This window comes from Paenibacillus endoradicis (assembly GCF_024721975.1).
The window spans coordinates 57,672-115,342 of sequence record NZ_JANQBB010000009.1; the positions used below are offsets into that span (position 1 = coordinate 57,672).

General features: G+C 37.5%; 66 protein-coding genes and 1 riboswitch (2 of these 67 cut by a window edge). Of the genes, 2 read left to right on the forward strand and 64 right to left on the reverse strand.

The window, feature by feature from the left end:
• The 37 genes from trpD to NV377_RS23595 all read right to left on the reverse strand — a co-directional run.
• A protein-coding gene (gene trpD, locus NV377_RS23415) for an anthranilate phosphoribosyltransferase (RefSeq protein WP_258203243.1) crosses the window boundary here: on the reverse strand, positions 1-309 show its 5' end (the start). The gene continues 735 nt to the left of window position 1, outside the view; only the first 309 of its 1,044 coding nucleotides appear in the window; its start codon is at positions 307-309; the stop codon falls past the left edge of the window.
• A gap of 16 nt (positions 310-325) precedes the next feature.
• Positions 326-1,873, reverse strand: a complete 1,548-nt coding sequence (trpE, locus tag NV377_RS23420; protein ID WP_258203244.1) for an anthranilate synthase component I — start codon at positions 1,871-1,873, stop codon at positions 326-328.
• A 316-nt stretch (positions 1,874-2,189) separates the two neighbouring features.
• On the reverse strand, positions 2,190-2,558 hold the full coding sequence (gene aroH / locus NV377_RS23425) for a chorismate mutase (RefSeq protein WP_258203371.1): 369 nt from the start codon (positions 2,556-2,558) through the stop codon (positions 2,190-2,192).
• 11 nt (positions 2,559-2,569) lie between these two features.
• Positions 2,570-3,655, reverse strand: coding sequence for a 3-dehydroquinate synthase (aroB, locus tag NV377_RS23430; RefSeq protein ID WP_258203245.1), 1,086 nt, complete (start codon positions 3,653-3,655; stop codon positions 2,570-2,572).
• A 1-nt stretch (position 3,656) separates the two neighbouring features.
• On the reverse strand, positions 3,657-4,826 hold the full coding sequence (aroC, locus tag NV377_RS23435) for a chorismate synthase (RefSeq protein WP_308860221.1): 1,170 nt from the start codon (positions 4,824-4,826) through the stop codon (positions 3,657-3,659).
• A gap of 347 nt (positions 4,827-5,173) precedes the next feature.
• Complete coding sequence (locus NV377_RS23440; RefSeq protein ID WP_258203247.1) at positions 5,174-5,953, reverse strand: CheR family methyltransferase; 780 nt, start codon at positions 5,951-5,953, stop codon at positions 5,174-5,176.
• Between the two features lie 22 nt (positions 5,954-5,975).
• Positions 5,976-6,419, reverse strand: a complete 444-nt coding sequence (gene ndk / locus NV377_RS23445) for a nucleoside-diphosphate kinase (RefSeq protein ID WP_258203248.1) — start codon at positions 6,417-6,419, stop codon at positions 5,976-5,978.
• Positions 6,420-6,451: 32 nt separating this feature from the next.
• Positions 6,452-7,426: a polyprenyl synthetase family protein gene (locus NV377_RS23450; RefSeq protein WP_258203249.1), complete on the reverse strand. Its 975-nt coding sequence runs from the start codon at positions 7,424-7,426 to the stop codon at positions 6,452-6,454.
• An 85-nt stretch (positions 7,427-7,511) separates the two neighbouring features.
• Complete coding sequence (locus NV377_RS23455) at positions 7,512-8,231, reverse strand: demethylmenaquinone methyltransferase (RefSeq protein WP_258203250.1); 720 nt, start codon at positions 8,229-8,231, stop codon at positions 7,512-7,514.
• A complete protein-coding gene (locus tag NV377_RS23460; RefSeq protein ID WP_258203251.1) occupies positions 8,228-9,085 on the reverse strand; it encodes a heptaprenyl diphosphate synthase component 1 in 858 nt (285 codons plus the stop codon). Before NV377_RS23460 ends, NV377_RS23455 begins: the two co-directional genes overlap by 4 nt.
• Positions 9,086-9,209: 124 nt before the next feature.
• A complete protein-coding gene (locus tag NV377_RS23465) occupies positions 9,210-9,734 on the reverse strand; it encodes a hypothetical protein (RefSeq protein WP_258203252.1) in 525 nt (174 codons plus the stop codon).
• 180 nt (positions 9,735-9,914) lie between these two features.
• A complete protein-coding gene (gene mtrB / locus NV377_RS23470) occupies positions 9,915-10,136 on the reverse strand; it encodes a trp RNA-binding attenuation protein MtrB (protein WP_258203372.1) in 222 nt (73 codons plus the stop codon).
• A 165-nt stretch (positions 10,137-10,301) separates the two neighbouring features.
• On the reverse strand, positions 10,302-10,577 hold the full coding sequence (gene hbs / locus NV377_RS23475; RefSeq protein ID WP_258203253.1) for a non-specific DNA-binding protein Hbs: 276 nt from the start codon (positions 10,575-10,577) through the stop codon (positions 10,302-10,304).
• A 548-nt stretch (positions 10,578-11,125) separates the two neighbouring features.
• Complete coding sequence (locus NV377_RS23480; protein ID WP_258203254.1) at positions 11,126-11,782, reverse strand: CatB-related O-acetyltransferase; 657 nt, start codon at positions 11,780-11,782, stop codon at positions 11,126-11,128.
• Between the two features lie 460 nt (positions 11,783-12,242).
• Positions 12,243-12,698, reverse strand: coding sequence for a GNAT family N-acetyltransferase (locus NV377_RS23485; protein WP_258203255.1), 456 nt, complete (start codon positions 12,696-12,698; stop codon positions 12,243-12,245).
• Between the two features lie 166 nt (positions 12,699-12,864).
• Positions 12,865-14,343 (reverse strand): stage IV sporulation protein A, encoded by a 1,479-nt coding sequence (gene spoIVA, locus NV377_RS23490; protein ID WP_258203256.1) that lies wholly within the window; start codon positions 14,341-14,343, stop codon positions 12,865-12,867.
• A 358-nt stretch (positions 14,344-14,701) separates the two neighbouring features.
• The gene (locus tag NV377_RS23495) at positions 14,702-15,331 is read right to left on the reverse strand and encodes a maltose acetyltransferase domain-containing protein (RefSeq protein WP_258203257.1); all 630 of its coding nucleotides are present in this window, start codon (positions 15,329-15,331) and stop codon (positions 14,702-14,704) included.
• A 95-nt stretch (positions 15,332-15,426) separates the two neighbouring features.
• Complete coding sequence (locus tag NV377_RS23500; RefSeq protein WP_258203258.1) at positions 15,427-16,170, reverse strand: YphF family lipoprotein; 744 nt, start codon at positions 16,168-16,170, stop codon at positions 15,427-15,429.
• 9 nt (positions 16,171-16,179) lie between these two features.
• Positions 16,180-16,524 (reverse strand): 2Fe-2S iron-sulfur cluster-binding protein, encoded by a 345-nt coding sequence (locus NV377_RS23505; RefSeq protein WP_258203259.1) that lies wholly within the window; start codon positions 16,522-16,524, stop codon positions 16,180-16,182.
• Between the two features lie 16 nt (positions 16,525-16,540).
• Positions 16,541-16,840: a 2Fe-2S iron-sulfur cluster-binding protein gene (locus NV377_RS23510; protein WP_258203260.1), complete on the reverse strand. Its 300-nt coding sequence runs from the start codon at positions 16,838-16,840 to the stop codon at positions 16,541-16,543.
• Between the two features lie 39 nt (positions 16,841-16,879).
• A complete protein-coding gene (locus NV377_RS23515; protein WP_258203261.1) occupies positions 16,880-17,059 on the reverse strand; it encodes a DUF2768 family protein in 180 nt (59 codons plus the stop codon).
• 163 nt (positions 17,060-17,222) lie between these two features.
• Complete coding sequence (locus NV377_RS23520) at positions 17,223-17,495, reverse strand: stage VI sporulation protein F (RefSeq protein ID WP_258203262.1); 273 nt, start codon at positions 17,493-17,495, stop codon at positions 17,223-17,225.
• 68 nt (positions 17,496-17,563) lie between these two features.
• The gene (locus NV377_RS23525; protein ID WP_258203263.1) at positions 17,564-18,592 is read right to left on the reverse strand and encodes an NAD(P)H-dependent glycerol-3-phosphate dehydrogenase; all 1,029 of its coding nucleotides are present in this window, start codon (positions 18,590-18,592) and stop codon (positions 17,564-17,566) included.
• A 4-nt stretch (positions 18,593-18,596) separates the two neighbouring features.
• Positions 18,597-19,193, reverse strand: a complete 597-nt coding sequence (gene plsY / locus NV377_RS23530; RefSeq protein ID WP_258203264.1) for a glycerol-3-phosphate 1-O-acyltransferase PlsY — start codon at positions 19,191-19,193, stop codon at positions 18,597-18,599.
• Positions 19,194-19,204: 11 nt separating this feature from the next.
• Positions 19,205-20,527, reverse strand: coding sequence for a ribosome biogenesis GTPase Der (gene der, locus NV377_RS23535; RefSeq protein WP_258203265.1), 1,323 nt, complete (start codon positions 20,525-20,527; stop codon positions 19,205-19,207).
• A gap of 220 nt (positions 20,528-20,747) precedes the next feature.
• Positions 20,748-21,386, reverse strand: a complete 639-nt coding sequence (locus NV377_RS23540) for a hypothetical protein (protein WP_258203266.1) — start codon at positions 21,384-21,386, stop codon at positions 20,748-20,750.
• 124 nt (positions 21,387-21,510) lie between these two features.
• Positions 21,511-22,725 (reverse strand): 30S ribosomal protein S1, encoded by a 1,215-nt coding sequence (gene rpsA, locus NV377_RS23545; RefSeq protein ID WP_258203267.1) that lies wholly within the window; start codon positions 22,723-22,725, stop codon positions 21,511-21,513.
• 80 nt (positions 22,726-22,805) lie between these two features.
• The gene (locus NV377_RS23550; RefSeq protein ID WP_258203268.1) at positions 22,806-23,387 is read right to left on the reverse strand and encodes a lysophospholipid acyltransferase family protein; all 582 of its coding nucleotides are present in this window, start codon (positions 23,385-23,387) and stop codon (positions 22,806-22,808) included.
• Positions 23,388-24,083 carry a (d)CMP kinase gene (cmk, locus tag NV377_RS23555; protein ID WP_258203269.1) on the reverse strand — a complete coding sequence of 232 codons (696 nt, stop codon included), beginning with the start codon at positions 24,081-24,083 and terminating at the stop codon, positions 23,388-23,390. It abuts the gene before it with no gap.
• A gap of 335 nt (positions 24,084-24,418) precedes the next feature.
• Positions 24,419-25,078 carry a flagellar brake protein gene (locus NV377_RS23560; protein WP_258203270.1) on the reverse strand — a complete coding sequence of 220 codons (660 nt, stop codon included), beginning with the start codon at positions 25,076-25,078 and terminating at the stop codon, positions 24,419-24,421.
• Between the two features lie 63 nt (positions 25,079-25,141).
• Positions 25,142-26,488 carry a germination protein YpeB gene (gene ypeB / locus NV377_RS23565; protein ID WP_258203271.1) on the reverse strand — a complete coding sequence of 449 codons (1,347 nt, stop codon included), beginning with the start codon at positions 26,486-26,488 and terminating at the stop codon, positions 25,142-25,144.
• A gap of 72 nt (positions 26,489-26,560) precedes the next feature.
• Entirely contained in the window at positions 26,561-26,716 is a 156-nt protein-coding gene (locus NV377_RS23570; protein WP_258203272.1) for a hypothetical protein, read from the reverse strand.
• 47 nt (positions 26,717-26,763) lie between these two features.
• The gene (gene prsW / locus NV377_RS23575) at positions 26,764-27,459 is read right to left on the reverse strand and encodes a glutamic-type intramembrane protease PrsW (RefSeq protein ID WP_258203273.1); all 696 of its coding nucleotides are present in this window, start codon (positions 27,457-27,459) and stop codon (positions 26,764-26,766) included.
• 143 nt (positions 27,460-27,602) lie between these two features.
• Entirely contained in the window at positions 27,603-28,217 is a 615-nt protein-coding gene (locus tag NV377_RS23580; protein WP_258203274.1) for a genetic competence negative regulator, read from the reverse strand.
• Between the two features lie 305 nt (positions 28,218-28,522).
• Positions 28,523-28,846, reverse strand: coding sequence for a hypothetical protein (locus tag NV377_RS23585; protein WP_258203275.1), 324 nt, complete (start codon positions 28,844-28,846; stop codon positions 28,523-28,525).
• 105 nt (positions 28,847-28,951) lie between these two features.
• Positions 28,952-29,188, reverse strand: coding sequence for a hypothetical protein (locus tag NV377_RS23590; protein ID WP_258203276.1), 237 nt, complete (start codon positions 29,186-29,188; stop codon positions 28,952-28,954).
• Entirely contained in the window at positions 29,185-29,787 is a 603-nt protein-coding gene (locus NV377_RS23595; RefSeq protein WP_258203277.1) for a CPBP family intramembrane glutamic endopeptidase, read from the reverse strand. The genes NV377_RS23590 and NV377_RS23595 overlap by 4 nt, the downstream gene beginning before the upstream one ends.
• A gap of 53 nt (positions 29,788-29,840) precedes the next feature.
• On the opposite strand from NV377_RS23595, the gene NV377_RS23600 reads away from it, so the two are divergent.
• Both NV377_RS23600 and serA read left to right on the forward strand, forming a co-directional pair.
• Positions 29,841-30,755 carry a hypothetical protein gene (locus tag NV377_RS23600; protein ID WP_258203278.1) on the forward strand — a complete coding sequence of 305 codons (915 nt, stop codon included), beginning with the start codon at positions 29,841-29,843 and terminating at the stop codon, positions 30,753-30,755.
• 219 nt (positions 30,756-30,974) lie between these two features.
• Positions 30,975-32,564, forward strand: coding sequence for a phosphoglycerate dehydrogenase (serA, locus tag NV377_RS23605; RefSeq protein WP_258203279.1), 1,590 nt, complete (start codon positions 30,975-30,977; stop codon positions 32,562-32,564).
• 184 nt (positions 32,565-32,748) lie between these two features.
• Here serA and NV377_RS23610 read toward each other — a convergent pair whose 3' ends face one another.
• The 27 genes from NV377_RS23610 to NV377_RS23740 all read right to left on the reverse strand — a co-directional run.
• Positions 32,749-34,212 (reverse strand): ATP-binding protein, encoded by a 1,464-nt coding sequence (locus NV377_RS23610; protein WP_258203280.1) that lies wholly within the window; start codon positions 34,210-34,212, stop codon positions 32,749-32,751.
• Complete coding sequence (locus NV377_RS23615; RefSeq protein ID WP_258203281.1) at positions 34,213-34,929, reverse strand: response regulator transcription factor; 717 nt, start codon at positions 34,927-34,929, stop codon at positions 34,213-34,215. It abuts the gene before it with no gap.
• Positions 34,930-34,967: 38 nt separating this feature from the next.
• Complete coding sequence (gene ccsA / locus NV377_RS23620) at positions 34,968-36,230, reverse strand: cytochrome c biogenesis protein CcsA (RefSeq protein WP_258203282.1); 1,263 nt, start codon at positions 36,228-36,230, stop codon at positions 34,968-34,970.
• Positions 36,227-37,894 carry a cytochrome c biogenesis protein ResB gene (resB, locus tag NV377_RS23625; RefSeq protein WP_258203283.1) on the reverse strand — a complete coding sequence of 556 codons (1,668 nt, stop codon included), beginning with the start codon at positions 37,892-37,894 and terminating at the stop codon, positions 36,227-36,229. The genes ccsA and resB overlap by 4 nt, the downstream gene beginning before the upstream one ends.
• 58 nt (positions 37,895-37,952) lie before the next feature.
• Complete coding sequence (locus NV377_RS23630) at positions 37,953-38,480, reverse strand: redoxin domain-containing protein (RefSeq protein ID WP_258203284.1); 528 nt, start codon at positions 38,478-38,480, stop codon at positions 37,953-37,955.
• A gap of 105 nt (positions 38,481-38,585) precedes the next feature.
• Positions 38,586-39,326, reverse strand: a complete 741-nt coding sequence (locus NV377_RS23635) for a pseudouridine synthase (protein WP_258203285.1) — start codon at positions 39,324-39,326, stop codon at positions 38,586-38,588.
• A 54-nt stretch (positions 39,327-39,380) separates the two neighbouring features.
• A complete protein-coding gene (locus NV377_RS23640; protein WP_258203286.1) occupies positions 39,381-39,932 on the reverse strand; it encodes a spore maturation protein in 552 nt (183 codons plus the stop codon).
• Positions 39,910-40,581, reverse strand: coding sequence for a nucleoside recognition domain-containing protein (locus NV377_RS23645; protein ID WP_258203287.1), 672 nt, complete (start codon positions 40,579-40,581; stop codon positions 39,910-39,912). The genes NV377_RS23640 and NV377_RS23645 overlap by 23 nt, the downstream gene beginning before the upstream one ends.
• Before the next feature lie 46 nt (positions 40,582-40,627).
• Positions 40,628-41,794, reverse strand: a complete 1,167-nt coding sequence (locus NV377_RS23650; RefSeq protein WP_258203288.1) for a D-alanyl-D-alanine carboxypeptidase family protein — start codon at positions 41,792-41,794, stop codon at positions 40,628-40,630.
• A gap of 392 nt (positions 41,795-42,186) precedes the next feature.
• Complete coding sequence (gene ytfJ, locus NV377_RS23655) at positions 42,187-42,660, reverse strand: GerW family sporulation protein (protein WP_258203289.1); 474 nt, start codon at positions 42,658-42,660, stop codon at positions 42,187-42,189.
• A gap of 98 nt (positions 42,661-42,758) precedes the next feature.
• On the reverse strand, positions 42,759-43,451 hold the full coding sequence (locus NV377_RS23660; RefSeq protein WP_258203290.1) for a DUF2953 domain-containing protein: 693 nt from the start codon (positions 43,449-43,451) through the stop codon (positions 42,759-42,761).
• A gap of 55 nt (positions 43,452-43,506) precedes the next feature.
• On the reverse strand, positions 43,507-44,112 hold the full coding sequence (gene scpB, locus NV377_RS23665) for an SMC-Scp complex subunit ScpB (RefSeq protein WP_258203291.1): 606 nt from the start codon (positions 44,110-44,112) through the stop codon (positions 43,507-43,509).
• Positions 44,081-44,860: a segregation and condensation protein A gene (locus tag NV377_RS23670; RefSeq protein WP_258203292.1), complete on the reverse strand. Its 780-nt coding sequence runs from the start codon at positions 44,858-44,860 to the stop codon at positions 44,081-44,083. The genes scpB and NV377_RS23670 overlap by 32 nt, the downstream gene beginning before the upstream one ends.
• Before the next feature lie 547 nt (positions 44,861-45,407).
• Positions 45,408-45,878 (reverse strand): 6,7-dimethyl-8-ribityllumazine synthase, encoded by a 471-nt coding sequence (gene ribH, locus NV377_RS23675; protein ID WP_258203293.1) that lies wholly within the window; start codon positions 45,876-45,878, stop codon positions 45,408-45,410.
• Positions 45,879-45,942: 64 nt separating this feature from the next.
• The gene (locus NV377_RS23680) at positions 45,943-47,154 is read right to left on the reverse strand and encodes a bifunctional 3,4-dihydroxy-2-butanone-4-phosphate synthase/GTP cyclohydrolase II (protein ID WP_308860219.1); all 1,212 of its coding nucleotides are present in this window, start codon (positions 47,152-47,154) and stop codon (positions 45,943-45,945) included.
• Between the two features lie 27 nt (positions 47,155-47,181).
• The gene (gene ribE / locus NV377_RS23685; protein WP_258203294.1) at positions 47,182-47,844 is read right to left on the reverse strand and encodes a riboflavin synthase; all 663 of its coding nucleotides are present in this window, start codon (positions 47,842-47,844) and stop codon (positions 47,182-47,184) included.
• A gap of 317 nt (positions 47,845-48,161) precedes the next feature.
• Positions 48,162-48,335: riboswitch (FMN riboswitch) on the reverse strand.
• 31 nt (positions 48,336-48,366) lie between these two features.
• Positions 48,367-48,798 carry a peptidylprolyl isomerase gene (locus NV377_RS23690; RefSeq protein ID WP_258203295.1) on the reverse strand — a complete coding sequence of 144 codons (432 nt, stop codon included), beginning with the start codon at positions 48,796-48,798 and terminating at the stop codon, positions 48,367-48,369.
• A 52-nt stretch (positions 48,799-48,850) separates the two neighbouring features.
• The gene (lysA, locus tag NV377_RS23695) at positions 48,851-50,182 is read right to left on the reverse strand and encodes a diaminopimelate decarboxylase (RefSeq protein WP_258203296.1); all 1,332 of its coding nucleotides are present in this window, start codon (positions 50,180-50,182) and stop codon (positions 48,851-48,853) included.
• Between the two features lie 118 nt (positions 50,183-50,300).
• Positions 50,301-51,944 (reverse strand): spore germination protein, encoded by a 1,644-nt coding sequence (locus NV377_RS23700; protein ID WP_258203297.1) that lies wholly within the window; start codon positions 51,942-51,944, stop codon positions 50,301-50,303.
• Between the two features lie 55 nt (positions 51,945-51,999).
• A complete protein-coding gene (locus NV377_RS23705; protein ID WP_258203298.1) occupies positions 52,000-52,428 on the reverse strand; it encodes a stage V sporulation protein AB in 429 nt (142 codons plus the stop codon).
• Positions 52,421-53,074 carry a stage V sporulation protein AA gene (locus NV377_RS23710; RefSeq protein ID WP_258203299.1) on the reverse strand — a complete coding sequence of 218 codons (654 nt, stop codon included), beginning with the start codon at positions 53,072-53,074 and terminating at the stop codon, positions 52,421-52,423. The genes NV377_RS23705 and NV377_RS23710 overlap by 8 nt, the downstream gene beginning before the upstream one ends.
• A gap of 313 nt (positions 53,075-53,387) precedes the next feature.
• Positions 53,388-54,224, reverse strand: a complete 837-nt coding sequence (locus NV377_RS23715; RefSeq protein ID WP_258203300.1) for a hypothetical protein — start codon at positions 54,222-54,224, stop codon at positions 53,388-53,390.
• 120 nt (positions 54,225-54,344) lie between these two features.
• On the reverse strand, positions 54,345-54,926 hold the full coding sequence (locus tag NV377_RS23720) for a hypothetical protein (protein ID WP_258203301.1): 582 nt from the start codon (positions 54,924-54,926) through the stop codon (positions 54,345-54,347).
• A 245-nt stretch (positions 54,927-55,171) separates the two neighbouring features.
• Entirely contained in the window at positions 55,172-55,927 is a 756-nt protein-coding gene (gene sigF / locus NV377_RS23725; protein WP_258203302.1) for an RNA polymerase sporulation sigma factor SigF, read from the reverse strand.
• 19 nt (positions 55,928-55,946) lie between these two features.
• Positions 55,947-56,393: an anti-sigma F factor gene (spoIIAB, locus tag NV377_RS23730; protein ID WP_258203303.1), complete on the reverse strand. Its 447-nt coding sequence runs from the start codon at positions 56,391-56,393 to the stop codon at positions 55,947-55,949.
• Positions 56,390-56,743 (reverse strand): anti-sigma F factor antagonist, encoded by a 354-nt coding sequence (gene spoIIAA, locus NV377_RS23735; RefSeq protein WP_258203304.1) that lies wholly within the window; start codon positions 56,741-56,743, stop codon positions 56,390-56,392. Before spoIIAA ends, spoIIAB begins: the two co-directional genes overlap by 4 nt.
• A 153-nt stretch (positions 56,744-56,896) precedes the next feature.
• Positions 56,897-57,671: the 3' portion of a D-alanyl-D-alanine carboxypeptidase family protein gene (locus NV377_RS23740; RefSeq protein WP_258203305.1), read on the reverse strand. Its footprint extends 428 nt past the window's final position; the window shows 775 of its 1,203 coding nt (coding positions 429-1,203); the start codon falls outside the window, past its right edge; the stop codon is at positions 56,897-56,899.

The following is a 57,671-nucleotide window of genomic DNA, read 5'->3' on the forward strand; positions in this document are numbered from 1 at the left end:
AATAAGTGAAGATGCTGTAGAAATATTGAATTTACTTATTCCCGATCCACCTGTACCACATGTATCAAGTAATCCACTTTGATGACTGTCGACATGATTAGAAAAGCTACGCATCACTTCGGCTAGCCCAGTAATTTCCTCTTTCGTTTCACCTTTCATTCTCAAAGCAATCGCTACAGCTCCGATTTGCGCAGATGTTGCTTCTCCGTTCATAATTTTGGTCATAACGGACTGTGCTTCTGCTCTTGTAAGATCATTGCTAGACACTAACTTAGCTATCGCCTGTTGCATACTTATTGATTCGCTCATATTCATCTATCCCTCCTTAATTTAACACTTCATAATCAGTATTAATGGATGTTTTCAATTGCTCTTTATGCGTACCAAACATTTGCTCAGCAGCGCGAATCGCTTTCAAACTTGCTTTTGCTTTATTCACGGTTTCCATATATTCACTTTCAGGATTAGAATCCCATACAATGCCTGCACCGCTCTGTACGTAAGCTCGATTATTTTGGAAAATAATTGTACGAATCGTAATACAAGTGTCCATAGAACCACCGAAGCCAAGGTAGCCAATCGCTCCAGCATAAGCACCACGTGCTTCATTTTCTAACTCAGCAATAATTTGCATCGCACGTAATTTCGGTGCTCCTGATACAGTTCCAGCCGGTAAACAAGATATAAATGCATCAAAGAAATCTTTATCTTCACGCAACTGTCCAGACACATTTGATACGATGTGCATGACATGAGAATATCGTTCAACCTCCATAAATGTATCACAACGTACTGAGCCGAACTCAGATACCCGCCCAATATCATTACGACCTAGATCGACTAACATCAAATGTTCCGCTTTCTCTTTCTCATCAGCAAGTAGTTCTTGTTCAAGACGTTTATCTTCTTCAACTGTTGCACCACGCGGACGAGTTCCTGCTATTGGACGAGTTTCTACTTTTCCATTATTAACTTTCACTAAAGCTTCTGGAGAAGTTCCAACGATGACTTGTTCACCCATTTTCAAGTAGTACATATATGGGGATGGATTCATGACACGTAACACACGGTATACATGAAGCGGATCAACCGTTGTTTCAATGCTGAAACGTTGCGAAAGCACGACTTGGAATATATCACCAGCGCGAATATATTCTTTCGCTTGATGGATATTATCTATAAACTTTTCTTTAGTAATATTCGATTCTACTTCTCCTAGATCTGGATCTAAATCCATAGAACCTCTAGGAATATCAGTAGCTACGTTCACTTGACTAATTTCTTCAATCATCGCTTCAATTCTGCTAAGTGTTTGCTCATAGGCTTGTTCAATTTGTGTATCTGTTGATCCTTCTTCAATATGAACATTGCTAACTAATAACAATTGTTGCTTTAAATGATCAAATACGATGACTTGATCGCAGAACATAAATTGAATATCGTTCATGTTGAGATCATCAACACGGTGAGCAGGTAATTTCTCATAGTATTGTAATAGATCATATCCAAAAAATCCGATAGCTCCACCTGTAAATGGAGGAAGATCAGTATTGGCAGGAGTACGGAATGAACGTAACTTCGCTTTCAATAGCTCAATAGGTTTATCTGAAAGAATTGTCTTAATTCCATTTTGCTCGAAAACCATCTCTCCATGTTTTCCATATAGCATCAAGAAAGGATCTGTTCCAATAAACGAATATCTAGCCCATTTGGCACCGCCTTCTACACTCTCAAGTAAGAAAGCGTGCTCTTTTTTAGCAAAATGCTTAAACAATCGAATAGGAGTCTCCGTATCAGCCATCACCCGACGTACGATAGGAATTAGATTATATTGACTAGCTAATGAAATAACTTGTTGCAATTCAGTAGACATACTCTTCACTCTCACTTTCTAAGGCATGAGCCCAATCAATTTTGGATATGAAGACAGGGTGTAACTATCAAAAAAGGCCCCTGCTATCAGAGCAGGGACCATCGAAATTAAGTATGAAATAGAAATAAGCAATGAACCACAGACGATCGTTCATACAATTTAACAACAGCTCTCTGTTATTACAATTGTTACAACTCATCTGAGTTAATGTTATCTCTTGAACTCATCTCATCTCTTCTCGATAAAACCTATCTCATCTAAACTCTTCTCATCTACGTACTACTATATCCCAATAAATATTATGATGTCAATGCTCTTATTTTTGAGCTAAATCTGGACGGAGCGCAATCGCTCCACCTTTGTAAACATGATTAATATCTGCTTGAGTTTTGTCCGTATTGACTAGAACCATTAATCGCACGCATTTTTCTAGACTGCCTTTAACAGGAACTTCTAGTGCACACATCTGTGGAACTAACTCCCAACCTGGTAGTTGGCGGATAGCCTGTGCAGGGAATGCTTGATCAAGATCTTGCGTAACTGTAATAAATACGCAAGAAATATCTGCTGGGTTTACATTGTTTTGACTAACGATATCATGAACCATCTCAACCGTAACTTCTTTAATAAGTGCTGCATCATTATATTCTACTGTAGCTGCACCTCGAATTCCACGTACATTCATCATAAGTCCTCCTACTTCAATTCCTCGATAATTTCGCGTACCCATTCTATTGGTACGTTAGGTTTAATTTCTACTGTACCAATTTCATTTGGCACAACGAACACTGTTGTTCCTTCAGAAAACTTCTTATCATGCATCATTGCAGCTAATATATCATCAGTACTATATTTGCTAGCAATAGATGTTGGTAAACCACAGCTTTCAAGCGCTAAAGTCGTAACGCGTAGAAGTTCTTCTGATGCTCCATAACGGACACCTAGTTTTGCTGAACCAATCATGCCAATACTTATCGCTTCACCATGCATTAGCTCGCCGTAACCTGCTACCGCCTCAAGTGCATGTCCAATAGTATGACCCAGATTAAGTATGGCACGTAAGCTATTTTCTTTCTCATCTTGAGAAACAACTTGAGCCTTCACGCTACATCCTTTATAGAGCGCATAACCAAGACTTTCCGGATCTTTCGATACTAATCTATCAGCATGTTCGATACACCAATCTACGAACTCGGCATCCCAGATTAAACCATGCTTAACTACTTCTGCTAATCCTGATTTCACATCACGATCTGGTAAGCTCTGCAATGTGTTCAAATCATATAACACGAATTCTGGTTGATGAAAAGCACCGATAATGTTTTTCGCTAGCGGATGATTAACTGCTACTTTACCACCCACACTACTATCATGAGCTAAAATCGTTGTCGGGATTTGGACGAATTTCACGCCTCGCATATAAGATGCTGCTACATAACCAGCTAGATCTCCAACTACGCCACCACCAAGTGCTACGATTGCAGACTTACGATCAAGTCCACCTTCTAAAGCAACTTTAACTAACAATTCAAGATTAGCTAGAGACTTAGACTGTTCTCCAGCTGCTACTACCGCTGTTACAACGTTGAAACCATCTTCTCTTAGCGATTGTGCTAATTGATCAAGATATTTTGGGGCTACATTCTCATCAGTTACGATCATCACTGGTGATTTTTTACTAATACCATGATTCGAGAAATAAGTAGCAACCATGTCAAGCAAGCCTGATCCGATGTAGATTGGATAAGAGCGGTCACCAAGTTCAACCATTAATTTATGCATATTAGTATCTCTCCAATTGTTCTTTATAGCTATTATAATTGGCATGAATCTCTTCGATAGAGTCTCCGCCGAATTTTTCTAGAAAAGCACGAGCGACTTCCCAAGCAACCACATGCTCCATGACTACACTTGCAGCAGGAACGGCACAGCTATCAGAACGCTCGACTTGCGCAGTAAATTGTTCTTTTGTATCAATATCAATGCTTCGAAGAGGCTTATACAATGTTGGTATCGGCTTCATTACACCTCTAACAACGATTTGCTCACCATTTGTCATACCGCCTTCAAATCCACCAAGTCGATTTGTTGCACGATGGTAACCTCTTTCAGCAGTATATAGTATTTCATCATGTACTTGCGAACCACGAATTTTCGCAGCCTCAAATCCAATGCCGATTTCCACACCTTTAAATGCATTAATAGAAACGACTGCTTGTGCGATTCTTGCATCTAGCTTGCGATCATACTGAACATGACTTCCTAGTCCAATAGGAACACCTTCAATAATACACTCCACGATTCCACCGATAGAATCGCCTTCTTGCTTAATTTGATCGATATAAGCGGTCATTTTTTCTTCTGTTGCTTTATCCACGACGCGGACCGAAGATTCTTCTGTTAAAGCAATCAATTCGTCTACTGGAAGTTGATTAGGTGGAGCTTCAATTTCACCGATTCGAATAACTTGTCCAGCTACTTTAATACCGAATTCAGCAAGAAATTGTCGCGCAACTGCACCCACTGCAACACGAGCGGCTGTTTCACGAGCACTAGAACGTTCAAGAATATTACGAAGATCATGTTGATTGTATTTCAGACCACCGTTCAGATCAGCATGTCCAGGGCGCGGACGATGAACACGACGTTTTGTTTCATCGTTACCTTCAATGGGTTCAATGTTCATCACTTTAGTCCAATGTGTCCAGTCATTATTGGCAACGACAATCGCGATTGGAGCACCTGTAGTTTTACCATGACGCACACCACCAACAATATTAGCTGTATCTTTTTCGATTTGCATACGGCGACCACGTCCATGACCTTTTTGACGACGTTGCAATTGAAAATTCAATTCCTCGAAATCAAGATTCAAATTGCTTGGCAGTCCTTCTATAATCGTAGTCAATTGAGGCCCGTGGGTTTCCCCAGCTGTCAAATATCGTAAACTCAACATTAGTTCCCCCTTTACAAGCAGAACTTCCTGCTCTCCGTTTAATGCCGTAAACATCTTTGCTCATTATAGTACAGCACTGCTAGTTTGACAAGAAAGCGTATAGCTTAATAGATAACTATTACGATATTAATAAGCAACAATACGAAGTTAAAAGCTGTATCTTATTTATATTCCAAGAGTAAAAAATACAAAGCACTACATAAAGCTGAAAGTACCTACGAATAGTGTTAACACCAATCATAAACATAACTATATCTAGATTAACATACAAAAAGTGAGTGAAAGGCTCTATTATAAGAACCTCTCACTCACTTTTTAATCTAATAGTATAAGTGCTAATACAATTATAATTTACGATAGAAGAAAGTATCCACCGTTTCAAAACCATATTGTGAAGGCGTGAATATTTGTTCTGTACTTCCTACGAACAATAAGCCTCCTGATTTCAAAGCTTTTGCGAATTTATGATACAGCTCATTTTTCGCTTCCTCTGTGAAATAAATCATCACATTACGACAAACGATAAGGTCAAAGTCTTTATCGAAAGTATCAAACAATAAATTTTGTTGTTTGAACTGTATCGCTTTTTTCAATGAATCGACGACGGAGAAAACGCCCTCGTCTTCTTGGAAATATTTCTGACGAAACAGTTGTGGAACATCACGAATGGAACGATCGAGATAAAATCCTTGAGTTGCCTTTGCTAGAACACCTACATCAAGATCCGTTGCGAGCAGATGCGTCTTTTGCAGAGCATGTAATTCATTCAAAATCATAGCAAGTGTGTATGGTTCTTCACCTGTAGAACAAGCAGCGCTCCATATCTTCACTCGATTTTGTGTTTGAATCATCTCAGGTAAAAACTTAGTTCGCAGCGTTTCCCAACGTTGTGGATTTCTCCAAAACTCCGACACATTAATTGTCATTCGATCAAGAAATTCATCTAATAAAGCTTTATTATGTGATAGTTCTTGAAAATAGCTGTCAAATGTCTGAAATCCATGTTTCATTCGCAATGTTGTTAGACGTCTTTTCATCTGCGCTTCTTTATATAAGGAAAGATCAATATCTGTTTTCTTCTTAATCTGATCTATGAATCTAGAAAAATCTAAATCTTCTGACATAACCTAGCCTCCAAAGCTCATGTTAAATCCAACGCTGAATTGTATGCTCAAATTGTACAAGCTCGTTCTCGTTGAAAAATAATTGAATCTCTCGTTCAGCATTTTCAGAAGAATCAGATCCATGTATGAGATTAAAATTAGTGTGGATAGCAAAATCAGAACGAATCGTACCAGGAAAAGCTTCGACAGCATCGGTTTTACCAATCATAGCTCTTGATAAGGCAATGATATTATCACCTGACCAGACCATCGCAAATACTGGACCTGAAGTAATAAATTTAAGTAAAGGCTCGTAGAAAGACTTCCCCTTATGCTCACCATAATGCGTTTCTGCTAGTTCAGTAGAGATCACCATAAACTTAGCGGCATTAAGTTGTAGCCCTTTCTTCTCAAAACGCGAAACAATTTCACCAATCAAACCTCTTTGTACTCCATCTGGCTTAATCATTAAAAACGTTCTTTCCACAATATATGCCCCTTCCCCTAGTAAGCGGTATATTAATAATTGCGTTTCCCTACGAAATGTGCGATATCAACAAGGTTCTTCTTAGCTGGAATCGCTGGAAGCTCTTCAAGTACTGCTAGTGCTTTAGCAATATATCGATTTGCCATTTCCTCCGCCAATTGACTCCCTTTACTATTACGAATGTATTGGATTGCTTTTTTCGTATTAGCTGCATCTCCATTTGCATGAATATTACGAATTTCGACTAATAGATCATCACGAATATCTGCATCTTGAAGTGCTAGAATAACAGGCAATGTAATATTTCCTTGTCTCATATCTGATCCTGGTGGCTTACCGAGCTGTTTCTCTGTACCATATAGATCAAGTAGATCATCAATAATCTGAAATGCCATCCCAACATTATATCCATAACGATATAAAGCATTATATTGCTGAGGTGTACAACCCGCTACAATACCACCTAATTGTGTACTTATCGCAAGTAATAATGCTGTTTTTCGACGAATACGTAATAAGTAATTGCGCACTGTTTGATTCGTATTGAAGAAATCACGGATCTGTTCCATTTCCCCAATACACATTTGAACAAGTGCTTTAGAAAGCATCGTATGTACATCTTTATTCTGAATCTGTGAAATCTGTGAAAGAGCTTTACCATGTATATAGTCACCAGTATACATCGCAATGCGATTATCCCATTTGGACTTCACAGTAAGCTGGCCTCGGCGTGTCTCTGCATCATCAATAACATCGTCATGAACAAGCGAAGCCATATGGATTAACTCTAAAGTTACAGCCACAGTCTTCAGGTCATTCAAGTTGTAAGTACCGAATTTCCCACCAAGCAATACAAAAACAGGACGAATCCTCTTTCCACCTGCTTTAAGTAAATGTAGGGCAGCCTCTGACAATAATGGTTGCTCATCCGTTACAACTCGTTCTAGCTCATTCTCTATTTTGTTAATGTCGCCCTTCATCTTGGCGTATATTTCTAATAGTTTCATGATCTCACCTTTTGTATAGCTCTAGGTTACTATATAACATAGCTTCTAACTTGGTTGAATCTTATATGTTATTTCTAGGATAGTATTAATTAGTTTTTCTACCGATATGCAGTGCTGCGATACCCCAGAAAAAGTTTTTGACAACGACATTAACAGCTCCAACTTTCTCAAATAACTGACGCAATTCTTTCGCATCTAAAAACAATTTCAGAGAATCCGGAAGCCACTTGTACGCAGCAAACTGTTTGGCGAACATTTTGCCTAACAGCGGTACCATTTTTTCGAAATAAAAATAGTAAATGGATTTGAAAGGTTGTTTCTGAGGTTTGGACATTTCAAGACAAACAATTTGTCCGCCTGGTTTCACGACGCGTAACATTTCTGATACGACTTGCTCATAATCCGGTACATTACGTAGGCCAAATCCAATCGTTACATAATCAAATGAATTATCTTCGAAAGGTAGTTCCATCGCATTACCTTGAACAAGTTTAATTTGTTTATTCAATCCAGCTTCAGCTACTTTTTGACGTCCTACGTCGAGCATTTGTTCACTGAAATCAAGTCCAGTTATGTGACCAGTTTCACTTGCTTTTGCAAGATCAATCGTCCAGTCACAAGTACCACAACAAAGATCAAGTGCTGTTTGGCCTTTTTGAACATTCATTATCTTCATCGTTTTTTTACGCCATACTTTATGTTGACCAAAACTCATAAGATCGTTCATCATATCGTATTTAGGAGCGATTGTCTCAAACAGTTCATGAACATGGCTTTTTGTATCGTTTAAGTTATTGCTACTCATTGTGCTTCAACTTCTTTCATCGAAAAATTACCTAGTTGATTTTTCATTTCCTCAACCGTATGAGCTAACTCAGCTTTTAGTTCTACTAGCTGCTCTGTTTCAAGTATGCGTAGTACTGCTTCATATGCTGTATGTAAATAATCAAGCATATGGCGACGTACTTGGTACTTATCAACTAACAGTTTGTAACTATTCTGTTGCAGCATTTTTTTCTCTTCGGTTGAAGTTACAATATTATGTAAATTCCAATATGCGAAACTACGAGCGTATCCACCAGCGTCGAAAATATTTTTCAACTCATCGAGCATAACTTCAAAAGCTGTAACCTGTTGTAATAGTTCTTTCCATACCTTCGCTATCGGCTGACTTAAATATTTATGGAAAGGGGCAAACATTTCACTTTTTAGTGAGATTCGATTCATTAAGTATTGTTCTGTCGTTAACGAAGCATTCTCGGCTGTTGTATAGAATGAAATTTTCAGACGGTTAACATCAGCAACTGCTTTACTAAGAATAGCGACTAATTCAATTTCACCTTTAGCTGCAAGAAGTTGATAAAATCTCGCACTAAAGAAATCGCCCGCCAAAATTTTCAATTGTCTAGAACGCATTTGAATTTCCGTTCGTTGTCCAGTCTCCGTATCAACAAGATCATGCGTATCCATACCGAGTTGAACTAGAGCGGTCACAAGACTGAATAACTCACTACGTTCTCTCGTCTCTTTAGATTGCGCTAATACAGCATATAATAGCTGTAGTCTAGGCTCCGAATACGACGGTAGTTCAGTATGAGCATGGATCATATCGTAGCTTACGTATGGATCTGCCGCATCCGCTACAGAGTATTTTTTCATCTATGAAGCCTCCGTACAAAATTAGGTTATATCCGCATAACAATGCTAATCATTATAACACAAATCTCAATTCATTCCTAGAAAGGTTATTAGTCATTCCATGGGTTAGTTATATCACACTTCGCTATTGCCAATAAATCGTCTTTTTTACTCGTAGTCTTTGCACCCAATTAGGATCATTAAGCCATTGAACATCTTTTAACTGCTGGCTTCCATCCTCTAACCATGCATCATTACGATATAAATTACAAGTGAATATAATGACACTATCGTTACGATTTAGTGGATTCTCCATTACTTTCACTTGTAACTGTTCAATGTTCATAGTCTTTTCAAAAGCTAGACTAACAAACTGTGGAATATCTGCATATATAAGTTGTTCTGGTGTCTGTTCATTATTGACAAATAACACCACTTCTAGAACGTGTCTATTCAAATTGATTTTAGATAAATGACTTGTATCTATAAAATCATTGATAACATCAACAATGTTGTCATTACTTAAATTCACTTGTTTCATATGTGTCCCTGCATTTACTTGTACCTGTCCATATGAATTTTCATCTATATGTAACATACTATAGTATAAAATAATACTTATGAGCAGTGTAATAAGCGATGCAAGTAATAAACCTTTCATCTGCTTCATCGTTCCACCTCCTATAGCTATCGCTTATCTATAGTGTACGGTAGTAGTACGAGCAATATTCAATTTACACGAAATTATTCCACATTAATTTGATGATTACTAGCTATCATAAAATTTGAAAGAAAAAATCCCAATAGCGACGTTAATGTCATCTATTGGGATTCAATATTACGAGAACTACTATTCATCTGTATGCACGGTACCATATTTCGTCAAGACCGTAGCTTTACCGCGAATTTTAATAGCGGATGTATGATCAGTAAACTGACAGATTAGCACTTCATTCTTATCAAGTTTTTCAGTATGATGAAATCTTGTATCTTGACCTCTAGTCAAACCCATAACAGTTACGCCCTGATCTTTGGCTTTAATTACTACATAATCGCCTGTCTGTTGCTCCATCTCATTCCCTCGCATTCTTGAAGACAATCTAGCTTACCTCACAGAATTATATTAGAATCATCTCTATTGTGCAATGCCTACTTGGAAAAGTTAATATTCCCTATGAAAAAGAGGCTACTTCTATGTATACAGAATATACAGAAGCAGCCTCTAGATGGCAAAATATTATTGAGCAACTAAATCTTTAAGTTGCTTACCTGGTTTGAATGCAGGGATTTTGCTTGCAGCGATATCGATTTCTTGTCCTGTTTGAGGGTTACGTCCTTTACGAGCTTGACGCTCACGCACTTCAAAGTTACCAAAGCCAACAAGTTGAACTTTGTCGCCACCTTGAAGAGCTTCACCGATTGCTTCAAACACTGCATCTACAGCTTTACCTGCGTCTTTCTTAGTAAGACCAGAAAGTTCAGATACTTGGTTAATCAAATCTGTTTTGTTCATTGTTTCACCTCCTTAAAGTAAACTAGACTAGCGAAATACTATATTATCTCTCATATTGACCTGTTTTTTTGAAATATATACCTTTTTTACAATAAAACTATAGTAATACAAGAAAAAGACAATTACAAGCAAGAAAATAAATAAATCCAGACGTAACAAGGACTTCAATTGCACTATTATCTCAATGACAAACAATTCATATTTACTGAGCATAACGCTAATGAAACTTAGGTACTAGGAACTTTAGAACTAATTCCTTGAAATTATCACGGAAAGTTGTAAAAAGTTTTAATAAGTTACAAGTAAAACTTACAATTCGACATGAATACTATATTTCAAAAGCTATCAATAGTCGAATTAAAGCCCAATTATTATTCGACTATATTTTTTTCCATTCGTATACGTGAGGTGCGACTGAGTAATTGCGTGTAACTGTGCAGTGATGTGTTTCACTTTTTAAAATAGTCACTTCTTAATTAGCTATTAAGAAGTGACTATTTTATTAAACTTATTCAGTTTTATTCTAATGAGATAATCTATAATTAAAGTTATAGTTTAATTTCCCTTTGATAAAAGTCATATAAATGGTCAATAGAAGAACTAGACAAAATAAAACTGGCTCTTTCAATTTTCTCACGTTCCCAATCGAACCAACGCATTTCTTTCAATTTTTCGATTTCTTTGTCTGTAAAACGTTTCTTTATTTCTTTTGCAGGGTTGCCACCCACTATTGTATATGGTGGGACATCTTTTGCAACAACTGATCCTGCCGCAACAATAGCACCTTCACCTATTCTCACACCGGGCATAATCATTGCATTCATGCCAATCCAGGCATCATTTTCAATAATTGTATCCCCTTTTGGTTCGTAAGAAGTTTCAATTAGTTCTACAAACGGGTACACGGTAATCCAATCAGAATGATGATTGTGATTTCCACCCATTAATATAATAACGCCACTTGCAATGCAAACGTATTTTCCTATAATCAATTTATCTAAGTGCCAACCATAGTCTTCGATAGGGTTAAATAGTTTTCTTGATTTTTCATCTCCCCATAGGTACCTAACACACCCGTCTTCAAAATCATGATTATCGTAATAACCAGAATAGTAGGAGTATTCACCCACTTCAATCATTGGGTTGGTGACAATATCTTTTAAATACTTTATCTCAGACCAGTGGTTAAACTGATGTTGTTTCATTATTTTCCCTCGCTTCTAAGTAGGATAGATCATTTTTCACTTAGAAGCTTGATGCAGTAGCAACATTCTTAATTCGTTTCAAACGACGAACCATCTTTCTCATCCTTTTCCTATTTGATGGGGAGATTATAACAAATGTATCGTCTTATTTCAAATCTTAATGCATAGTTTGACAATAACTTATAAGGGTATTTCAATCCACACACCAATGTAAGGAACGACTGAATAAATGCATCGAAGACACATATTGTGCAATAAAAAAAAGAATAATGTTAAACGACATTAAACATAACGAAGTAGTGAAATTTATGTTGGTATTTGAAATTGAAAAGGGTCATTACAGTTGAAGAAGTAATGACCCCGTTAACTTAATAAGTACATCTGTATCATAATTGATATTAGCTTATTAAATTGATTATTAATACATTTCTATCAGCGTCTTTATAATTAAAATAGCAGATTATATCTGCAATGTCATAAACCGACTGTTTGGGTCATCTGTATATTTATCGAAAGGCTCGCAGTATGTAAATCCAAAGCTTTCATATAGTCGACGAGCAGGAAGAAAGGCTTCCATAGCTCCTGTTTCTAGGCTTAATTTTGTATAATTACGCATTTTAGCTTCATTAATAATATGCTGTAACATGGATTTGGAAACACCTTTTCTCAAATATTTTTCTACCGTTCGCATTGATTTTACTTCTCCATGTTTTGTAGTTAGTTCCTTTAAAGCTCCACAACCCATAATTTCTTCGTCTTCCCAGACACTATAAAAAGTAACATCATCTTGCTTAAGTCCTGCAACATTTAACGCATGAATACTTTCAGGAGGGGAGTTTTCAGTCATACCTGCTAAGTGTATGCTAATAAGTTCAATAGTTCTTACATCTGTTAAGTCATCTAGTTTAATTTTCATAATATTGCACCATCCTTTTCTTTATTGTAATATGTTTTTTAGCACTTTTAAACAAATTTACGATAAGCAATCTATCCATAATCTGTTTCTATTTTCAATACTCCCACATAGAAAAAGACAGTCATAGCGACGTAATGTCGTTACAACTGCCTTTATTCAAATGTTACTATAGGATGATCGCAATTAAGCCACCAGATCCTTCGTTAATAATTCTACCAAGCGTTTCTTGAAGTTTGTAACGCGCGTTGTCAGGCATCATTGCAATTTTACCTTGAATACCTTCTCGCACAATATTGTGTAAAGAACGACCAAATATATCGGATTCCCAAATTTTAATTGGGTCATTCTCAAAATCTTGCATTAAGTATCGAACTAGCTCTTCACTTTGTTTTTCAGTGCCAATAATCGGAGCGAACTCAGATTCCACATCGACACGGATCATATGAATGGAAGGCGCTGTTGCTTTCAAGCGAACTCCGAAACGAGAACCTTGACGGATCAATTCTGGCTCATCAAGTGCCATTTCTGCTAGAGATGGAGCTGCAATGCCGTAACCCGTTGTTTTTACCATTTCTAGTGCCTCTGCAAAGCGATCATACTCTTTCTTCGCATGAGCGAATTCTTGCATTAAAGATAGCAAGTGATCTTTACCGCGAATCTCTACTCCAACCACTTCCATTAAGATTTGGTCGTAGAGTTCATCCGGCGCGTATAGATCAATTTCAGCAACACCTTGACCCATATCCATTCCACTTAATCCTGCACGACTAATAAAGTCATATTCGAGGAATTGTTGAACTACACGATCTACATCACGTAATCTTCTAATGTCCTTAACTGTGTCTCGTACAGAATTTTCAAAGTTACTACGTAACCAGTGTTGCTCAGCAAGTACCATAACCCAGCTAGGAAGATTAACGTTCACTTCATGAACAGGGAACTCATATAGTACTTCTCGCAAGATCGCAAGTCCTTCTTCTTCATTCATCGTTGCAACGCTAAGTGCGATTACCGGAATATCGTACTTGTCTTGAAGCTCTTGACGAAGTGCTTGAGTTTCCTCACTACGCGGGCGTGTAGAGTTGATAATTACTACAAAAGGTTTGCCAACTTCTTTCAATTCTTCAACCACTCGTTCTTCAGCATCCACATATGAACTACGTGGAATTTCAGCTATCGTACCATCTGTTGTAACTAGAACACCTAGAGTAGAGTGTTCTTGAATTACTTTGCGAGTACCGATCTCCGCTGCTTCTTGGAACGGAATTGCTTCGTCAAACCAAGGTGTAGTGATCATACGAGGTCCATTCTCGTCCTCATAGCCCTTCGCACCTTCAACTGCATAGCCAACACAATCTACTAGTCTTACATTCACTTCTAAGCCTTCAGCTACTCGTAATTGCACCGCTTGATTGGGTACGAATTTCGGCTCAGTCGTCATAATTGTTTTACCTGCGGCACTTTGTGGCAACTCATCAACAGCACGAATTCGTTCTGACTCTACTGGAATGTTGGGAAGAACCACCGTTTCCATAAATCTTTTGATGAACGTTGATTTCCCCGTACGGACCGCACCGACCACGCCGAGGTAAATATCCCCGCCAGTTCTTTCGGCAATGTCCTTGAAAATATCTACTTTATTCACTGAATATCCCCTCCCAATTGATTTTCCGGTTCGCCGCCATCCACCGGTCAAGAGGGCAGGCCAGCGACGCAACTCGTACATACTTATTGGACTAGTTATAGCTTATGTTCACTTTGTCCAATTATTCCGATAGCTTCGAAAAGTTTTTAGTTTTTCTTGACTACCTGCCTTCCCTTCAAGACTCAAATATATGTATATAGATAATGTTATATTCCTCTAATGACTAGAATATGATCTTTCAATTATAGAAATTAGATAGAAAGAGCCGTATTCATTATAGTGATTACACTACAATGAATACGGCTCTTGTGATTACTATTAAATTACGCTATTCAATCTGACTCAGATCAGGTTTTCACTACCATTCCACATCATCAAACCTCATATCTTTACGATAGTATTCTTTGTCATGATTAGTAATCTCACGGAGTACCCTGCACGGACTGCCTACAGCAACGACATTGGCTGGAATATCCTTCGTGACTACAGAACCAGCTCCAATAACTGAGCCTGATCCTATTGTAACCCCTGGTAAGATGATGACACCCGCTCCAATCCATACATCATCTTCTATCACCACAGGCAATGAGAATTGGTCCCCATCTTTGCGCAAATCTTTATGTACTGGATGTCCTGTTACGGAGATCGTAACATTAGGAGCAAACATAACATTATTACCGATCGTGATTTTATAATCATCTACCAGTGTAAGATTGAAGTTAATATAAACATCATTCCCTAAAGTAGTATTTGATCCATAGGCAACACGTAGAGGGGGTTCGATCCAGATGTTTTTACCCGTCTTTCCAAAAATTTGTTGCACAAGTTCTTGTCTTTTCTCCACTTCTGAAGGTCTAGTTAAATTGAAATCATAAGTTAATTCCTTAGCATGTTCTCTTGCTGCAGCTAGTTCTTTCTTTTGCTCAGGATAACGATCATCATGATCTGTGTATAAATGTCCTATTTCCATACGTTGCTTAATATCCAATTTCAAAACTCCTCTTTCACATTAATATTATGATGTAGAGATATATGCCAGTTTCCGCAATGTGAAGAAGACTAAGTATTTAATACTACACTATCTTATTCAAAAGCTACTGGATCACCATTAACTAATTTATATGCAGTTGATTTTACAGGAACATAATCAGAATTAGCAATTAGTAATTCTCTTAGATCTAGTTGGTCAGATACGACTAACGAACTATCTTTTTGAAGCAATTGCATAATATCAGATGCATAGTCAATATAGACATTTCCTTTATTGCTAATGAGCAACTCACTCACATTACCAGTGTATACACTCTTAAGAGACGGTTTCTTAATTTTCAACTTATCAAAATCGATATAGAAGATCCCATCATATGCTTCCATACCTGCAGGAATATCACCATTAGCAGAAATATAATCGGTCACTTTTGACTGAAGATCAATGACTTGTTGCGTTAGTAGTATACTTTGAGCTTTCACAATAGGCTCTTCTTCCTCATTCAACACTAAATAATAGAAGTTACCTCCTGATTCAAAAGCTGAATTAGGAATATACTCAATATACTTTTCATCTACTAATTTACCAAAATCAACACGGAATTTCTCATATTTAGCTACTGAACTTTCACTATTATGAATAGGTAACACACCAGAAGTTGTAAGATACTGTTCAACAGCACCCTGTATGTTACGCATAGCCTCTTTAGTTACTACTACTCCAGAGCTTGTATCAGGTTTGGGATACATACAACCTGTCATGATCAAAGTTAGAGCAGTTACCAACATAATCAACTTGACCAAAGACCTTGTTTTGCTTTTCTCAATAATCTTAATCATCTTATCCCCCTACCACAATGAGTCATCTTCTTCTTGCTGTTTCAGTTGCTTAGCAATCGCCGCTCGAAGAGGATCAGGTGGTAACTCGACAGTAACTGCCCTCTGTACAATTGCTTGACATGCCAAACGAGTGCCTGTCTGCTCAAGTCCTGCAAGCTTGCGTCGTTCATTATCTTTCATAGGCGCTAAGCCACTAGAATCAGCGATATTGACTTTACACATAAAGCAAGCAGCGTTACCACCACATCTAGTAACAATAGCAATACCAGCCTTTCTAGCTGCTTGTAGCACCGTTGTACCTGGCCTTACTTTGATCGTTCGATTCAATGGTAAGAAAACTACCTCTGCATCCATAGGGAACACCCCACAATTAGAAATATGTCTTGTTAATCGCGATAATTTTGCCTTCAGTACCTGTAATAACTGCTTGACAACCTAAGCGATATCCTTGTTCAAATTCTTCAGGCTCAAGACGATCCCATTCTGCATCGGTTACCTCATCAAGCAAATCAGCGCCTTCGACAATTAGACAGCGACAACGTGCGCATGTCCCTCTTGTACACGAGTAACTCCAATCTACTTTGTGTTTAATGGCATGATCCAAGATGGTTAATCCATCTTCAGCTTCAACTGTACTTGTTATTGTTCTACCTTTAAGTTCTAATTCCATATGCCCAACCTCAATTCCTTTCGCTCACAACATTATGTATTATATTATGGAAAGAAGACCCAATAAAAATCCGATACATAGCATTATAAAAGCAACAGTCGATAAAATCCCTTTAATAACACCTTTAGTTTTTATTCGTGCAAAAGTAATAATAACTGCAGCAATTGCCATAAGGCCTATTCCTATTAAAGACATCCACATCTTAGTCATTGGATCCATGAAATATTTCCCCCATCTACCTATGTATGTATTGTTTATTCTACATCATTATAGCATCTCTCTAATATTGTGACAAAGCTAGTAAAACAGTAATGCAAAAAAATGACATAGAGTAATGGTCACTTGTGATGAACGCATTATTCTATGTCATAGCCAATCTTTACTATTTAATTAGTATTTTCATTAATGTTTCAATATTTGATGTTTTCATACCGCTTGACTTTATCGTCTTCACAATATGCTCGAATTGTGTGTCGTTCATTTTAATTTTAGCCATATCTGCAATGGATCTCACTAATTTACGAAGCTCTACTTCGTTTTCTAATGAGTCAGGTTGAACGGTGTTAGCAATTTTGCTAACTGAATTTGTAGTAATATTTTTACCTGTTTTTTTCTTGATGGCACTTAATACATCTTTGGATAAATCGTTGGACATAACAAAACCTCCTCTACGATACGTATTCTACATATCATATGAGAAGGTTTATTAGGTTGTGATTTAGATTATTGATTAGGTTCCATTTCATTCGTCCGAACTCTACCCATTAATACTCCAATTGACTTATTAATTGGCTGGTCATTGAACAACACTTCATACAATTGATTCGTAATTGGCATCTCAATATTATAAATCTTGGCAAGATCATGAGCTGCTCTAGTTGTTTTAACCCCTTCGACGACCATGCCCATTTTCTCAAGAACAGTAGAAAGTGGCGTTCCATCGGCAAGCATATATCCAGCACGGAAGTTACGACTATGCTGACTTGTCGCAGTAACGACTAGATCACCAACACCCGCAAGACCGATAAAAGTTAATGGATTTGCCCCCATCGCTGTTCCAAGTCTTGAGATTTCAGCCAAACCGCGAGTTAACAACGCTGCTTTTGCATTATCACCTAAGTCTAATCCATTAATTATACCTGCAGCTAATGCAATAATATTTTTCAACGCACCTGCAACTTCAATACCAATGACATCATTATTCGTGTATACACGAAAATCAGAATTCATTAACGCTTCTTGTGCTTTCTCAGCAATATGTATATTTTCCGCAGCTACGACCACAGTCGTAGGGAGCTTTAAAATAACTTCTTCTGCATGACTAGGACCAGATATTACAGCGATTTCCGAAAGTGGACGTCCAAGCGCTTCAGAAAGAACGACAGACATTCGTTTCAACTTCTCAGGTTCAAAACCTTTCGTTGCATGAACGACGATGGTCTCCGCTTCAAGAAATGGTTTCGCTAACTCAGCAACTGATCTCATCGCACTTGAAGGAGCAACAAATAATACAATCGTAGAATGGGCTAAAGCTTCTTCCATATTTGTAGTCGCCCTTATATTGCTTGGCAATGTTATATTCGGTAAATATTTGTTGTTGATATGATTCACATTAATCTCTTCAGCTTGTTGCTCTGTTCTGGTCCATACTACGACATCGTATTGATTGGATGCCAGTACAAAAGCAAGCGCTGTCCCCCAACTACCTGCAACAACTACAGTCGCTTTTCGCTTGGCTTCGATCAAAGACATAACACTATACTCCTTTCTTACTACCTAATTTGTTCTCAGTTCCATTCATCAGTTTCACAATATTGGAGCGATGACGTATGAATGCAAATATACAAATGACTAACGTCCCAATAAAGTTTGGCCAATTAAATTGTAAAATAAGCACAAAAATAGGTGTTAAGAACGTGAAAATCAACGAACCTAGAGAGACATAACGAGTAAATACGATAGCGAGTATAGCTATTATCCCTGCAATTAATGCAGGAATAAACACTAACGAAGTAAGCACTCCGATAGCAGTAGCGATACCTTTTCCACCTTTGAATTTAAACCAGATTGGCCAGTTATGACCTACAATAGCTGCCAAACCACAAATGACAGGCAACCATGCTTGATCAGACAAGTTACTAGCAACTAATACACTACCCATACCTTTTAATAAATCAAGCACAAGCACTAGAATGGCTGGACCTATACCAAGCACTCGTAATGTATTCGTAGCACCGGCATTGCCGCTTCCATGATTTCGAATGTCGATACCTTTGAATAGCTTTGCAATAACAATACTGAATGAGATTGACCCTACTAGATAACTGATAACAATTAATAATAATGGTACCACACTGTTCTCCCCTAATCTTGATCAGATTTTTTTCTAGAAAAGATGCGCAGAGGTGTACCTTCAAAGTTGAATGCAGCACGGATTTTGTTCTCCAAATATCGCGCATAAGAGAAATGCATCAATTCAGGATCATTTACGAAACAGATAATTGTTGGTGGTTTTGTAGCAACTTGTGTAACATAACTAATACGAAGTCGCTTACCTTTATCAGAAGGAGCAGGATTCATCGCTACTGCATCTGTTACGACATCATTTAGTAGATGCGTTGCAATACGAAGAGCATGTTGTTCGGATACATGGTTAATAACAGGTATTAACTTATGTAAGCGAAGCTTTGTTTTAGCTGACAAGAAAGCTACCGGTGCATACGTCATGAAGATAAACTCATCACGAATACTCTCAGTAAAGTGTTGCATCGTTTTACCGTCTTTTTCTACCGCATCCCATTTGTTCACAACAAAAATAGATGCTTTACCGGCTTCATGAGCATAACCAGCAATATGTTTATCTTGATCAATAATGCCTTCTTCACCATTAATGACTACTAGAACAACATCTGCTCTTTCAATTGCTTTCATTGCACGCATAACACTATACTTTTCAGTATTCTCATACACTTTTCCACGTTTACGCATACCGGCAGTATCAATCAGCACATACTTCTGACCATCAACTTCAAATGGCGTATCGATTGCATCACGGGTAGTTCCAGCTATGTTACTTACAATAACGCGGTCCTCACCTAATAATGCATTAACAAGTGATGATTTACCTACATTCGGTCTACCTATTAATGCTACTTTAATAACATCATCATCATACTCATCTTCTTTAGGTTCTGGAAGTAGAATTGTAGCGGCTTCAAGTAGATCACCGATACCAATACCATGTGAACCAGAGATAGCGATCGGTTCACCAAATCCTAAAGAGTAAAACTCATAGACTTCATCTTGTCGGCCGTCATTATCTACTTTATTAACAGCGAGAACGATCGGTTTTTTAGAACGATATAGCATTTGTGCTACTTCTTCGTCAGCATGAGTAATACCAACTTTAGCATCTACCATAAATATGATTACATCTGCCTCAGCAATCGCAAGCTCAGCTTGCATGCGAACAGATTTCATAATTTCATCTTCACCATCAATTTCAATACCACCAGTATCAATGATACTGAATAATTTCCCGCTCCATTCCGCTGTACCATACAGACGGTCTCGAGTAACACCTGGTTTATCTTCAACGATAGCAAGTCGATCACCTATAATACGATTGAATATTGTTGACTTACCAACATTCGGTCGACCTACAATTGCGATAATGGGTCTAGCCATATAATTATTTCCACTCCTACTACTTTTTATTGTTAGACTTCTCGAAATAAACTTCTTGCAAATAAAAAGTTACTTCGAAAGCATTAACTACTTTTTATTGTTACACTTCTCGAATAAACTTCTAGTAAATAAAAAGTTACATCGTAAGCACTAACTTACTTTTTGATTGTTAACTATTCATACTTTCGTTACCCATCATAGCAAAAAAGAACACAATTGGCTAACTTTTCGTTCTATTTTGTAGTATCTCTATGAAATTATGCCCAATTTTAACCACTAATTCGAATATAAGGATAAATATATACCCAAATATTATTGACATAGAAATCATATCCCACCACAATAGATTACCGATATGGGCAATATATTCTCCTTTTTGTTGCCACAGCAATAATAACTCTGCACAAATTGCTCCCCAAAATACAATTGCACCTAATTGACTTATAGAAATCCCTAGAGCACCTAACAATACTCCACACCCGATCGGGATGTACCAGACAGCAATATTCGCCTCCACCCAAGGCGAATATAATATTATAGCATGACTAATTGTAGATACTAAAGCTAGTAACAAAATATACATTATGCTATATAGTACTTGAGATTTTTGCGGTATTCCCTTAAATAAAAATACCAATTGAAACAGTAGTATAAGTATTATTGAACCGTCTATTGTTAATTTAAACATATTAATATCAAGGGGAATGATCCATCCGAACCAATTCGATATCCATATACTTATATAAGATAAACCGATAAAAGTTACATTAACATGTCGATCCAACCAAGATTTCCAGCCCGTCAAAAACAAAATTAGTAGCATAATAAAAAGCAGTATTGTCCAGTATCCTTCTGTCATGTCGATCACCTAATATTAATATGTGCTATTTATTCATATTTCACGCATCAATAAGAAAAAGCCTTTAACAACAGATAATCTGTTGTTAAAGGCTTTCCATGTTACATAGGTATCTAATACCGTCTTATTTGAATTGACTTAGTTTGTCACCAAATAGTTCAGCAAGAGAGAAACTCATATTGTCACCATTAACACTGAGGTTAGTTTTATCGACTTCATCCATATTAACTTCGATATCTTCTACTTCACTCGCAGGTGCTTCTTGTGTTTGTTTAATACTTAAGCTTATACGTTTGTCAGCAGGATTGAATTCCAAGATTTTCACTTGTACTTCTTGACCTTCTTTGACAACTTCGTATGGAGAGTTAACTCGACGATATGCCAGTTGAGATATATGAACTAGTCCTTCAACACCAGCAGAAATTTCAACAAATGCACCGAAAGTAGTAACACGTTTTACTTTACCAGTAACGATATCACCTACATTAAATTCAGAAGCAATGTTTTCCCATGGTCCCGGTTGAGCAGCTTTAATACTTAAACTAATTTTTCCTTTTTCAGCTTCAACTTTAAGTACTTTAACTAGTACTTGTTGTCCAACTGTAACAACATCAGCAGCATTCGTTACATGTTGCCAAGCAAGCTCAGATACGTGAACTAGACCATCAATGCCTCCAAGATCAACAAAAGCACCAAAAGCTGTAATACGTTGTACAGTTGCTGTTAGTTCTTGACCTACTTGAATCGTAGCAAGCTTTGCAGCTTTTTGTTCTTGATATTCTGCCTCAAGAACATCTTTTTGAGAAAGAATAACTTTATTATTTTCGCGATCGATTTCTTTAACAATAACGCGTAGTGTGCGTCCTTTGTAATCACTGAAATCTTCCACGAAATGACGTTCTACCATTGAAGCAGGAATGAAAGCGCGAACGCCTACATCTGCAACTAATCCACCCTTAACAACATCTGCAACAACAACTTCGAAAACTTCTTTTTGCTCTAGAAGTTTGTCAATATCGTCCCAACCTTTTTCGTTATCAACAAGACGTTTGGAAAGTGTCATCGTTTCTTTGTTATCGTCGATAGAAAGTACTTTAAGTTCCACTTCTTGACCAACTTTAACAACATCAGTAGCTTGCTGAGCTTGAACGGATGATAATTCACGAAGAGTAATAATACCGTCATATTTATATCCAACGCTTACATAGGCTACGTTGTCTTCAATTTTAACGATCGTTCCTTTTACGAAGTCACCTTTCTTCAATGCCACCATATGATCTAGTGCCGCCTGATTGGATTCTTCAACTACAGAATCTTGTTCTTTTACTTCTTCTGACATGAAAATAACCTCCTCAATTCATTACCCTACTTTATTATTTAAAGCTCAATACATTGAAATGGTATTCAGCAATAAAACAACTATACTTTAGCCTTCAGCAAATTAATTTGCTTCATGATTTCATTCGTAACTGCTTCATATTGATCGATGTCATCTGTCGCAGTAACATTTTGAATATCAACGGGCTTACCATAAATAATGGTAGTCTTTCTGAACAAACGATAATCGCCAACAATAGCAGTAGGTATGACAGTCGCCTTACTACGTAAAGCGATCATTGCTGTACCTTTTTTAGCTCCAGCTCCATCATCGCCTTTTTTGCGAGTACCTTCTGGAAATACACCCATGACATCTCCCGACTTCAATAGGTTAATAGAGGATTTAATCGCATCAATGCTTACTCCTCCACGCTTAACCGGATACGCACCAAAAGATCGAATAAGCATACCTACAACAGGTACTTTGAATAATTCTTCTTTAGCCATAAAGCGCACTTGACGTTTTATTAATATACCAACAGCAGGAGGATCTAATAGACTAGTATGATTAGAAGCAATAATTACTGCCCCTTCAGTTGGAATATTTTCTGATCCTACAGCATTGATTCGGAATAATATACGGTAAAAGAAACGAAATATAGCCCGGAATATTTTATATGACATCTATCCCATTACCTCCGCTAGTTTTTTTTGACTTAGACTAACAATTAGATCGGTAACCTCATCAATGCCTATATAACTACTATCTATTAGAATAGCATCGTCAGCTTGAATGAGAGGCGCAATCTCTCTTGTTTCATCTAGTTTATCTCTCGTAGCAATTTCCGCTTCGAGTTGCTCTAGTGGAATATAATTGTCGGATGTTAATTCCTTATAACGACGTAATGCTCGTTCCTGGACAGATGCAGTTAGGAAGATTTTCAATTCCGCATCAGGCAACACATGTGTGCCGATATCTCTACCATCCATAACGATTCCTTTGTTAATAGCAAGTTCTCTTTGTAACTTACTTAGATGACTTCGCACATGTTCATTAGAAGCATAATGTGAAACCTCAGTTGTAACTTCTCTTGTACGAATCAAAGCTGTTACATCTTCTTGTTGTAAGAGAATCATTTGTCCTACAGAAGTAGGAATCAGTTCAATCTCTAGCTGCTCAACCATTTGTTGTAATGTTGATGATTGATTAGCACTTACACCGTTACGCTGTGCATATAATGTAACTGCACGATACATCGACCCAGTATCGACATACACATAGCCTAACTTAGAAGCTACTTGACGTGCTACTGTGCTTTTTCCAGCACCAGCAGGCCCATCAATCGCAATATTAATGCGACTCACTCCATGCACTAACATGCTTTAAGCCAACCCCCTTCAAGTTAAAGCCAAACAAAAAGCAGGCATAGCCTGCAAGTAGAACAAATTATACCATAGAAATAATGGGCTTGCAAAACTAAGGAGTTGAATTTATTTGTTCTCCTTCCCATCGTTCAGTAGGTACAATTCGTTGCCTGATGCTATTTACCTGCAATATTGTTTGAACAATTATGATGACAAATAAGCATACCACGATACATTTAATCGCTAATTTACTATATTGATCAATCATTTTTATGTATTGTTTGCGGGATTTCATAATGACACCTCTTCAAGATAGATATCGTTAATGTATCCCACTTTTTAACTAATATTCATCGATCACGCAATTCGATCTGTTTTTCGAACAAGAAGCGTATAATTCTTTGTCGCTCTGATTCAATGATTTCATGAAATTTCATCATAACGATCTTACGACCAGTTTCTAATACTTTCAAGCGCAAGACTTCTCCAATGAAATTACTATGTTCAATTGTTCCGTTACGATGCGGCAATAGAACCCAACAATCTAACTTTTCAGATTCCTCAAAATGTTCATGTCGATCAATGATGAAGGAAATCCCTCCGCCACCAATATCGTCCGTTTTAAACACAAATTGTTGACCATTTTCAGTTCGCACGGCAATATCAACTTCGATCATGACTCTGAAAAAGTTTCTGCGTTGCATAGAAGTCATTTCATCTTTAGATGGTCTTGCTAATTCAACAAGCGGAAATTCGCCTAACATAACATCGGTTACATGAGTTTCGAAAAAGTGTTTTACACCTGTCGTAGTAATAAAATGAGCGGCCAGAGCATCTCCAACATGTAATCTTTTTACTTTTCCGGTTACTGTGTCAATCGGAAATTCAATTATTAAACTCTCTTCATTTTCATCAGCAACTCGAGCTTTGAATTCAATGACTGAATCCTCTACATCATCAGACTTGAGATGAAAGAATATGATCTGACTTACTTTAGGTACAATCAACATAGCCCCTCCCTCCGCAAGAGATATTATACCACTTACGTACTAGAGGAGCTATATAAAACTTGCTTAATCACTCACTTTTTGATCTTGTTTACTCAATTTTTCTATTGTTTCCTCTATTGCCGTATCACTATTAATGTAAATGCGGTACAAATTATCGTTTATGGTACCTGTAAATTCATAACAAAGCACTTCAGTACCAAGATCACCTTTAATAACTGCCATACGCTGTTCTTTCGTACTCAAATTAGGATTAAGAGCTTGCTTCGCATCATCTAGTGAAACGACTGGCTCATTCATTTGACGATCGCGATGATGTGCAGCGAACTCATTTCCTTGGAAACTGACGATTTCTCCGTCATCTAGTGCCACTTTAACCATTATTTTATCTGGATAAATATATACATCATCTTGATTATAGACAAATGTAAACGTTCCAGTATTACTAAACTCATCATAGCTGACTGTAGCCATATTGTTAAAGCCATGTTCATGTAAGTAATTTTCCGCTTTTTCCTTTGCTTGATCTATCGTTAACTCAGCAGAATTCACATCTCTCATATGTACGAATGAGAGTAATTTACCACCCTTTGCTGAAAAAGTAAGCTTTTTATCATTATCATCTTCTTTAACTAAGGCAGTAAAAGTTGGGTAATCACTTTCTTTTCCATTCTCCGTTACTTCGATCTGCTCTTTGGGCACCCCTGTAAATTGACTTGCCAAATCAACAACTTGCTCCGCAGTAACAGGTACTCCACTTAATAGCTCGATATTATCATCGTTATACATGCTATTAACTGCTGGACCCCAATTCAGCTCAGAATAATTACCAACGCCTTCATTAACGCCCCGAAGACCACTTATGACAGGATTCTCCGTGTCTGCTTCATTAACAGACAAGGCTAGTTCAACATCCATCCAACGTAAGCTACTAGCCATTATGTTTTTTTGTAATTGACCTAACTCATTGGAAATTTCACTAGAGTTTTTATAAAGCGATTGCAGTGTTCCAAACTCTTCATCACTAAGTGGTTGCTTCGTCAGATCACGCACTGCTGTTTTATATGCAAAATTGGATACTCGCGATAAGAAATTATTCGCATCGACAAATGGTAAATAACTTAGCGGTAACTGTGCGATTTGATTTTGTGCTTCACTTGAGATTCTCCATACATTGACTAATCCTTTGCGATGATAATCCATAGATGTTGAGTTCACAGCAAGTGTGTTACCAAGTTGATTATTCAATTGACTTACATAATAAGTTAAATCTCCAAATGCACGCTGGTACTGATTCTCAGCTTTCATTAATACAGTGTTCTTTTCTTGATGTTCTTGATAACCCCAATACATTGCTCCTATGAGTAGAATTGTCATTATAGGAAACAAAACAGCACTTAGTCGTTTATACATACAAAAAGCCTCCTTAAAAACCAATTTAACTATAGTTTGGTTTCTTATAGGAAGCTTTATGCATCATAAGTATTAGATTGGATGTTCTTCTATTTCTAGGTCGTCAATATTATCACAAATACACATTTTGAATCCTGTATCATATACTCCATTATCTTTACGACCTCGCAAGATATACTTTTCACCACATACTTTACAACGAATTAATACTTTGATACGAGTCATCATTTATTCCTCCACATTCAAAACTAATAATGATAGTATGAACGGAATTATTATAAATTAACCTCGTCTTTTGAACGAACATATCTAAATGGCGAGCGTAGATGTGCTGATTTCATTTTTGACAAACCAAAAATCCAGAGTAGAATCATAAATGGAATAATAACAAAAATCCAATCGTTTTCTCTTACAAGAATGATCCAATCATAGGCCCCATGCAATAGAATTGGAGCTAATAACGATACTCCTAAATATAATTTCCGTTCTTTCCCTTTAGAAAATTTCGCTCGACCCAAATAATAGCCCATTAATACACCAAATAATGCATGACCTGATACCGGAAGTAGTGCACGTAAAAACATTACACTGAAATCTGCTGGCATGAAAATTGAATAAAGTATATTTTCAAGAGTTGCAAATCCGAGTGATATTGCTCCAGCGTATAAAATCCCATCATAGGGCTCATCGAATTCGGTATGGTTATAGATCAGATGAAATAAGACAAACCATTTAATACTTTCCTCTATGCCTGCTGATTGAATAAATGCTTGCACATAGAGCCCATCTCCAAGCCACAACTCAATGCCACGTTGCAACACTAAAATTGGTATAACTAATAATATTCCTAATAAAAAGACACGAATAACCATATGAATAGGTTCGGCTTCGTATTTATCTCTAAGATATAAGTAAGTGAGTAAAGACAGTCCTGGTGCAACTGCGGCAGAAATAACGGAAAATAGTAACATTATATTGCCTGCTTTCATTAAGATTGGGAATTTTCATGTGTAGTTAAACTATATTTCTCTATTACATTATAACGAAAAACGAAAAAAAGAACATTGACTTTTTACTGTCAATGTTCTTCAAGTTTTTTCCTGTTAATTAAACCTTATTGAAAGTGAGTACAAATCTGATAAACAGCCTCTTCAGCCATAATAACCTTACCGTATTCTTCTAACATAGCATAAGTTACTGACGTCGCATCACCGTATTCGGCTAGAATCGCTAACACAGAATTAAAACTAGTTGATTCTATATCTGATGGTTCAATTGACAATATCCACTTATTGTTATAGGAAAATAATGTTCCGCCATCTGTTAATTGAGAAGCCTTTAAGGCTTTACAAACCGAAATAATATGCTCAAAGTCGTTAAAAGAATACATGATAATGTCACTGTGCTCCATTGTTACATCGAGATCATAAATATCATCATCTAGATCATCGTCCTCACCAAAGCCATTAACAGATTCACCGCCGCGCTTACCTCGTGTAACAACAACAAACATGCCTTGTGCCGGCATTGCATACACTTCCACTGCTAATGGTCTACCACTTGCCTCAAAGCCAAGCTCTGTATAAGCTTGTTCCATTAATTCCATAAATAGATCATGTAGCTTAGGAGGTTCACGTAGCATATCTTCCTTCTGGATACCCCGCTCCAACAAATCGTCGTAAGTCAGGAAAATCCTTATCTTGTCCTGACCTAATCTTTCGATCTTCATGACAGGATCCTCCTTTGCAGCATCTGACTATAGCTTATGTAAAGAAAAAAGGAATGTTACCAAATTCTTTTTACAATTGCTATATGCATACTTTATCATGTCTTGATCACTATTGCACTAAAAAAACAAAAAATATGTATCGTTTAAATTCATCAATATATAAGACTAACGTCGCATTTTCAAAGCCTTTTACTCGATCATATACTGCCTAATAAAATTAAGTGAATTTGATAATATTATGAACTTTTTCATATTAATAAAGACTGATCCCATAAAATAAGGACCAGTCCAATAATGAACATTGATTAGTGCTTAACCGTTTGAGACTCTTTTGTAATTTCATTAAACTGACTTTGCAATTTCGGATCACTTTCAATAATGTCCTTGATTAAAGTTTCGTTACTGCCATGATCCTGCTTATTCTTTTGTGATTTGTCCTTTGAAGATGACTCCATCTTAGATGAACTAGATGTTCCACTTGCAAAGAGGCTAGAAGCTGCCTTGTTCAACATATCACCTTTCACATCAGACATCATGTTAGTAACTGCTTTAACGGCTTCTGGCTTACGTTGCATCAGGTACATCGCGCCTATCATCCCTGCTACGCCACCTACAATAAAGCTACTCATTCGCATAACTGACACCTCTCTTCTAATATGACTTCTCCTATAGAATGACCATCAAGGAAGAAGCTCATACGTTAGAAACGAGAGGTAAATAGGTGCAAACTTACCTTAAGATGTTGAATAATATTTGTTACCATACCAAAATAAAAAAATGACGAGGGCAACAAACAATATAAATAAAACATTATAATAAAGACGACTGAGTTTGTTCTTACTTGAAGGATGTTTTTTGCTTCGTGCTGGAAGCTCTGTTTCTTCATTTTCACGATCTAAATAAATACGATCATCAGCCTCTTGTTGTCTGTAGCTTCGTGCTGCGCGACTGAACTTTTCTTTCCTACTCATGATTCCCTCCTAAAACGAATCAGCAATCCCATCACAAAGTCGAATATAAAATGAGCAATAATTGGAGCCCAAATAGAACCTGTCTGGATATATATCCATCCTAACCCATAGCTGATTGAGAAAACAAGACCTGTTGGAATCCAGTGTTTCAAATATCTAACATGGATGGTAGCGAAAATAATACTTGTCCAATATGGACCAAATGCATGTTGCATCGCACCTCGAAATAATAATTCTTCACAAAAAGCAATAACTAGTGAAAAAAGTGCGATTTGCCAAATGGCACGTGTGCCAAAAATCCGCTCATTAACGCCACCGTCATCACCAATATCATCAGGTACAAATCTGGATAACACCAAATCGACACATATTGCTACGGCAGCTAATCCGGCACCCCACAAAAAAACATTTGTAATTGATGATGGAATAGATAATAATGAAAACAAATTTTGTTGTTGAAAAATTACCCATATAAAGCCGATAATAAATATTAGGGCTTGAGTTACGTATAAGTTAATTAGCAACATGCGATCATCCAGTTCGTCAACTGTTACTTTGCGGAACTGAACTTTTCTAAATTTGAATTTGAATTTTTTCATCTGTACACATCCGTTCTAAGTTAGATCATTATTTGACATAAAGGAGAAATGAAATGGATAAACGATTTTCAAGAACTGCCACACTTTACACAATAGTATTTTTAAGTATGCTTGTCTTTGCTGTAGTAGCTTTTTTCTATGGGTTAAATCTTGGAACAAAACGTGTCGAAACGAAGTACGCGTATCTCAATGAGGTAAAAGTAGATAAGACTAATTATGAGTATCAACAACAAGAACTCGCTTCCTTCTATCTAACTGTATACTCACCTTACCGTGAATTTCAACTAGATTGGTCTGAAGCACTTCATAATATCTCTAATCGAAAAGTAAGTAATGTTTCTTCACTATATAAAGAATTAGAAGGTCAAGCAAGTAAAAAAGCAATTGAAGCTGCAAGTTACAACTTACAAAATGCGGGACAACTTGGTGAAGCTCAACAAAATTATATTCGAAGCCTTAATCAGTTTGAGAAAGTTGCTGCTGCGCTGCAAAAGAAATCATCATCTATTACGTATGAAGAGATCGTTGAGTTGCTAAAATCAAATGAATCTTATCAAACAGCTGTAACCCAAGCTTTGAAAGGTCAGGGCATTTATTTTGAGACGATGTATCTATGGGCAACTTCGATAGATCCGAACATTCCAACAGATTTCGATCAGAATGTTAGTCAAAAAATTTCAACTTGGAGTAAATATCCGCTCGTAATTAAAAATGAAATTATTGCAAATTATTTAGTGAAACAAAATTCATTTGTTGAATTTTTGCCACATGATTTGACAAGTGCTATCGATCAATTTATAACCTCAGGACAAGCAGAAGCTATGAATCTAACGACTATTGATGGTATTATTACATTATTATCAAATACTGCTGCTGTAAGACCTGGTGACTATAATCTTAATAAGAATAAATTGTATTCACAAGAGTTTCTTCCACAAATTCCTTTCTTCTATCCTAATGTAGAATAAAGTTGAATTTTTGTGAAATTTCACAAAACAGATAGAAAATTCGCTTTTTGTTCGTTCTAGAGCATTGATTTTATGTATCGATTTGCTATAGAATAAGAATTACCGTTATGTTCGTTGATGAAACTCTCGACCCACTGCTTTCATCGGTGCGGAAGAGAGTTTTTCTGTATATACTAATTGCGATGATTACATCGCACATCCAGGGGGTAGTTTGTAATTATGTTTAAAGTACTTGTATCCGATCCAATTAGTGACCTTGGTATTCAACAACTAGTTGATGCTCAAGACATCGTAGTAGACAAGAAACCTGGTCTATCTGAGGATGAATTAGTATCCATTATAGGTGAGTACGATGCCTTGCTTGTAAGAAGCCAAACAACAGTGACTGAGAAAATCTTAGAATCTGGAAAAAAATTGAAAGTTGTCGGTCGTGCTGGTGTAGGCGTAGATAACATCAATCTTGATGCAGCAACGAAACTTGGCGTCATCGTTATTAATGCACCAGACGGTAACACGATTACTACTTGTGAACATACTTTTGCAATGATGATGGCACTTGCTCGTCACATTCCTCAAGCTTACAAAAAGACAACTGAAGGAACATGGGATCGCAAGTCATTCCTAGGCGTTGAACTTCGTACTAAAACACTAGGTGTACTTGGTATGGGTCGTATTGGTAGCGAAGTAGCAAAACGTGCCAAGGCATTTGGTATGAATATTCTTGGTTATGATCCATTCTTAACTGAAGAACGTGCTCAAAAACAAGGTATTACACTTGCTACAGTAGATGAAATTATTCGTAATGCTGATTTCATGACTGTTCATACTCCATTAACTCCTGAGACAAAACATATGATTGGCAAAGCACAATTTGAAGTTATGAAACCTGGTATGCGCATCGTTAACTGTGCTCGTGGCGGAATTATTGACGAGCTAGCACTAGTTGATGCTATTAACGCAGGTACTGTTGCAGGTGCGGCATTTGACGTATTCGAAGTTGAACCTCCAGCAGCTGATCACCCATTCTTGACACATCCTCAAATAATTGTAACACCTCACCTTGGTGCATCTACTGTTGAAGCACAAGAAAACGTTGCAATTGATGTTTCAGAGCAAGTGCTTCATATTCTTCGTGATGAGCCTTTCATGAACGCTGTTAACATGCCTCCAATTCCAGCTGAGGTACGTAAAGTACTTGAGCCTTACTTTGAATTAGGTGAAACTCTTGGTAGCTTCATCGCTCAAGGTACAGAAGGTGCTGTTGAAGAAATTAATGTTAGCTACTCTGGCGATCTAGCTGATGTTGATACACAACCATTAACACGTTACATTGTTCGTGGAATTCTAGCTCATTACCTTGGTAAAGATACTGTAAACGTAGTTAACTCTATGCATACAGCGAAACAACGTGATGTGAACATCGTTGTTCAAAAATCTCGCGTTGCTCATAATTTCACTAACTTAGTGACTGTTACGCTTCGTACGAATAAAGAAGAGCGTTCTGCAGCTGGTACATTATTGTCTGGCTATGGTCCTCGTATTGTTCAAATCGACAAATACAATGTTGACGTTACACCTCGTGGTAACTTCATCCTTATCTCACATAATGATAAGCCTGGTATCATCGGTCGCGTGGGTACATTGCTTGGTAGTAACGATGTTAACATCGCTACAATGCAAGTTGGTCGTCAAGATGAAGGCGGTACCGCTGTAATGGTTCTACGTGTTGATAAAGGAACTCCGAAAGAAGTTCTTACACAACTGACAGACCTACCAGAATTAATCACTGCAAAAGAAATCATTATCTAATCCATACTTTTTTCAATATAAAGGGCTAACGAGATTGTCTCGTTAGCCCTTTTATGTTCCACGATTAACAATAAAATCAATGCCAATTCTACGAAAAAAGAGGTTCCTCGACGGTATTAGCTGTGAATGTCGAATTGCTACAGCAATCTACATCACATCTTAACCGATTAAGGAACCTCTATTATTATTGGATTGTTTCATGAATCTTTACTGGCAACAGTATTGTGAATGTCGTGCCATGACCTACCATGCTGTCCACAGCAATATTACCGTGATGTTGATCAATAATATTTTTCACGATTGCAAGTCCTAATCCTGTCCCTGAACTATTTTCTCGTTTCCTCGCTTTATCTGCTTTATAGAAACGTTCAAATATGTAAGGGATATCTTCTGAAGGGATGCCTTGTCCTTCGTCTTTCACTTGTAATTGAATGAATGATTCATGATTCAATACAACGCCGCTAGAGCGAATAATGACTCGTTTACCAGCATCGGTATGTCTGAACGCATTATCAATCAGATTCGTAACAACTTGTTCAAGACGATCCTCATCAGCATGTTGAAGCTCTAATACAGCCTCTGAGAACTGCGACACTAGTTCTACATCTCTTTCCTTCGAAAACACGGTAAATTTGCGTGCAACGCGTGAGAGCAGCATATTAACATCAACAAGTTGATGTTTCATGTTCATATGTCCTGCTTCCATTCTTGCAACGTCTAGAAAATCATTCACCAATCTACCCATTCGAAGTGATTCATCATGGATAACTTGAACTAGTTCTTGACGATCAGTAGGTGATACTACGATATCATCTAATAACGCTTCGCTATATCCTTGCAACATTTGCAATGGTGTACGTATTTCATGAGATATATTTGCAACAAAATCTCGACGAATTTTGTCAACCTTATGTTCTTCTGTAACATCTCGGATAACAGCAACAACACCTCGCATCTTACTAGCAGACATTAATGGTGTTAAGACGACAGACCATACATAACTTTGCACATGAATCTTATCCGTAATTTCTTTACCATGATTAAGTACTAGAACATAACTGTCACGAATTGGTGCAGGCACCATTGGATAATTAACTACTTCACCAGTTGACCATTCCTCTTCAATGTTTTGCCATTGTTGAGTAAGTAAATGTCCATCTGGATTCGTAAGAATAATTTCTCCTTTGGCATCAAACGTAATAACAGCATCACCAATACTCCTTAATATACTAGATAGATGATTACTTTCGTGATGAAGTTCATGAATAAGCTTCTCCAGCTGTTCGGTCATGTTGTTAAATGTTTGAGCTAATTGTCCAATCTCATCAGATGAGTCAATATGAACTCGAGTTGAGTAATTTCCTTCAGATATCGATACTGCAGCATCTTTTAATTGCAGAAGTGGCTGCTGAATCTTGGAAGATAAGAAGAAGGCAAAAAAAGTAGATAACAAGAAGCCAATAATTGCAGTAATAATAAAGAGTACTTTAATATCATGAGCATTCTCGTCAAAAGAGACATCAATATATTGCAGCAAGAAAGCACCTAGTATTAGTAGCACTACAGCTACTAATACCATAATAGTTACCCAAAGCTTGCCAATAACACTGTGCCACAGCATGCCGAACAGTCTACGAAGCCATTTCATTTACTTCGGCACCTCTAGTTTGTAGCCGACTCCCCAAACCGTTGTAATCATGCTTGCAGCTTCTGCAGACACTTTGTTTAATTTCTCACGCAGTCTTTTCACATGTGTATCTACCGTTCTTAGATCGCCGAAAAATTCATAATTCCATACATCTTTCAATAATTCTTCACGAGAAAACACTTTATCAGGTGAAACAGCTAAGTAATGTAACAATTCATATTCTTTTGGCGTTAAGCTAACTTCTTGCCCACCAGCTGTTACACGGTGCGCATCATGCTCAATAATAAGATGTGGAAATACAATGCTATTAGAAGTGTTCATTTCTTTCGTTAAAAACGCCGTTGCTGAAGAACGACGCAAAATTGCTTTCACACGATAGATCACTTCTCTAGGTGAAAATGGTTTAACCACATAATCATCAGCTCCAACCTCAAAGCCTTGGACGCGGTTCATTTCTTCACCTTTTGCTGTTAACATAACAACCGGTGTTGCTTTAACTTGACGAAGTCGTGTGCATACTTCGATTCCATCAATACCTGGCAACATAACATCCAGTAAAATTAGTGCATAATCTCTATTCATAGCAAGCGATAGTGCTGTTTCCCCATCTTCTGCTTCTTCGATTTCATATCCTTCTTTTTCCAAATACATTTTCAGTAAACGACGAATTCTTTCCTCATCGTCAACTACTAATATACGACTCAAATATTCTGTCATTATATTGCACCCCTTCCTGTACCATCATAAATCTTTAATTAGTTAACACCCGCATATGAATGCATGCCGGAGATCAATAGATTAACTCCTACTAATGTGAATAATACGATAACAAAACCAATTACAGCAAGCCAAGCTGACGGTTTACCATGCCAGCCACGTGAAAGTCTGAAATGTAGATATGAACTATAGAATAACCAAGTTATTAATGCCCATACCTCTTTCGGATCCCAAGCCCAGAATCTTCCCCATGCGATCTCCGCCCAAATCATTGCAAATATCAATCCGCCGAGCGTAAATATAGGGAATCCAATAGCTATAGCACGGTAACTTATTTCGTCCAAATCATCGGGATCTATTCCGTCAAGCATTGGATTAATAAGAGCGCCAAGTGGTTTTCTAATAATTATTCGAATGACAGCATACAATAGTAATCCAACAATAATAGACCAAACAACTGTATTTAATTTACGTCCTGCATTAACCCCATCAAACCAAGATGGTGTTTCTAGCAACGCATCATTCATACCTAAGAAAGGTTTTACATATTGCGCTGTACTATTGTATGGCTTGAAAATTGGTGGCATCGTATATTCTACTGTTGAGACACTAGTAGTAACTTCTCCAAGCGAAGAAACAGATACGTTTTCTTGCTCGAACTGAGCAATGTAACCAGCACCTTTGAAACCAAATGAAGCCACGATAAAACCACATATAACAAGAATAGATATAAGCGTAAATTCTACCCAACGCTGAGCTTTTCGACCTTTTTTTGAAGTGTCGCTAAAATCTACTACTCTAAGTAAATACATAAGACCTGCAGCAAAACCGACTGCGAAGAATGCTTCACCAGTAGCCGCCATCGTTACATGTATTTTCAACCAGATGGATTGCAATGCAGGTATCAGTGGCTGTACCTCTTGCGGAAACACTGATGCATAAGCAACGATAATGATTGTTAACGGCAGGGCAAACATACCTAGTAATGGTTTTCTATACATAAAGTGAATAATCGTATAAGCAACCATAATTGCCATACCTAAAAACGTAATAAATTCGTACATATTACTTACTGGAGCTTGTCCTCCGCCAATCCAACGTGTGATGAAAAATATGATGTGTGCAATTAAACCAGATGTAGATGTAATGAACGCAATTTTACTCCAACGAGCTTCATGCTCCTTTGGATCACGATTACTCCATTTCTTGCCCGACACTGCGATGCAATAAAAGATAAATGCAAAACAATATAAAAAGAACGCAACGATAAATATCGAACTACTAAAATCTAATAAATTCATCCTTTGTTTCCTCCGTTATCGAGACTCTTAGGATCTAACTCAATCCCAACTTTTCCTAGTGCATACGATGTATCTGCTCGCATACCATACCAGTTCTTTGTTGTGTGAGCACCAAGTGTCATTGTATCTTCATCTATACGCAACCAAATCCGACGATGCTGCCAATACGTTCCTAACAATAAGCCGATCATACTAATAATTGCGCCTATCCATAAAAACTTCACTGCTTTATCAATTCGTATATTTAAATAAGTTGTAGCCTCTGAGAAAGAAACGTTTTCCATTCCATCAACTTTAATGTCTAATTTATCAGTTAGTTCACGGTTGATTGTATTTTGTGAGAAACGAACTTTATCCTTTTGAAGTGGGAAGTACATAAATACTTCTCCTAATTCTTTCAAATTTGGGCCTTGGATGTTAAAGATGAATGCAGGTGCGTTGGGCTCACGCGACAACGTAATCGGCTCACCTTCACTATTAATTGAGAAGTCCATATATTTATCGATAAGTTGAATTTTGTAAGGACCTACCTCATAGGTCAATTCAGGATTAACCATCGAGAGATGGAACGGTCCAAAGGATTCACCAGTTTCTTTGTTAATGATCATTGGTGAAACTGCATTAATTCTAGGTGTTAGATCATAATCAAATTGATGAAGCTTCAAATCCTCGTATCTTAGTGGATCGTTAATTAGAATCGTATGACGAAGCACTTCAGTTAACTGAGGCTTCTCGAAATCATCATTACAATTACTTTCACACTCATATAAAACAGTATAGGTTTCAAAATTTTTCACACGACCAGTATTTTGTAAGCTTTCAGGCAACTCAGTATTATCATAGAGTTCCATCTTAAAGCCTTCACTTTTCACGTAGTAATTGGTACCGCTTATAGGCACAGTATCACCATCTACCACTTTAACATAATTGTCTACATTCCAGCCTGGTATTCCTCTTGCAAGAAGTGCTAAGAGGACTAGAATAAGACCAATATGATTGATATAAGGCCCCCATCGACTGAAACGATTTTTCTCAGCCAATAATGCTGATCCATCAATATGTACCTTATAACCTTTTTTCTTAAGCGCTTGTCCGTAATTTTGAACCCATTGTGCTGAATTACCATCAATCACTGTTGTATAAGTAACTTTTTGACGAGTAAGGAAAGAAAGATGCTTTCTAATTTGTTGCTTACTTAATGCACGGTATAACGGAAGTACTCGATCGATACTACATATAACTAGAGAAGTTCCGATCATGACGAGCAATGTAATAAACCACCAGCTGTTATATGTATTATGAAGTCCTAGCAAATAATATATTTTCCCTGGTGTACCATATGTTTCTTCATAATAAATACTTGGATCAAAATTATTAATAAAGGTAGAGGCTTGGGGGAAAATAGTACCGAACATAGCTCCAACAAATGTAGCAATGATTAAATAAATAGCGATCTTCACAGAGGAAAAGAAATTCCATATCTTATCTAGCAGATCTGGATTCGCTTTTTGTGAACGACGTGCTACACCATCATAACGCATCTCAAGAGGTTCATTCGAATCGATAATCTCTTGAACAATAGGTTTACCGCATGTTTCACATAATACAGTACCTACTGCATTTTGATGACCACACTCACATTTTGTATTCTCTGGTAAAAGCACACTTCAACCTCCTAAAACTTTTCATGAACTAATAATTCTACATCAGGATGAAAGATAATCACTTCATTAATTGTTGGATATGTTCTTCAATTTGCTTTTCCGTCATCTCACCAACGACCGCAGCTTGTAATGTGCCATCAGCTTTCACAAAAAATGTTGTCGGATATGAACGTAACCCGTATTTCTTCTCTGTTTTACGATCAACGTCTCTAACAACAGGGTAAGTCATGTTGAATCTGCGCATATAATTTGAAACGGTTAATGAATCTTCGCTTAGGTTAATACCGATAATTTCAAGTCCTTGTTCATTCCATTTCTCATATTGCTTTTGAAACGATGGAATTTCACGAATACAAGGCTCACAAAAAGTACCCCAAAAATTAATAACTAGTGGAGTGCCGATATAATCCGAAAGCGCAACAGGTTCATTATTTAAGTTTGCTAATCTAAAATCAGGTGCTGGTTGACCAATTTTGATCAAATTATTACTGTCATTATTTTGAAACGACTGAAATATTGCATAACCACCAATAATAAGAACGGCAAGTAAAACAACAACTTGAACCTTTTTCCTATATTTACCCATTATGTATACACCACCACGACATGAATCTTTAAGTACATATTCAATTACAATACGATATTCTCATTATAACGAAAATTCGACGGCATAATATGCCGTCGTCATTCCTTAATTATGAACTTTATGTGTCTTACTTGCTTCATTTACCAGTTTTTTTATTTCTGATTCTGTTAGGTGACGGAACTTACCGCGAGGCAAGCCCTCAAGAATTACCTCACCGAAGCGAACACGTTTCAATCGAATAACTTTATGTCCGATTGCTTCGAACATCCGGCGCACCTGACGGTTACGTCCTTCATGAATCGTAATTGCTATCGTCGACTCATTATTTTCCATTTTCACATCTTGATATTCAACAGAAGCTGGAGCAGTCATACCATCTTCCAGTTCTATACCTCGTTGTAGTTTTTCTAACAAACTACCATGTGGCACACCTTTTACTGTTGCATAATACGTTTTTGGAACATGATGACTCGGATGTGTTAACAAGTTTGCAAACTCACCATCATTCGTAAGAAGCAGCAATCCCTCAGTGTCATAATCAAGTCTACCTACAGGATAAACACGTTCTTTAATACCAGGCAAGAAATCCGATACAACTTTACGACCCTGTGGATCTTTCGCGCTCGTAATAACACCTTTAGGTTTGTGTAACATCACATATATTTTTTTCTCACTACGAATTGGACGACCGTTCACGGTGATGACATCAACATTTGGATTTACTTTAGTACCCATTGCAGTCACTTGCTCGCCATTTACTTCAACAGCACCAGACAGAATTAACTCCTCACATTTACGACGAGAAGCAACACCAGCCTGTGCCAATATTTTTTGTAATCGTTCCACTATGCTCACCTCATCTACCATCATAACGATTACGGCGATAAAGCACAAGCGTTCCTACTCGAATACGAGCATACAAATTACAATTGCTGCTACAAATCCAACGAAATCTGATATTAACCCTACTTTTAAAGCATACTTCGAGTTACGCACTGCTACAGCACCGAAATACACTGTTAATACATACAATGTCGTGTCCGTACTACCTTGTATCGTCGATGCAATTCTACCAATTAAAGAATCTGGTCCGTATGTTGCAATAAGATCAGCTGTAAATGCTAGTGAACCTGCCCCGGTAATCGGTCTTAATACGCCTAATGGTAAAACTTCACTAGGTACGCCGAACGAATCAAATATCGGTTTGAATGCTAAAAGCATCATATCCATCGCTCCGGAGGCGCGGAACATACTAATTGCAACCATCATTCCTACGAGATGAGGAATAATGCCGATCGCCGTTTCAAACCCATCTTTTGCACCATCTACAAATATTTCATATACAGGTTGACGCTTTCTAAGCATGGCATATAAAGGAATAAATACGATAATAGCAGGAATCATGTAGGATGAAAGTTGAGTGAATATACTATACAAAAGGTTCACCTCCATTCGAGGTGCGAACCGTTGTTGTTGCATTTACTTTCGCAGTAGAATTAATCGTGGTGTATGTACTAGGTGGTCCTTTGTCTCGTGAACGATACCATCTATCGACAAGTATAGCCGTTAAGGTGGCAACAAATGTAGCCGCTAAGGTCGTTCCAATGATCTCCGCAGGATTAGCTGAATTGTAATTCATACGTATCGCAATTAAAGTTGTAGGAACTAGTGTAATACTAGATGTATTGAGCGCAAGTAGCGTACACATCGCAGGAGTTGCAGTATGCTTGTCTGGATTGAGTGTTTGTAATTCCTGCATTGCTTTAATCCCCATAGGTGTTGCCGCATTGCCTAATCCAAACATATTCGCACTTAGATTACTCATAATGTAACCAAGTGCTGGATGTCCTTTCGGAATATCTGGAAACAACCAACGAACAATCGGGTAAAGTAAGCGAGATAACTTATGTAGTAATCCCGCTTCTTCCGCAATTTTCATCATGCCAAGCCAGAACACCATAATACTAATCAACCCAAAACTAACGGTAACACCAGATTTTGCTCCGTCAAATGCCGCTTGTGTAACAGCATCCATATTACCGTTAATTAATCCGAAAATAACACTAACAACAATTAGAAATAACCATATCCAATTGACCATTCCCATGCCTCCCCCAACATGTAACGATTATCGATATTCTATTAGCTTATCCATCTAACCAATTTGACATTTTCTCAAGCCAACTCATATGATCTTTACTATTTTTTTTGAATTTCGCAAATGTCTCTGAAGACGCAGCATTCTGTTCTAATGATAGTCTAGGGCTATGTGCATCATAAATCGGAACATTACCGATATTTTCACCCTCAAGGTAAAAATTCATTTTACCTCTTTCTCCTAGTGCAAAATATACTGAATTCGGATCAACTAACTCAATATCAGCTGTAATTTTCCCAAGCTCATTTTCATCTAAAGGGTATGCATATTGTTGCCCATATACAAGTGTACTGCCTGTAATTGTTTCTTCTTTTTTCGCAATGATGGATAAAGGATAATTTTTGAATCCCCAGTCCAGTAATTTACTATGATCTTGCCAATCGTCACCATCATTTAACGTAACTGCAACTAATTGTTGTCCATTTCTAGTAGCTGAACTAACTAGGCAACGGAACGCCTTTTTCGTATAACCTGTTTTGACCCCATCTGCACCTTCATACATATAGAGCATTTTATTTTTGTTGCGCCATGAGTAATTCCATTTCTCATATGGATTCGGTGCTTGCTTCTCTTCCGTTTTTACGATTTCGGCGAAGACTTTATTTTTCAATGCATAAGCAGTTAGAATCGCAAGATCATTGGCAGACGATATATGCCCTTCCTCATCTAAACCATGTGGATTTCGGAATTGAGTGTTTATTAATCCTAATTCAAGAGCTTTCTCATTCATTAGGTATACAAATCCTGCTTCTGACCCTCCAACATGTTCAGCAATTGCTGTTGCTGCATCATTACCACTTCGTAACATGAGGCCGTAGAGCATATTCGATAATGTCATTTCCTCTCCTAGCTTTAGATAGATCGAAGAACCTTCCCTACCGGCTGCTCTCTTAGTAACTACTGCCTTTGAACTTAAATCACCATATTCTATAGCAACAATAGCAGTCATAATTTTCGTTAAACTGGCGATTCTTAAAGGGGTATCTCCATCTTCACTATACAAAATCCGCCCAGACTGTACATCAATTAGTGCAGTTGCTTGGGCATGCGTTGATATATTCGGCGTAGCTCGTACCACTTCAGCGCTGACAACGCCATAGATCAAGCATCCGATTATTGTTCCAATTAAACCTTTCGTCCATATAGAATTCTTCATAGTTCTCCTCCTGATGTCATTGGACTTTCCTTCCTTGAAATAAAAGTTCAAAAAACAGGCTTTCGAAATTCAAGAAGGTTGAGCGCTGCTTGAGAAAGGCGGACGCTCTAGTGTACGTTGTTGGTACACGAGTTCCGGACTTTCGATGTTCGCTTCTTATTCGATGTCGATTAAGCTCCCTGTATCACTTTATTATCAAAGTTTGTTTTTTGAACTACCTATTGATGTAGTATATGCAGAAAGTTGAAATTGTAGACGAGCACCCAGCTCTTTCCACTAGCTTATTCGAATCAATTGATGAATAGCACAAAAAAGCCAACTAACTAGGAAGTGGTTCCAAGTTAGTTGGCTTAGTACGCTTTACAATAAGACTTTAACTTAATAACGTAATATTACTGTTGATAACCACCAGTAATATCGTTAGAATCTTGTTGCGTGGATGTAGCACTTGAATCTGAACTTGAAGTAATTAGCGATTGAATCTTGTCCATCCACATTGGTGCCGAATCAATGACTTTATCTAACAGATGAGTTTGATTATCAAGCGGCACAACTTTAACTCCTTGCGCACCTACTACAAGAAAAGCAATTGGTGTAATCGATACACCGCCACCACTACCGCCACCGAACGGCATAGCTGTAGTCGCAGAATGTAGTCCTTCTAATTGAACATGATGTGGCTCATCCTGATCCATTCGAATTTCACTACCTCCAGCTACAAATCCAACGCCGACACGAGAGATCGGCAATATAGTATCCCCACTTGGTGTATGAATGGGATCACCGACAATCGTGTTAATACCTAACATTTCCTTGATGTTTTCTAAACTTGTGGACATTAACCCTTGAATAGGATGTTCTGACATCTGAAATCACTCCTAATTGATGATATGAAGCCTACGCAATATTTTGCTCAACATCACTTCATAATATAAGCATCAATTATTACCTTTATTGAGAATGATCAATTTGTTCTTGCAGGCACATTACTTCGTACAATAAATCTTTTTTTCCATATTGCTATTCGATACATAAGATATGTGCCTGAAAATAATGCATGCCACAGTTTCATTTGCACTAAACAAGACCATTCCGTTGCAAAAAACGAAGTCTGATAAATTGGCTCGATCTTCACAATTGGTGATTCCTTTACTCTTAAAAGTCCTGATAGCGTTCCAAAGATCATACCTTTCACAGACCATAACAAACCACAAGTCATCGCTGTTGTCATCGCATCACCGGTACCAACATAACTGTACCATTTCCACTCCGTAAGTACGCCTCTACTTAAGACGCGTTTAAAACTTCCTCTCATGCTATGAACCAATTGCAATGCCGCATGCATTTGCTTGTATTTTTCAATCGCAACATCAGCATCCCAATCCCATCGTCCGCGTTGGCTATCTTCAGTGTTCTCACTAGCGTTACTGTCTTTTTTAACTTGAAGCGATTGTTTACCAAGTTCGAATTGAGGCAATACAATTTTAAATTTGAATAGCCCGTACAATCCAACTATTTTGATTACAAAGTAATCTTCATCTTTACGACTACGTGCGTAACAATCAAATGTAAGAGTAGAGTAACAAGCAGCGATTACTAAGGCAACAATAAAAAGACTGACCAACCACGCCCAATTACTAAGAATCCAAGGCAGCATGCTCCACCTCCTCTACTTAAGTATATTGACCATAGTATGACCAGTCTTATTGTTATCATTCCTTCACTTCATCCAACGTCATCTGACGACCTTCAAATCTTTCAAACAACAATTGCGTTTGTTCATCCATATCTTCATCTTCTAAAGATACATCTTTCGGTTCTGGTAGTTCTTTAATAGAAGCCAAACCAAAACTATCAAGAAATATTTTAGTAGTTCCATAGAGTATAGGTCGACCAATCGCCTCTGCTCGCCCAACTTCCTCAATTAGATCTTTCGCTACTAATGTATGTATAGCACGTTCGCATTTTACTCCACGAATTTCTTCAATCTCTACTCGCGTAATAGGTTGCTTGTACGCTACAATAGACAATGTTTCAAGTGCTGCTTGGGAAAGTTGTGCTCTTGTCGGAGTGTAAGCCATTCGTTCAAAATATGCTGCGTGTTCTGGATGAGTTGTTAGTCGATATGAACCTGCTAAGATCCCGATCTGAACACCTCGCCCATCTCGTTCCAAATCACGTTGTAAATCAAGTACTAATTCTTCAATATAATCAACATCAATGCCCATAATATCTGCAAGTTGACGTTTATTAAGCCCCTCGTCTCCTGCCATGAAAAGCAAACCCTCAATAATCGACTTCAATTGCTGAAATTCCATCGGAAATACCTTCTCCTCTCCACTGTATCACAATATCATCGAAGAGACCGTGCTGGTAGCAACGGATATGCTTCATTTTCATTAATTCGAGAATAGATAGAAAAGTAACTACGATCTCATGCTTGGACATATTTTCGCGAATAAGTTTAGAAAATCGAACCGTTTCAAATTGCTTCAATACTTCAACAATTTCTTTAATACGATCCTTAACCGATATTTCATCTCGCTGAATAGTCGCAATAACATCTCTTCGATTCGCACGCTTCATAGCTTTTTGCAGTGCTAAGACAAGATCAGATAATTGGATACCTTCTAACGGATTAACATATGTCTCTTTCATAAACTCTGTCATATCTTCAGGTTCACGAGAAAAGACGAGACTTCTCTGAAATTCCTTATCTTTCAGATCTTCTGCAATCTGCTTGAATTTTCGGTATTCAATTAACTTCTGAATCAACTCTTCACGCAAATCAGGTCCTTCATCATACCACTCTTCATATTCATTCTCGAATACAGGAGGCTTCGGTAATAACTGCTGGCTCTTAATTGCTAATAGCGTAGCAGCCATTACCAAAAATTCACTTGTTATGTCTAGCTCCAATTCCTTCATATCATTCAAATATTCCATATACTGATTCGTAATCTCGCTTATGGATATATCTTGGATATCAATTTCCGAGCGATCAATAAGATGTAACAATAGATCGAGCGGACCTTCGAAAGAATTTAGCTTGTATTGTACGGACACACCATAACCTCCTGTTACTTTTTAAAGGATGTTCAAAAAACGGACTTTGATAACGTGGATTGGCTTAGTAGACTATTCGACATCGAATATGAAGCGAACTTGGGAAGTCCGGGTCGCGTGTACCAATAATGTACACTTGCGCTTCCTCCTCCCTCAAGTAGCGCCTCATCTTCTAGGTTCTTAAAGCCCGCTTTTTGAACCTTCATTGTAATTGGTAATTCTCTATAACTTTCAAAACTTAGCGGAGCTAAGACTCTTATGCAGTGGAGAATAGAGCACAACGTACGTAACTAGTACGTAAGCGAACTTACATCTTCGAAGCACAACCACGATGTCTATGCTGCGAAGCATCATCAAGAAGTAACTTGATCGAATTTCAAATAAAGATTCAAAATGATCACTTGTCAGCGCCAAGAAAATGGCATGAAGTTAGGAAACGAGTAGCGGAATGTACGTTATTGGTACATGAGCACACGTAGGCTTCCGATGAATGCCATATTCGCCGCTGACTAAACTACGTTAGCATACACATCGCGATCACAAGCGATCACTTTTGAATTTCCTTCAAAAGGTTGGCCATTTCTATGGCTGTAATGGCAGACTCATAACCCTTATTTCCTGCCTTCGTTCCAGCTCGCTCTATAGCTTGCTCGATTGAATCAACAGTCAGTACACCGAATACAGTTGGTACTCCCGTCTTCAATGCTACAGCAGAAACGCCTTTCGCAGCCTCATTACAAACATAATCGAAATGAGGAGTTGCTCCGCGTATAACTGCACCAAGTGTAATTACTGCATCATATTTCCCGCTCTCTGCCATCTTCTGTGCAATGAGTGGAATTTCAAATGCTCCAGGAACCCACGCTACTTCTACTTCATTATCTTGTGCACCATGACGCTTGAATCCATCTAATGCTCCAGCTAATAACTTACTTGAAATAAATTCATTAAAACGTCCAACTACTACTCCATACTTTAATCCTTCAGAAATTAAATTTCCTTCGTAAACAAATGCCATCTTAATTTCCCCTCTCTATTCTAATGATTATTTCGGATAAAAGCATTACTTTTATGCGATTTTGTTAAAATTTTAGGATGTGACCCATTTTTTCTTGCTTAGTATGCATATATTTCTCATTATCTTTGTTATGCTCAAGTTGAATAGGTACTCGTTCGACAACTTCGAGACCATGTCCCTCTAATGCTTTAATTTTACGAGGGTTATTCGTCAGCAGACGAATTTGTTTCACACCAAGATCCTTCAATATTTGAGCACCAATGCCATACTCTCGCAAATCAGCTGCGAATCCAAGTTTAATATTAGCCTCAACCGTATCCAAGCCTTGCTCTTGTAATTCGTACGCTTTCAGCTTATTAATTAAACCTATACCGCGACCTTCTTGACGCATATACAATACGATACCAGAACCAGCATCATGAACACTCTTAAGTGCTGCCTCAAGTTGCGGACCACAGTCACAACGATGCGAATGGAATACATCACCAGTAAGACATTCAGAGTGCACTCGAACTAATACTGGTTGCGAAGGATCGATTTTACCCTTCACTAGCGCAATATGCTCTTTATTATCAACTACGTTTGAATAACCAACAGCAGTAAACTCCCCAAAATCTGTAGGTAGATTACATGAAGCTTCACGAGTAATTAATTTCTCCGTCTGGCTGCGATATTCAATAAGTGATTTGATTGTAATCAATTTCAATTGATGCTTCTCCTTGAATAGAAGGAGATCATCCAAACGAGCCATACTTCCATCTTCTTTAATAATTTCACAAATCAGGGCAGCCGGTTTCGCTCCACTTAATTTCGCCAAATCTATGCCAGCCTCTGTGTGTCCGGCACGCTGCAGAACGCCTCCTGCTTTAGCAACTAGCGGGAAGATATGTCCGGGGCGACGAAAATCTATCGATGTTGCTTTATCATCAATTAAAGCACGGATCGTCATCGCTCTTTCATTAGCAGAAATTCCAGTTGTAGTTGAAATATGGTCAACCGAAACTGTAAAAGCCGTACCATGAAAATCAGTGTTTTGTTGTACCATTGGAGGCAAATCTAGAATTTCAGCTCTTTCCGCGGTAATTGGCACACATACAAGCCCTCTCGCCTCAGTAATCATGAAATTAACTACTTCGGGAGTCACATATTCAGCTAAGGCGATTAAGTCCCCTTCGTTCTCACGATCCTCATCATCTACGACGATAATCGCTTTTCCTTGTTTCAACTCGGCTAGCGCAGACTCAATGCTGTCAAAAATTTCTGTTTGGTCACTCATCGTTATTCCTCCCAAAACTATTATTAATTACATAAATCCATGTTCGGTCAGGAACGCACTTGATAAATTAGATTTCTTAGGCTTATCTATCTCCTTATCCTGATAACGTAATAAATGTTCTACATATTTTCCAATTACATCACCTTCAAGGTTCACAATGTCACCAACATCTCGTTGCTGTAATGCCGTCTGAGCTAAAGTGTGTGGAATGACGGATACTTTCACAACATTTTGGAGAACACTAACTATAGTTAGACTAATACCATCGATCGTTATAGAACCTTTTGGAATTGTATATTTAAGTAATTCTCCATCTCCTACTTTGATCTCGAAAACTACTGCATTTCCATCAATATATCTTGCTACGATATGTCCAGTGCTATCAACATGACCTTGAACAATATGACCGCCAAACCTTCCACCGGCGATCATTGCTCGCTCCAAATTAACGGTTCGTCCGTTTGAAAGATGTGATAGTGAGCTTTTTCGAAATGTTTCAGGCATTACATCAGCTGTAAACTCACTCATATGGAACGACGTTACAGTAAGACAGACACCATTAACAGCAATACTATCTCCTATAGCAATTCCTTTAATAACCTTTTTAGCAGCTACATTAATTTGCATAACTTCACCATGTTTGCGAATTCCTTTTATTAAGCCGATTTCCTCAATTAATCCAGTAAACATAATCCATCCCTCCCCTCCAACCAACCGTTAGACTCCTGTTTTTTCGATTACACCGTTTACCTTTTCACCTGATATTCCCTTGTAATTCTTATCGTGGATGAGATCATACATACAAAAAACCCCCAACGGCTAATTGCCATAGGGGGTAGATTATGTAGAATTTTCTACGCTGAAAAAGCCTATAACTTTGCATCAAATTGACGCAAAGCCTCATAGACATCTCTCAATGTAAGAATCCCATAAAAAGCGAATTCAAATAAACCTTGTTTGATGATTATACTCAAAAAAGTATATCTCATCACAAAGATATATTGAAGCTTCTCCTTCTCCCATCCAGACTTTACTGTCGGTTCTAGATTCACACTAGATCAGCCAATCCATTATGTTGCCATAAGTAGATTGGGTCGCGGACTTACACACTATGAAGTGAGACTCACTTCATAGTGTGATCACCGCCGGTTGGGATTTTCACCCGACCCCCGAAGGTAAGCTAACTACTATTCAATTGTATTTACTACAATATTAAACTTCGTAAACTTCAACAGATTCCATTTTAGAACCATTTGACAAAGCATCTACTAATTCCATACCTGAAACAACTTTACCGAATACAGTATGTTGTCCATCCAAATGTGGTTGAGCTTGATAACAAATGTAGAACTGGCTACCACCAGTGTTGCGACCAGCATGTGCCATCGCTAGTGAACCACGTTCATGTTTGTTAGGGTTGATTTCACAATTAATAGTGTAACCTGGACCGCCAGTACCTCGACCGTCTGGGCAGCCACCTTGAGCTACGAAACCAGGGATAACGCGGTGGTAAGTTAATCCGTTATAAAATCCATCAGATGCAAGTTTTTCGAAGTTTGCAACAGTATTTGGAGCGTCTTGGTCGAATAAGTCGATTACAACTTCTCCACCTTCAGCTAATTTAATTTTTGCTTGTTTTGCCATTTTGACATCTACCTTTCATCTTAGAGATAACATTACGTTACCAATTTTGAGCCTATTTCGCAAGTGTAGATTTTTGTAGACGTGCAGGAACAACATCATTACATACAATATCTTCCAAAGATTCACGTTTAACAACTAGATCTGCTTGACCATCTTTTACAAATACAACAGCTGGACGACGAATACGATTGTAGTTACTAGCCATGGCATAGTTGTATGCACCTGTACAAAAAACAGCTAGTAGATCGCCGCTTTTTGACTCGGGAAGATTAACATCCCAGATCAACATATCGCCGCTCTCGCAACACTTTCCGGCAATAGAAACCACTTCTGTAGCTTCTTCATTCGCACGATTAGCTAATACAGCTTCGTATTGAGATTGATATAGTGCTGGACGAGGATTATCCGTCATACCACCATCAACTGCTACGTATTTACGAACACCAGGAATGTTTTTGCTTGTACCAACTGTATACAATGTTGTTCCAGCATCGCCAACCATACTACGACCTGGTTCAGTCCAAATTTCAGGCCATTCATAGTTTGCTTCTGTGAAATTAGTTTTAATCGCATCTGCAATCGCATTGACATATTCGCTAATTGGAAGTGGAGAATCACCTTCAACATAACGAATACCAAAACCACCACCGACATTAATTACAGTGAATAAAATGTTGAATTCATCACGAATAGCTACTGCAAATTTCGTAACTTTTTCAACGGCCATACGGAATCCTTCAACTTCAAAAATTTGAGATCCGATATGGGAATGTACACCCAGTAGATTTATGTGAGCTAGATCATTGGCTTGGATAATCGCTTCTCTTGCAGATCCATTTCCAAGATCAAATCCGAATTTAGAATCTTGTTGACCAGTTGAAATATAATCATGTGTATGTGCTTCAACGCCAGGAGTAATACGCAATAACACATTAACTACTTTATTTTTTTGTGCTGCAAGATCATTAAGTACATGTAACTCAATAAAATTATCAACTACGAAACAACCAATACCAACTTCTAAAGCCATATTGATTTCTTCTTCTGTTTTGTTATTACCGTGGAAGTGAATTCGCTCAACCGGGAAGCCTGCTTCAAGAGCTGTATATAATTCTCCATCAGAAACAACATCTAGAGACAAGTTTTCTTGCTCTGCTAAAACACACATCGCTTTTACAGAAAATGCTTTACTCGCGTAAGCTACTTGAAATTTCAAACCAGAAGCTGTGAATGCATCTACATATTCACGTGCGCGTTGTCTAACTAATGCTTCATCTACTATATATAGTGGAGTACCAAATTCACTTGCCAAATTAGCTACATCAACTCCACCAATTTCTAAGTGACCATTATCATTTACTTTACTAGTACCATGTAAATACATAAATTCCCCTCTGCTTTCCTCTATCACTGTAAGATAGACCAATATTCATCATTTCTCACAGTATAACTCATATCGTAAGCATTAAGAAATGGATATTTACACATGAAGTTTGTATTTTTCAGTTTTTATCCTCATTCGGCATACGATCGTATTGCTGTGGTCTCATGATATTTGGTCGAGTTCGATTATACAACATTGGCTTCCGAATTAAAATATTTATAACAGATTTTATATCAAAGGGAATAAATGGCCAAAGGTATGGTCGATTCACTGAACGTTCCATAGCTAGCGCCACAATGATTATTGTTACTGGCACTACTAGTCCTGCTAATCCAAATAACGATACAGTAACAATTAATAACAAACGGATCAAACGATTGGCAAGCCCCAACTCATAACTCGGTGTAGCGAACATTCCAACGGCTGCAATTGCCATATATAGTATTACTTCGTTAACAAATAAGCCTGTTTGTACAGCAATGTCACCGATAAGAATAGCAGCAACGAGTGACATCGCAGTCGCGAGTGACGTTGGCGTATGCACGGAAGCCATTCGCAAAAGATCAACACCAATCTCAGCGATAATAAATTGGATGACTATCGGAATTTCACCTGTTTCTTTCGGACCTACAAATGCAAGTAAGTCTGGTCGATATTCAGGATGCAATACAAATAATAACCATATTGGCAACAACAATAATGACATAAGTATGCCTATAAACCTTACCCAACGTAAGTATGTACCTACGAATGGAGTTTGACGGTTCTCTTCGGCATGCTGCATTAAGTCAGCATAAGTAGTTGGCATTGTCATAACACTGGGGGAAGTATCAACAAACACGGCTACAGCGCCTTCTAGAAGGTGAGAGGCTACAGTATCTGGTCTTTCTGAATAGCGAACAAGCGGAAATGGATTCCATGCTCGGTTAATTGTCACTTCTTCCAATTGCTTATCTGCTAATGGTAAACCATCAATACGAACCGCTTCAATTTTCTCTTTAATAGATGCTAACAATGTTTTATCAACGAGATCATCAATGTAAGCAATACAGACATCAGTTTTCGTTCTCGTACCTACTCGCAAAAGTTCATACCTAAGCATAGGATCTTTCAAACGACGTCTAACGAGTGAAATGTTAACCATCAAAGTTTCATTAAAACCATCTCTACTTCCACGAACTACCTTTTCTAATGAAGGCTCAGATAGTCCACGCGCTGGGAAATTACGAACCTCGATTGATAACGCGATTGGTTGATTATCAATAAATAATGCACACTCTCCACCAAGTACGCTAGCTATCATCAAATTCCAATCTTCTTCCTTGCGTACTTGCGCCGAAGGCACATAGTATGTGAAAAAGCTATGTAATGCATCATATCCCAAATCTTTTGCTTCAAGAAACGTCAATCTTTTCAATATTTCAAGCATGATTGTGGAATTAACTAGTCCACTAACACAAAGCATTGCAATTCGAGTATTGCCAATGGTCATCTCTCTTACAGACACATCAAAACTTTTTTTGTAACCAATTTCTTCTTCCAGTCGAATGAGAATATCTTCAATTTTAGATGGAATTGGTTCTACAGGAGCTGTCTGCTCCTGACGCTTCATTTCACTTGAATGATAACGATCGCCATCGAACTCGCTTTCATCATCTATATCTTGATGCTTTGCAAATCCATCATTTTGGAACTGATTATGAGGTGGAATCGGTTGATTTTCCCCTTGTTCATTATGTTCCTCCTGATTTTCATAGATCATTACTGTACACTCCTTTAATATATTTTTAGATTAGCATTAATTTAGAGATTCAAAATTACCACTGAAAGACTAGCCAATCAAAAAAGGAACCTACTGTTTTGCCAATGACCATAGCCATCACTAATGCAACCATAGCACGTGACAAACTTAGTCGTTTGGCTATAATCGGAAGTACATTCATCACTTCAGTTAATGCAGCTGCCAACATCCCTACAAACATGCCATCAAGTAACCCGATGAAGCTGGTTAAAGGCGGTAATGGTAAGTTCAATTGTATATTCAAGAAATCTGTTACTGTAAAGTAAAGCGCTCCGCTTATTAAAGCTGCTTCAAACAAATAGGATAGGTGATAACTATTCGTTAACTGGGCAAGTCTTGGAATAAGATCAAAAATAACAAGTAAAGCTACAAAGCTCGTCCCGACAACGACCCCTCCTGAAAGCGCAAGGAACATAATAAAACCAATTTGTAAAAACTCAATCATATCCTTCCTCTCCTACCGAGCTTTTCTCCTTATCTTGCCGATTTCTAATTTCTTCAGCGATCACATATGTATTAACATTTTCTTGATACATATACATTTCAACTTCAAGTGGATTAGGTTCTTCATTAAACTTCTTCCGGAAAATATGGTTGAAAAACAATATCATCCCGACCCCGACTCCTACCGAATAAGGAATTTGAAACCAAAGTGGATGATCTTCACGTTTCCCTGTAATTAGCTCTACAATGCGGATATGTGTATCCTTCATATTGACATCAGAGTGAAAGTTCATAAGCGCTAAGCCAGATCCGAAGAATAGTAATAACCAACATACGACAAGTAATATGTAACGAGGTTTTTTCTCGCTACTTGAAATCATTACTAATACTTGAGGATCACCATACACATCGATTGATATTGTTGGCCATTGTTGTTTTACCTTCTCAATTATTTGCAGAAGATCAATAACTACTCGATTTCCATCCTTAAGATTGTGCTTATATAGAATTAACTCAGAAAGTTGACCATTTATTTCCTTATCATCAACAAGAATATGCGCTGCATCAGATAGTTTCACACATTCTTGTTGTCGAATGCTAATTCTACGTTTTAAGCGCAAATAGAGTGTATTTTTCTCCGCATCCATACTATTTACACCTCTTTTCCACTTAAATATCGTTAGATCATACATAGTATTTGCAATTGTATCTTTCCTACTCCACATCACAAAAAAAAGATCATTTCAAATTTCCCGAAATATTCTGTCCAAAACAAATAGACTGTCAATGAACTAGTTAACAACTAATTCATTGACAGCCTATTTTTTTAGGTAGTAACTACTTACTCTCGTTACATCTATTCATTAACAGTTACTTGAGAAGTCTAAGAAATCTCTACCGAAGATATCTTCAAAAAAACTCTATGTTTTTTACATTTTGCTTATCATTTTCAAATCCCATTTAACGCTCTTGTCCCACATAGCGGATATTTGCCTGTTCATATCGATAAAATGGATTACGACCATCCCATCCTTCACCCATAACAAATGGATCCAATCTCTCGTACTCAGCTGTTGAAACAATACAAACATAATAATATCGCTGCAGTCTATCTTGAATTATCGATGGTGTTAGTTCATTATTAGCAGTTAGCTTAATGAACTCATTTATGTAGAGATTTTTCGGAACCATATATTCGAAGACAAGTTGCTTTTTCCAGCCTTTCAGCCCCGCGAACATCATTGCTTCTTCACTAATATAATCTCCCATCTTAAATTTCTGATAAGGAAGTTTCTGCTGCTTATAGTAACTCTCCGTTAATAAATATAGATTCGAGCTTATTTCATGTGCACTCATTCTAGGTATCCCGTTAAAAATGTCCTCTGTATTCATATGAATTTTCAATAAATCAAACATTCGAGACGTTAGAAACTCAATTAATCCATTTCGAAAATCAGTACTCGGAAGATTAAGCTGTGTAGTATCATCTACTTCTGGCACTATGTCCTCTTCAACCTCATCATACGATTCATTTGGTTCAATTATAAGGTTTCTATATAGACCAATCCTTACTCTTTGCCAATGCTCTGAACGGTTCAAAGCAAAACTGATTGCTTTGCCCACAGCTAAGTTATTATCACTTTCATAACGTTTATTATAATAAGCTGAGCTTCGGAATATCTCCTGCAACGTATGTGTTTGAATTTCTATAGTATCCAATTCATTTTCTGCATAAAAGTTCACAAATTGGAGTGTCGCTTCATTAAGGGATAGGTGTACTGTCATTTCATTCGTCATCGGGAGACCCTCCAAAATTGATCGTTCTTTCTATACTAATAGAGAGGGTAGTTATTAGGCAACCTTCTTTAGTACTAATGACGGTTTTAGAGGGATGATTTATTTATATAATGTATCAAATTATAATTGAATATTTCTTGTAATATTCATTGAGGGTTGAGATTTTATACTACTTACAATTACTCTAGTTAGATATGGTGTCAAATCATCTATGAATAGCAAAGCTGCTACTTCGTTATTTGAATTTATATAATTGATTATAAGATAGTTATGCAATGTCTTCTTTTCTTTATTTGTAACTTTTAATCCAACCATTAAACCAATGGGACCAAATAGAAGACCTCCCGTAATTCCTTTTAGAGCACTACTGTGAACAATATTAGCAATTTCAACATCTGTTTTTATTTCTAAAGCAGTAATTTGTGAATGATGCAAGTTGAAGTTTATTCCGCCACCTTCAATAACTAACTTGTCGTTATACAAAGTTACCTGGCATCTTGTTTTTTCCGAGATAGGTAGCCCTTCCACATGATGAACACTTGTTGTTTCAATTATTCCTAACTGTTGTCTGTGTTTTTCAAGATCAACTAAGCCTTGAGTTTTAGTTTTTAGCAAGGATCCTAAAATCACAAAAAATACAGTCAACCTAATCGCTACGCCTGAACCATCAAAATCAGGACTCGAAATAGTTACTATTGTCATTATGATCCCGGGGATAACTAGTATAAAACAAATCGCAGCTAATATATTTCTGAATAAACGAATTTAAATCACCCCTGCAATTATTTTGTATATTCTCTATATATTACCACAACAATTATTGATGGACCATTATCTTTCATTGCATTTCCCCTATGTTAAATATGAAAAGGATCCGGAATGAAATCATTCCGGATCCACATATCAACGTATTAAGATCAAATCACTTATAAGAGGTAGTACTTACTCTATAAAGCAATCTGCTCTTTAATAAGTTGTAGTATTTTCTTCTCAAGACGAGACACTTGTACTTGAGAAATACCAAGTCGATTGGCAACCTCTGATTGTGTCTTATCTCGATAATAGCGTAAATATACTATCATTCGTTCACGCTCACTAAGTCCACCAATTGCTTCTGTTAACGCTAATTTATCGAACCATTTATCTTGCGAATCATCCGCAATTTGATCCATTAACGTAATCGGATCACCGTCATTTTCAAAAACTGTTTCATGAATGGATGTTGGTGGCTTATTAGCCTCCTGGGCGAAGATAACGTCCTCAGGTGTAATCCCCAATCGCTCTGCAACTTCAGAAATAGTCGGTAATCTTCCCATTGTTTTGGAAAGTTCATCTTTCATTTTACGTACCTTATTGGCGGTTTCTTTCAAGGATCGGCTAACCTTGAGTGTTCCATCATCACGTAAGAAACGTTGAATCTCACCAATAATCATTGGAACCGCATATGTAGAAAACTTTACATCATAAGATAAATCGAATTTATCTACTGACTTGAGCAATCCAATGCATCCGATTTGAAAAAGATCCTCAGGCTCATATCCTCGATTCATAAAACGTTGCACGACTGACCAGACAAGCCTAATATTTGAGTTAACAAGACGATCTCGCGCTTCCATATCACCTGATTGGCTAAGAGCGATTAATCGCTTTACCTCAGAATCTTCCAAATACGGTTGGCCCGTTTGCTTAAAATCGACTTTCATGAGGTTCAACCCCTATGCTCTAATAATAGAGCGCTTTTTTTGATTCAATGCGCTTCGTCATCATAATACGAGTTCCACCGCCGACAGTGCTTGAAGCTTCGAAATGATCCATAAAATTTTCCATAATCGTAAAGCCCATTCCAGCTCGTTCTCCATCAGGTAATGTAGTGAATAAAGGTTGACGTGCAAGTTCCATATCCTCAATCCCTTTACCATTGTCACTAATTTCGATGACGATTCGATCATTTTCAATACTTGCATTAATCTCTACTTCTTGACTTGGATCATTGTCATATCCGTGAATAATACAGTTGGTAACTGCTTCGGATACAACTGTTTTCAGATCATTTAATTCTTCTAATGTAGGATCAAGTTGACTGGCAAATGCAGCAATTGCAATACGAGAGAGCGATTCATTCTCAGATCTAGCACTAAACACTAGTCTCATTTTGTTTCCCGCGTTCATGATACCACCTCCAAGCTAGAAAGTGCGTGAACCTCATCGTCATATACATCGATAATTTTGAATAAACCAGATAGCTCTAAAAGCTTATATACTGGTGAATCAATATGACAAAGAATTAACTTTCCGCCCTTATTCTTCAACTGCTTGTAACGACCGAGCAGTACGCCAATACCTGAACTGTCCATGAAGGTTAACGTTTCTAAATTCATCACCATATGATGAGAATTCTCCTTCAGAAGCACTTCATCCAGTCTTAGTCGAACATCCTCAGAAGTATGATGGTCTAGTTCTCCGGTTAGGCGTACAATGACAACATTTCGATTGTGTACTACTTCTGTGCGCAATGACATCCATCGCTCAGCTCCTCATCGTTATATTTGTGTCAAATAAAACTAGCTGCTTTTTGGCGAATAGAGAATCATTCCACATCTGCGTTGTTAATTCCTGCACCGTGACAAAACTAGAAGAAAACAGTCAATTGCCGACAAATACTTTACATGATTTTACTTAAATAAGCTCTGTGTTGACCGTTTCAACAAGCGGAACCAATTCACTTTCTCGACTGTTCGCGGTGCTAATAATTCAAATTCTTTCATCGCTTGTTCACCTTGATAGATAGTCAGTTTACCAATAGGTTGACCTGCGACAATCGGTGCTTTTATCGATTTGTCCATATCAACTTCATAGTAAATTTTAGAAGTGTCACTTCCACGTCTAATTAAAATTGAGAAAGGTTGCTCTGCAGCGAGATCAACTCTGCTTTCCATTCCTTTTTCTATCTCTAGTGAACCAATTGTTGCTCCCTTTTCAATGACCACATGATTGCTATATTGCGCAAACGCGTAATCCATCATTTGTGATACGTCAGAGTTTCTTACTTTTGTATTAGGAGCACCCATCACTACTGCAATTACACGCATGCCATCGCGCGCAGCAGATGCTGACAAACAGAACTTAGCTTCACTGGTATAACCAGTTTTAACCCCATCTGCACCTGGATAGAAACGTACCAATTTATTCGTATTTACAAGCCAGAACGGTTTTTCCGAATCTTTCCGAAGATAATCTTGATATTTCCCTGTAAATTGTCTTATTAGATCATATTTCATTAACTCACGTGATACTAATGCGATATCATAAGCAGAAGAATAGTGATTCTCTACTGGCAATCCATTAGAATTCATAAAATGTGTGTTATTCATTCCCAGTTGCTTCGCACGTTCGTTCATTAACTTAACGAACTCTTCTTCTGTACCACCTAGTTTTTCAGCTAGTGCG

What these genes read in the sequence shown, in the direction of transcription:
- aroB (WP_258203245.1), bottom strand. Translation starts at nt 3,655, where the DNA reads ATGCATAAATTAATGGTTGAACTTGGTGACCGCTCTTATCCAATCTAC.
- NV377_RS23645 (WP_258203287.1), bottom strand. Translation starts at nt 40,581, where the DNA reads ATGGTCAATTGGATATGGTTATTTCTAATTGTTGTTAGTGTTATTTTC.
- lysA (WP_258203296.1), bottom strand. Translation starts at nt 50,182, where the DNA reads ATGTATTTACATGGTACTAGTAAAGTAAATGATAATGGTCACTTAGAA.
- NV377_RS23480 (WP_258203254.1), bottom strand. Translation starts at nt 11,782, where the DNA reads ATGAAACAACATCAGTTTAACCACTGGTCTGAGATAAAGTATTTAAAA.
- NV377_RS23540 (WP_258203266.1), bottom strand. Translation starts at nt 21,386, where the DNA reads ATGACAGAAGGATACTGGACAATACTGCTTTTTATTATGCTACTAATT.
- spoIIAA (WP_258203304.1), bottom strand. Translation starts at nt 56,743, where the DNA reads ATGTCATTGCGCACAGAAGTAGTACACAATCGAAATGTTGTCATTGTA.
- NV377_RS23680 (WP_308860219.1), bottom strand. Translation starts at nt 47,154, where the DNA reads ATGAGTGACCAAACAGAAATTTTTGACAGCATTGAGTCTGCGCTAGCC.
- NV377_RS23500 (WP_258203258.1), bottom strand. Translation starts at nt 16,170, where the DNA reads ATGATTAAGATTATTGAGAAAAGCAAAACAAGGTCTTTGGTCAAGTTG.
- spoIIAB (WP_258203303.1), bottom strand. Translation starts at nt 56,393, where the DNA reads ATGAACGCGGGAAACAAAATGAGACTAGTGTTTAGTGCTAGATCTGAG.
- NV377_RS23610 (WP_258203280.1), bottom strand. Translation starts at nt 34,212, where the DNA reads ATGAAATGGCTTCGTAGACTGTTCGGCATGCTGTGGCACAGTGTTATT.
- serA (WP_258203279.1), top strand. Translation starts at nt 30,975, where the DNA reads ATGTTTAAAGTACTTGTATCCGATCCAATTAGTGACCTTGGTATTCAA.
- NV377_RS23520 (WP_258203262.1), bottom strand. Translation starts at nt 17,495, where the DNA reads ATGTCCAACGATTTATCCAAAGATGTATTAAGTGCCATCAAGAAAAAA.
- cmk (WP_258203269.1), bottom strand. Translation starts at nt 24,083, where the DNA reads ATGTTAGTGCATGGAGTGAGTCGCATTAATATTGCGATTGATGGGCCT.
- NV377_RS23660 (WP_258203290.1), bottom strand. Translation starts at nt 43,451, where the DNA reads ATGCTGCCTTGGATTCTTAGTAATTGGGCGTGGTTGGTCAGTCTTTTT.
- NV377_RS23505 (WP_258203259.1), bottom strand. Translation starts at nt 16,524, where the DNA reads ATGGATGCAGAGGTAGTTTTCTTACCATTGAATCGAACGATCAAAGTA.
- NV377_RS23580 (WP_258203274.1), bottom strand. Translation starts at nt 28,217, where the DNA reads ATGAAGATCGAAAGATTAGGTCAGGACAAGATAAGGATTTTCCTGACT.
- NV377_RS23570 (WP_258203272.1), bottom strand. Translation starts at nt 26,716, where the DNA reads ATGATGACTCGTATCAAAGTATTAATTCGTTGTAAAGTATGTGGTGAA.
- NV377_RS23615 (WP_258203281.1), bottom strand. Translation starts at nt 34,929, where the DNA reads ATGACAGAATATTTGAGTCGTATATTAGTAGTTGACGATGAGGAAAGA.
- ccsA (WP_258203282.1), bottom strand. Translation starts at nt 36,230, where the DNA reads ATGAATTTATTAGATTTTAGTAGTTCGATATTTATCGTTGCGTTCTTT.
- ribE (WP_258203294.1), bottom strand. Translation starts at nt 47,844, where the DNA reads ATGTTTACTGGATTAATTGAGGAAATCGGCTTAATAAAAGGAATTCGC.
- NV377_RS23640 (WP_258203286.1), bottom strand. Translation starts at nt 39,932, where the DNA reads ATGGAGGTGAACCTTTTGTATAGTATATTCACTCAACTTTCATCCTAC.
- NV377_RS23525 (WP_258203263.1), bottom strand. Translation starts at nt 18,592, where the DNA reads ATGTCTTTGATCGAAGCCAAGCGAAAAGCGACTGTAGTTGTTGCAGGT.
- NV377_RS23585 (WP_258203275.1), bottom strand. Translation starts at nt 28,846, where the DNA reads ATGAGTAGCTTTATTGTAGGTGGCGTAGCAGGGATGATAGGCGCGATG.
- NV377_RS23510 (WP_258203260.1), bottom strand. Translation starts at nt 16,840, where the DNA reads ATGGAATTAGAACTTAAAGGTAGAACAATAACAAGTACAGTTGAAGCT.
- NV377_RS23700 (WP_258203297.1), bottom strand. Translation starts at nt 51,944, where the DNA reads ATGATCTATGAAAATCAGGAGGAACATAATGAACAAGGGGAAAATCAA.
- NV377_RS23720 (WP_258203301.1), bottom strand. Translation starts at nt 54,926, where the DNA reads ATGACAATAGTAACTATTTCGAGTCCTGATTTTGATGGTTCAGGCGTA.
- rpsA (WP_258203267.1), bottom strand. Translation starts at nt 22,725, where the DNA reads ATGTCAGAAGAAGTAAAAGAACAAGATTCTGTAGTTGAAGAATCCAAT.
- ypeB (WP_258203271.1), bottom strand. Translation starts at nt 26,488, where the DNA reads ATGTATAAACGACTAAGTGCTGTTTTGTTTCCTATAATGACAATTCTA.
- scpB (WP_258203291.1), bottom strand. Translation starts at nt 44,112, where the DNA reads ATGGAATTTCAGCAATTGAAGTCGATTATTGAGGGTTTGCTTTTCATG.
- NV377_RS23465 (WP_258203252.1), bottom strand. Translation starts at nt 9,734, where the DNA reads ATGAAGCAGATGAAAGGTTTATTACTTGCATCGCTTATTACACTGCTC.
- NV377_RS23590 (WP_258203276.1), bottom strand. Translation starts at nt 29,188, where the DNA reads ATGAGTAGGAAAGAAAAGTTCAGTCGCGCAGCACGAAGCTACAGACAA.
- NV377_RS23650 (WP_258203288.1), bottom strand. Translation starts at nt 41,794, where the DNA reads ATGAAGAATTCTATATGGACGAAAGGTTTAATTGGAACAATAATCGGA.
- NV377_RS23485 (WP_258203255.1), bottom strand. Translation starts at nt 12,698, where the DNA reads ATGAAAATTAAACTAGATGACTTAACAGATGTAAGAACTATTGAACTT.
- hbs (WP_258203253.1), bottom strand. Translation starts at nt 10,577, where the DNA reads ATGAACAAAACAGATTTGATTAACCAAGTATCTGAACTTTCTGGTCTT.
- prsW (WP_258203273.1), bottom strand. Translation starts at nt 27,459, where the DNA reads ATGTTACTATTTTCCGTTATTTCTGCCGCAGTTGCACCAGGACTGTCT.
- ytfJ (WP_258203289.1), bottom strand. Translation starts at nt 42,660, where the DNA reads ATGTCAGAACATCCTATTCAAGGGTTAATGTCCACAAGTTTAGAAAAC.
- NV377_RS23705 (WP_258203298.1), bottom strand. Translation starts at nt 52,428, where the DNA reads ATGATTGAGTTTTTACAAATTGGTTTTATTATGTTCCTTGCGCTTTCA.
- aroH (WP_258203371.1), bottom strand. Translation starts at nt 2,558, where the DNA reads ATGAATGTACGTGGAATTCGAGGTGCAGCTACAGTAGAATATAATGAT.
- NV377_RS23460 (WP_258203251.1), bottom strand. Translation starts at nt 9,085, where the DNA reads ATGAAAAAATACTCTGTAGCGGATGCGGCAGATCCATACGTAAGCTAC.
- ribH (WP_258203293.1), bottom strand. Translation starts at nt 45,878, where the DNA reads ATGGCATTTGTTTACGAAGGAAATTTAATTTCTGAAGGATTAAAGTAT.
- NV377_RS23455 (WP_258203250.1), bottom strand. Translation starts at nt 8,231, where the DNA reads ATGAGTAGCAATAACTTAAACGATACAAAAAGCCATGTTCATGAACTG.
- NV377_RS23715 (WP_258203300.1), bottom strand. Translation starts at nt 54,224, where the DNA reads ATGACGAATGAAATGACAGTACACCTATCCCTTAATGAAGCGACACTC.
- der (WP_258203265.1), bottom strand. Translation starts at nt 20,527, where the DNA reads ATGGCTAGACCCATTATCGCAATTGTAGGTCGACCGAATGTTGGTAAG.
- NV377_RS23690 (WP_258203295.1), bottom strand. Translation starts at nt 48,798, where the DNA reads ATGGCAAAACAAGCAAAAATTAAATTAGCTGAAGGTGGAGAAGTTGTA.
- NV377_RS23600 (WP_258203278.1), top strand. Translation starts at nt 29,841, where the DNA reads ATGGATAAACGATTTTCAAGAACTGCCACACTTTACACAATAGTATTT.
- NV377_RS23550 (WP_258203268.1), bottom strand. Translation starts at nt 23,387, where the DNA reads ATGTCATATAAAATATTCCGGGCTATATTTCGTTTCTTTTACCGTATA.
- NV377_RS23595 (WP_258203277.1), bottom strand. Translation starts at nt 29,787, where the DNA reads ATGAAAAAATTCAAATTCAAATTTAGAAAAGTTCAGTTCCGCAAAGTA.
- NV377_RS23440 (WP_258203247.1), bottom strand. Translation starts at nt 5,953, where the DNA reads ATGTCAGAAGATTTAGATTTTTCTAGATTCATAGATCAGATTAAGAAG.
- NV377_RS23450 (WP_258203249.1), bottom strand. Translation starts at nt 7,426, where the DNA reads ATGAAACTATTAGAAATATACGCCAAGATGAAGGGCGACATTAACAAA.
- mtrB (WP_258203372.1), bottom strand. Translation starts at nt 10,136, where the DNA reads ATGGAGCAACAGACAGGCGATTATGTAGTAATTAAAGCCAAAGATCAG.
- trpE (WP_258203244.1), bottom strand. Translation starts at nt 1,873, where the DNA reads ATGTCTACTGAATTGCAACAAGTTATTTCATTAGCTAGTCAATATAAT.
- NV377_RS23710 (WP_258203299.1), bottom strand. Translation starts at nt 53,074, where the DNA reads ATGGATGCGGAGAAAAATACACTCTATTTGCGCTTAAAACGTAGAATT.
- NV377_RS23630 (WP_258203284.1), bottom strand. Translation starts at nt 38,480, where the DNA reads ATGGGTAAATATAGGAAAAAGGTTCAAGTTGTTGTTTTACTTGCCGTT.
- NV377_RS23560 (WP_258203270.1), bottom strand. Translation starts at nt 25,078, where the DNA reads ATGTTGATTGTACCTAAAGTAAGTCAGATCATATTCTTTCATCTCAAG.
- NV377_RS23515 (WP_258203261.1), bottom strand. Translation starts at nt 17,059, where the DNA reads ATGGATCCAATGACTAAGATGTGGATGTCTTTAATAGGAATAGGCCTT.
- sigF (WP_258203302.1), bottom strand. Translation starts at nt 55,927, where the DNA reads ATGAAAGTCGATTTTAAGCAAACGGGCCAACCGTATTTGGAAGATTCT.